The sequence below is a fragment of the Bifidobacterium sp. LH_512 genome, assembly GCF_056356435.1.
Map to the genome: position 1 here is coordinate 1 of NZ_JBKEUE010000005.1, position 42,806 is coordinate 42,806.

Below are 42,806 nucleotides of genomic sequence, written 5' to 3' on the forward strand. Positions count from 1 at the left end.
GCTTGTCGCCCGGGGCCAGCTTCACGACACGGTCGGCAGGCTGGTTGGCGGTGCCGTCCTGGTCGGTGTCGGCGAATTTCGCGTAGGAGTTGTCCGTGAACGTGATGGTCTTCACGTCGGAGGTCTTCGCCCAGTGCGCGTACACGGTGATGTCGCCGTAGTGCGGAGCGGTGAAGTCGACCTTCTCGCCCTTGCCCAGCTCGGGCTCGGTGTACCAGCCGGTGAACGTCCAGTCGTTGCCGACGCCGCTCGGGGTCTGTGCGGGAATGCGATACGACTGGGAGGCAGTAGCGCTGTATGTCAGATTATTGGTAGTGTTCGTGACCGTGCCGCGGCCGTTCGTGTCGTACGTGGCCTTGAACGTCGGTTCGCCGGCCGCGTTCGCGGTGGCGGCGGCCATGCCCATGGTCGCGATCATCGCGACGGAGGCCAGACCGGCGAGCGGGGCGCGCCAAATCTTCGTGTTTCCTGTCATCTTCAGAAAACCTTTCTTTCTAGGCCACGGGAAACACTTGGGCGACAACCCCCGCGGAGCGGAGCGCAGTCCTCCTGCGGGACGCCGCACGGCCGTGCGTCCCGGCGGCCGTCCGCGTGAAGGCGCGCTCCACGCCATGACCGTACACTGACGTACAGTGATGATATAGTGACCATACACTGAAATGGAAGTGAGCGTATAGTGAGCGGCGTCGGTTCGAGGACGCCGTGCGGCGAGGGGCGGTGGGGACGATGTGGACGGATGACGAGGCCGTGCGCGTGCTGGAGCGTCTGCGCGGGCAGGGCAACGACGATGGCCGGTTCGAGGCGAAGTCGTGCGCGACGTCGTTGGGCGCGAGCGTGTGGGAGAGCGTGAGCGCGTTCGCGAACACGAACGGCGGCGTTCTCCTGTTGGGCGTGAGCGAGGACGCCGGGTTCCGTCCGGTCGAGGGGTTCGACGCGAACCGGGTCGTGGCACAGTTCACGCAGGGCATGGGCGACGGCGGCGCGCAGGGCGCGCGGTTGACGAATCCTCCCGAATACGAGGTGTCGCGCTGCACGGCGTACGGCATGCCGTTCCTGATGGTCGACGTGCGGGAGAATCCCGTCGGGCAGAAGCCGTGCTATGTGACGGCGAAGGGCCCGTGCGCGGGCGGCTATCGTCGTGTGGACGACCGTGACGTGCGGCTGACCGCGGTCGAGGTGTACGAGTTCGAGAACGCGTTCACGCCGAGCCCCGCGGACCGGCAGGTCGTCGGCGAGGCCGACGTGTCCGACCTGGACGGGGACGCGGTCAGGCTCCTGCTGGAGTCGTGCAAGGGGTCCCGCGCGCTGGCCGGCGTCGCCGACGCGGCCGAGGGATTGGAGCGGCTGAACGTGACCGACCGCGACGGCGGGATCCGTCTGGCGGGGCTGCTGGCATTGGGCCGGTACCCGCAGCAGTTCTACCCGAAGCTGCTCATCGACGTCATGGCCCACTCCGACGTCGAGGGCCCAGTCCCCGAGGGGCCGCGGTTCACGGACCGCGTGTTGTGCGAGGGAAGCATGCCCGACGCGATCGGGCAGGCGGTCGAGGCCGTGGCGCGCAACCTGCGCACCGTGACGGTCGTGTCCGGGGCCGGCGCGGTGCGCGGCCCGGAGATTCCCCGCGAGGTGCTGCGCGAGGTGATCGCGAACGCGGTCGTGCATCGTGAATACGACGCTCGTTTCCAGGGGCGTTCCGTCACGGTGGACGTGTACCCGGACCGGGTCGAGGTCGTCAGCCCCGGCGGCCTGTGGGGCGGCGTCACGCTTGACACGATCGGCGACGGGGAGTCCCGCTGCCGCAACGCGACGCTCATGCGCCTGATGTACGAGACGCCGTACGCGCACGGGAACGCGGTGACGGTCGAGGGCGGCGGCACCGGCATCCCGATGGTCATCCGCGAGATGCGGCGCATCGGCCTGGACGAGCCCGGGTTCGAGGCGCGTCCCGACCGGTTCAAGGTCACGCTGTGCCGCCCCGCGATCCCGTCCATGCCGACGCCGCGGCAGGATGGCGCGAACCGCACGCCCGCCGCGTTTTCCGGCAACGAGCGGAGGATCCTCGGCTGCCTGTCCGACACGGAGGAGCGGTCCGCGCGCGAGATCGCGCAGATGACGGGACTGGGCTTGCAGAGCGTGCGCAAGGCGTTGCGCAGGCTGGTCGGCAACGGCGCCGTGTTGGCGACCGCGCCCGCGTCCAGCAGGCTGCGCCGCTACCTGCGCGGCGCTCCCGCGTTTCCCGGCGATCGCCGATGACGGCCGCGCCGTCCTCGGCGGGACTGTCGGCCCTCATGCCGGTGTATGGCAACAGGCGGTGAGGGCATACGGGGCTAGGCGGCGGGACGCCGGCGGAAGCCGAAAACGGCTTGACGGAACACATCCCCGGCGAATTCGGTCCGCTTGGTCGAATGTGGAGAATGATTGGTCGAATTGAAAGAACGGCCGGCCGGATGCGATGGATCGGCGGAACATCAAGGAAAACGGATGTTTCATGGAGTCCGTCGGAACAATCGTGCGGTCGAATGTGGAGAATGATTGGTCGAATGGGTAGAATCGGTGGTCGAATGGGCGGAATGCCGTCGGTCTTGTGTCATGGAGGACGCTGATGAACAGGAAAGAGTTCGAGGAGGTGCTTCGCCACGGCGAGACCTCCACCGTGGAGTTCAAGCGTTGCGGAGGCAATCCCGCGCCGGACGTGTTCGAGACAATCTGCTCGTTCGCCAACCATGCGGGCGGCTCCGTGTATCTGGGCGTCCTGGACGACGGTTCGGTCGCGGGCGTGCCGGCGGAGGCCGCGGCGTCCATCGAACGCAATATCGCGAACGTCGCGGGCAATCCCAACTCGTTCTCGCCGACGCTGTTGGTGGAGACCGAACGGTTCGACTACGACGGCAGGACCGTGATCCGCGTGTGGGTGCCGATGAACTCGTCCGTGTTCCGCTACAAGGGACAGGTGTGGGACCGGGCCGCTGACGCGGACAAGCGCATCGACGGGGAGATGCAGATCACGCAGATGTACATCCGCAAGCAGAACATCTTCACCGAACGCAGGATATGCCCCGGCCTGACCCCGGCGGACCTCGATCCGGGCCTGCTGGAACGGATCCGGAGGATGGCCGGCATGAAGAACGTGGACCATCCCTGGCTCGGCATGGACGACGACGCCCTGCTGCACAGCGCCCGTCTGTACACCCGCGACTACGGCGGCGGGACCGAGGGCCTGAACCTGGCGGCGGTGCTGCTGGCCGGGCGCGACGACGTGATCGCCGACATGCTGCCCGCATACGGCGTCGACGCCGTGGTGCGGCGTGACGACACGGACCGCTACGACGACCGCCTGACCGTGCGGACGAACCTCATCGACGCGTACGACCTGCTCGCCGCGTTCCTGCGCAAGGCCCTGCCCGACCGATTCCGCCTGGACGGCGATGTCGCGGTCAGCCCGAGGGACAGGATCATCCGCGAGCTTGTGTCGAACGTCCTTGTCCACAGGGAGTATTCCAGCCCGGTGCCCGCGCAGATCACGGTCACCGGGGACGGCGTGGAGACGCGAAACGCGAGCCGTCCCGCGTTCGAGGGCAGCCTCGACCTGGGCAGCTTCACCCCGGTGCCGAAGAACCCGATCATCGCGGACGTGTTCACGCAGATCGGGCTTGCCGAGGAGCTCGGCAGCGGCGTGCGCAACCTCGTGAAGTACACGCGCATGTATTCCGGCGGGACCCCGTCCTTCCGCGACGGTCTCGTCTTCACCGCGTTCGTGCCCACGCGGCCGGTGGCGGGAAACACGGGCGACGGCGGCCGGGGCTCCGACATCGCCGCCGCCGTGGCCGCCCTGTTCAGGGACCATCGGGAGATCACCACGGCCCAGGTCGCGGAATCGACGGGCGAGAGCGTCCGGGTTGTGCGCCGTTGGCTCGCGGCCCGGGTCCGTGACGGCAGTCTGGTTGCCGTGGGCCAGACCAGGAACCGTCGTTACAGAATGGCCTGACCGCGTGGGGCCGGCGGGCCGGCATGATCCGGCCACCGCCCGTCCGAGACGCTTCGTCGTGGGGAGTCCGGCAGGACGGCCGTGGCCGCCCGGCGTGTGTCCGGCTATGCGGAGCCGTGATCCGGCCGATCGCCTCTTTTCGCCGGATGCCGTCGCCGTTCCGTTCGCGCGGTCTTCCCCGCTGCCGGATGGGGTCCTGTTTCCTGCGCGGGTTCGGCGACCGCGAACGCGGCCTTCGAGCCGACGCAGGGCACAGCGAAATACACGGTCACCATCGACGCCGATAAGGCGAATGGCAAGCTTGGCGACACCCTCACCAACCTTTTGACGACCAACGTCGACTCTACCCCGAATGACGGTGAGGGCGACGCTTCCCATAACGGCATGGAGCTCAGCTGGGATACCAAGACCAAGGAAGATGCCACGACCGCCACCATCGAGAACGTGCCGGCTGGCACGTCTCTGGCCACGTTCCTTGGAAGCGACATGGGCACGTCGACGAAGCCGGAGGGCATCACCGAGAGTTCTGCGCGTACGTTCGTGTACTGGACGGTCGGCGGCAGCCGCTTCAAGTCCGACACGACGGTGACCGGCGACGTGACCGTCAAGGCCCGCTGGAGCGACGGCGACCTGGGCGCGTCCACCGTGACGTTCACGGGCGCGTGCGACAACACCGGCAATGATGCCGCCTCCACCGTGACCTTGGTGAAGGGCGACAAGCTGGCCTCCTGGGACATCCCATCTTGGGTGAAGATCGACACCGCCGTCTACCAGGTGAGGGGCTGGGCCACGAGCAAGTCCGCCACCGAACCGATGGACCTGTCTACTGTGGACACGAGCGATGATGTGACTGTACCCGGTGTACGGCGATTACGCGACTGTCTCGTTCGATCTCAATGGAGATACTACTTCAGCTCAGACTCCAGCAGCTTTGCATGTGTTGAAGAACACCGCTTTCACCACCCCGACCACGACCGCCAAGAAGGGTGAAAGTGCATTCTACGCTTGGGCGACGTGGACTGACGCAGGTGAAAAGAATGGAACAGTTGAGGATTCCGAACTGACTGTGTTCGACTCGTCGAAGGGCGTTGCCGGAGATACGACGCTGTATACGATGTACGGCACCCCGGACAGCGGCACCTGGACGGTCACGTTCGACTACAACACTACTGGCTATACCACGTACGGCACGGACAAGGTCGCCAAGGGCGCCCAGGTGTCCGAGCCGCCGGCACCGACCGACCCGGATGACGAGAAGGGCCGTCCGTTCTTGTACTGGACCACCGCGGACAAGAAGGGCACTGACACAGCTGAATCCCAGGCCGCCGACGAGTACGCCTGGTCCGCTCCGGGGCTCGGCGCCATCACGTTGTACGCCGTGTGGGGTGATCCCACGGTCGGACAGTACACCGTGACGTTCGATGAGAACTATGTCGGCGGTGCCATCACCAAGGTCACGGCGGATGCCGACAATAAGGTCTCCGCACCGGCCGCTCCGGTCCGTGAAGGTTACGAGTTCAAGGGCTGGTACGACAACGGCACCGATGGCAGCGGCAACCTCGTTATTTTCCCGAAGTCCGTCAGTGAAAATACCACCTTCTATGCCAAGTGGCAGAAGATTGCCGTCTCTGATTTTGATGAGGCCGCCACCGACCTCTCCGGCCAGACGGACGTGTTCACCAAGGACTCCCTGAACTCCTACAAGAAGGCCTACAAAGCGGCCGTCGAGAAGTACGACCTGACCGGCGATCCGCTTGACGGCTCCAAGCTGAGCGATGACGAGCTGACCGAGGCGACCGAGGCGTTCCAGGCCGCGCAGGCGCTCCTGGTCGTGAAGACCAGCGAGACCGCCCCGGTGTACCGCGTGTACAACAAGGCCGACAACAAGCACCTGTACACGTCCGGCAAGGCCGAGGCCCTGGGCCTGATCGCGGGCGGCTGGCGTGACGAGGGCGTGGCGTACTACGCCCGCACGCAGGGCGGCGTGGCCGTGTACCGCGCGTACAGCCCGTCGCGCTACGAGCACCTGTTCACCACGAGCGAAGCGGAGTACGAGACGGCGACGACCGCGACCGGCGAGGGCTGGTACCGCGCCGAGAACATCGGCTTCTACACCGAGAAGTGACGCCGTGACGCCGTGACGCCGGCCGTGAGGCCGACTGTCCGCTGACATGACGGAAGGGTGTTCCCCTTTGGATCTGATTCCAAGGGGGAACACCCTTTTCGCGTATTCACATACGACTGAGCCCATCCATCGTCGCCATGTCAGAGCTCTTGAACAGCTGCGGCATGCGAAGAGAGGGGTTTCTCCTTGGGAAAAGACTTCCAAGAAGAAACCCCTCTCTTCGTAATTTTCGCCTTTAGTGCACCGATTCCGTTCCTCGACCGTCTCTGGACACTATTGGCGTTGCCTACGAGGATGCGTTCGCCGTGTCCGTCTCCACGGGCCGCATGTCTTCCGCTTATGGAGGCGTTTCCAAACGCATGCTTCTTGAATGACGCAGATGACAATGCGAGAGGGGAGATTATTCCTCGGGGATTCCCTGTTCCTCCACTGCTTCATGAGGATTCGGCCTAGTGATGTCGAACAGGAGCCCCGAACATACGAGAAGGGTGTTCCCCTTTGGAATCAGATCCAAGGGGGAACACCCTTCCGTCTTCTCGGACGATCACCGGCATGATACCGGCGTCACGTCGTCACTTCTCGGTGTAGAACGCGATGTTCTCGGCGCGGTACCAGCCCTCGCCCTGAGCTGTCGTCGCGGTCTCGTACTCCGTCTCGCTCGTGGTGAACAGGTGCTCGTAGCGGGACGGGCTGTACGCGCGGTACACGGCCACGCCGCCCTGCGTGCGGGCGTAATAGGCGATGCCCTCGTCACGCCAGCCGGACTTCACCAGGCTCTCGTACTCGTCCTGGTCTGCAGTGTAGAAGTGGCGGTTCGCCGGCTTGTCGTACAGGCGGTACACCGGAGTGTACAGGCCGGAAGACACCAGGGTGGTACCATCCAGATCGGCGTCGAGCGTGTAGTAGGCGACGCCCTCGTCACGCCAGCCGCCCGCGATCAGGCTCAGGGCCTCGGCGTGGTTGGACGTGTACAGGTGCTTGTTGTCGGCCTTGTTGTACACGCGGTACACCGGGGCGGTCTCGCTGGTCTTCACGACCAGGAGCGCCTGCGCGGCCTGATAGGCCTTGGTCGCCTCGGCGATCTCGGCCGCGGTGGAGTCCTTATCCACGGCCGTGTACTTCGTCGCGGCTTCGTTGAAGGCCTTGTTGTAGGCGGCCACGGAATCGGCGGTGAAGTAGCTGGTGTCGGTGATCTTGGTCTTGGCGGCCGTGAACGCGTCGACGCCCTCACGGACCCACACGGCGTAGAACTTGGAGCCGCCCGCATAGTCGGTCTTGTCGGCGTCGAAGTCCGGGGTTGTGCCGGAGGCGTTGTCCTTGACCCAGCCGGACAGGACGTAGCCGTCGCGTTCGACGGACGGCGCGGTGAACGTGCCGTCGGCGTTCGAGGTGACCTCGATGACGTTGGAGCCGGAGTAGTTCGGGTCGAATGTGGCCTTCTTCTCGGCGATCACGGTCGGCTCGCCCCACACGGCGTACAGGGTGAGGTCACCGGTCACGACCTCGTCGAAATCATAGTCGGCATCGCCGCTATCGTTCTTCCAGTTCTTGAACTCGCGTCCCTGATTCGTCGGATCGGTCGGGGCCGGGGGCAGGTTCAGCGTGGACTTGCCGTTGTTGTACACGGTGTCGGTGCCGTAGACGGCGCCGCCCTTGGCCAGCTTGTAGGTCACGTCGTACGTGGTGTCGGCCGGGGCCGTGTCGAACTTGGCGAACAGCGTGACGTCGGTCGTGGAGCCCTTGTCGAAGTCGAACGGTTCGGAAGCCAGAGCGTCATCATCAGCGGCGGTGGAGCCGCCGTCCTTGGCCTGGTACCAGCCGACGAAAACGTTGCCGGACAGCGTGGCGGTGGCGGCGGGCGCGAACGCCTTGCCCGCGACCACGATCTGCGTGGCGGGGGTCACGGACGCGCTGCCGTCAGCCGTGGTCTTCGCATACGTGACGGTGATGGAGTCCAGGAGGTGCGGGGTCAGCGTGGCCGTTTTTTCGAACACGGTGGAGGTGGTCACCTGGACGCCGTCAGCGGTCTGCCAGTAGTCGCCTGCGCGGGTGTTGTCCGTCACGGCCGGGATCTGCCAGTCGGTCAGGGTGTCGCCCGGGGCCAGCACTGCGCTGCCCTGGTTGCCGAAGGTTACGGTCACCTTCTCGCGGTCCACGTACCAGTGCGCGTACACGGTGGCGTCGCCCGACAGGGTGAAGCCCTTGGAATTGTCCAGACGGGAGCCGGAGCCCAGGGACTGCGCGGTGTAGAAGCCGGACGTTCCGCGTCCGTCATAGACGACCGCGGCAGAGGTCGGGAAGATCGCCTGGGCAACGGAGCTGCTGACATTGGCCGGCACGTTCGTGATGGTCGCCACGGTGTCGGTGCTGTTGAACGTCACCTTGTCGTCGCTGCCGGTGATGGCGTTTTCGACGGAGCTCTTGTATCCGGCGGCATCGGAGAACTTTCCGCCGTTCGCGTTCACGGTCAGGGTGTAGGTGGCGGCGGTCTCGGCCGGAACGAACGTCGTCGATTCGACGTCCGAGGCGGCGTTCGCGGTCGCGGCGGCCATGCCCATGGTCGCGATCATCGCGACGGAGGCCAGACCGGCGAGCGGGGCGCGCCAAATCTTCGTGTTTCCTGTCATCTCCAGGAACCTTTCTTTCTAGGCTATGGGGTGCCGGAAAGAAAAACGAACATTGGTGAATCGTATGTGACGACGTAACCTAATTGCAGCCACGACTGGACACGATGGCAGTGAAAAACCCGGTCGGGGCGCTGTCCCTTCTTTTGTACGATTCTCCGTCTCATACGATGAATGGGCGTCATCGTGGCGGATTTTGGTAGGCAGGAAAGTCGTGTCGCCAATCGAAAAGACGGCAACGTATGAGTTCCGCGGTCAAAGGTCCTGCATGCCGGGCGCAGACACGATATGCACACGATGCAGGCAAGCCCGTTCAGGCAACCATGCGCGGCTCCTGTCATATCATGGCGGTGCCTTTGCTTGGGGAACCTCTCATGCGTCCGCTCCCTACGGACGTTTACGGCCGGACAGTATGGCCGCGGTGCGTACCGCATCGACGGCCGAAGCCACTTGGTCCAAACGTTCGGGGAACAGGAAGCCGTATACGTCCAACGTCAATGTTGCCGACGAATGGCCCATTTGACGCTGCAGAATCTTCACGTCGGCGCCGGCCTTGATCGCAATCGCGGCATACGAATGGCGCAGACTATGTGGCGTCAGCCCCTCCACATCCTGCAAGCCGGCCTTCTTTACCGCTGCCTTCCAAATCTTGCGTCGCCAATTGTGATCATTGATGTGCGATCCCTTTATGGAACGAAACACGTATGCCGTATCCGGCTGCCCCTTGATCTGCTCGCGTAATGGCTTAATCAAAAACTGAGGAATCGCCACCGTGCGCGCCCTGCCGGACTTCGGCGGGCCAAGCCGTTGCACCGTCGCACTGTTCTTCCACGTGCGGCGGATGCGTGCCGTTCTGTTATACAGATCCAGATCGCCGACCTGCAATGCAAACGTCTCGTTGATGCGCGTGCCCACATAGCTTTGGAAACGAATGATCAGCGCGTCCACGGGACGGCCGACTTCCTGCGCCGCATCGGCCAGCATTTCGATCTCGTGAATATCCAGAAACACCAGATCACGGTATTCGCTTTTCGGAATGGGAATGTCGCGCGCGGGATTCGCTGTAAGAAACCGTGCCTTCACGGCATAGTCGAGCACGCCGGCAAACACGACCTTCACAATGCTTTTCACGGAACGGGGCGAAAGGGGCTTCGGCTTCTGGCCGCGATGCAGATTCGCCGGATAATTGCCGGTCGACAAATCCGCCACCCAACGGGAGATGCCATCCATCGTAATCGCGCCAATAGGAACATCCTGCCAACGTGGATTCACATATACGCGCAATTCACACTCATAACGCGCGCGTACACCCTCGCTCACATTATTCTTCGAACGCAACCACATGTCGGCCACATCCTTGAATCTGCGGCGCGCATCATTCGGATCCGCGTAGCGGCCACTGCGCACGTCATCCTCCATCGCGGCCTGGAAAGCCTCCGCCTCCGCCAGCTTCGCAAACGCCTTCGAATGCTGCCGGCGCAGACCGTCCTCAACGGTGTACCAGCGGCAGCGCCAACGCATGCCATGCCCAAAACGCGACGAACGCCACCGGTCAGGCACCTGCGCCCGCAATGGGTCGCTCGCCGAAGCAAGCGACCGCTTCGCCGTTGAAGAAGGTGGAACCCCATGATCGCTCTTCAGCCAAAGATCGTCAATCCAAACGCGCGCCATTACGCCACGATAAAGCATTATCGCAGCGGGGGAGGGAAACAGTGCGTCTTTGTCGTGCCGGTGGCATGGGCGCAGGTCGCGGATGTGATTCGACATGGTTCTGGATGCCGTTCGGTACAAAAACAAAGGGCTGAAAACGGACGAATCCGTATCAGCCCTTATCTGGGGACAATGCCGATGGATGTTATCGGCTGTGTCGCATGCCGTATATCAGTGCTTGCCGCGCAGCAGACGGCCCACGGCCTTCACGGCCTCACGACGTTTCGAGCCGAGTGGCAGAATCGGGTCGATTACATTGCGCAAAGCGCTTTGCTCGCCGATGGCGCGCTCATGATGACGGTTCACGCCGGGAACGACTTCCACCACCTTCGGAGTGTTCGCCTTCACCACCTTCTTCAGCAGACGTTCGAAGAACGGCGTCTCACGTGCATAATGCCAATACGTGCTGGCGAAATCACAGTCGGGATCCACCCACGGCTTCTGATAGCCGGCATAATGGATGATCCTCGGATGATTACGGGAATCCATATACGCGTCGAACGCGTCGTTCGGCGCCAACGAGAACACGTTGCCCACGCGTCCGCTGCAATCGTGCATCACGTTCCAATCCCAATCCAGGAAGCGCACGCGGCCTTCGCAATGCACGTTCAGCACATCCTGGTCGTTGTAGATATAGTCGGGATTCGACGCGAACCGCAGCCATTCGTCCATCGAATAATGCTCGCGCATCGCACGCGTGTTCAACACCAGCACGCCCGCCTGGAAATACCGGTACGGATCCTTCATATGCAGCACGTTCTTGGCATAGTCGGTGCGCAAGCCATGCTTCACATTCAGGTTGCCGAGGAAGTCGATGTCATGCGCGGCGGCCAGCAGGTCGTCGCCCAGCTCCGTGTCGAACAGTTCGGCGATATCGCCGTTGATCACGATGTCGGAATCCAGGTACAGCACCTTGTCGTAGAACGGCAGCACCTGCTGGATCAGGAAACGGTAGTACGTCTCCACGCTGATGTGCGCGTTGTTCGTCGTCAGCTTCACGCCCGAGACCAGACGGTCCACGTTGATGAACCGCAACGTCATGTACGGGAACTGCTTGAAGAACGCGCGCATGCGCTCCTGCTTGTCGCCGCCGATGTTGCGCTGCAGCACCACCACATCGTAATGGCGCTCCGGCGAAGCGTTCAGCATCGCCGAATAGATCGTCGTGGTCAACTGCGGCACATAGTTGTCGTCCGCGGCGAACACCACCGGCACGATTGGATGCGTCGACGGGATGCCGGTCAACGGCATCAGCGTCTCCTGCGGCTCCGGATGTGTGAAATGCACGCACTGCAGCTCCTTCGTGCGCCAATCGGCGCCCATGCGCTGCTGGTGCATCAAGTAGATGTTCAGCAGACGCTCCGCAAGATGGCCCGGCGTGCGCAGCGCCTCCTTGCTGTAGCGAGACATGTCGGTACGATGCTCGAACTCCTCCAGCAGCGGGAACAGCCACGCGCAATACTCCTGGAAGATCGCCTTGCGCATGATGAACATGTTGCAGAAGCATGAAGTATTGCCGTTCAGGAAGGCGATTGCATCTTGCTTATAATCCGGATGCAGCTCACACAGAATGTCATACATGCGGTGTAAATCCTCATCCACCAGACGAGGAGCAGCCTCCCACACGGCCTTCGGGGTGCCATGGCCATCAATGATCTCTTCCAGATTGCCATAACGCGTGGTGATCACGTCATAGCCTTCCACCGCCTTCGCAATGGTGGCATCATCCAAACCGTATTCGCGTATGGCATCATCATCAATGTAATCATCCATGATCTCGCCGTACGGGTTCTCCTCATGCTCCGTGTCAGAGAAATCGAAATAGCGGCGGTAATGGCAGAAACCGTAATAGTCGGCGTCCACGTTCTTCCACGCCCAGTACTGCGTGGTCAGTTCGCAGTACATTGGGTTCTTCGCGGAGATGTTCTCGCCCTCGTCGTCATGGAGCATGTGCCCCAGACGGTAGCCATTGACGGCCATGCCCACCTGAACGGGCTGTAACATGTCGCAGCCCGGGGTGTCGACATCCTTATGCGTGGTGACGAATAGACGTATCCGCTGCCTGTCGTATGCTTCGCGTCGGTTGAGGGCCTGCTGTAGGCGGCCCAGCTGCTGAAGGGCCTGACTATGCAGTTCCCCGGCATGCTGATTTGCCGCAATGTCCTCCTGCGGCACATCGAGTGTTTCGATGAGATCTCGGCACAAATCAGCCATGCGGGCATGGATGTCATGGTCTGGCAATCCTAATGTCTGTGTGGTGTGGAAAGCCTCGTCGCGCAGGAAGCGGTATAGCTCGCCTGCCACAGGCACGGGGTCCCAGTGCCGGGTGATTGAGGCAAAAGCTTCGCGCTTCTGTCCCTCGGCAATATTGTCCTTCCATTCGTTCAGCGTATGCTCGACGAGCTTGATCTGCAGCTGTCGCAACGCTTCCAATTGAGAAGAGGAACGGCCATGGCCGTTCACATAATCGCGGACCAGGCTCAGGGCCTTCGCATCCTGCGCGCTGATGTCTTCAAAAGTAGGCAGGTCAAGCTCGTTTCCGAGAGTGACCCCACGGCCAAGGTGATACACGTACCACTGCGCATGATCAATCGCTCGGTATGTCGACGCATGATCCGCGATGGCGAAATAAATATACGCATCATCCGGCCGGGTCAGACGAGGAATCGGAAGATCCCGCAATGCTGTGCGCAGCACATCTCCCGAATAGAACTTATGATGCACATTCCAGTCATATCCGGAATCCGAAAACACGGTGGTCAAAATTTCCGAACCATACAAACGACGAGGCTCGGGATTCATATAGCCGGTCATGCCCGCTGCCGCATCCTCCGCCAACGCGTTGGCGGCATCCACGCGGACACCGAAATGCAGAATATCCACCGGCTCGTGCATCAGCATGTGAATGGCCTGCTCGCATGCCGTCGGCATAAGCTCATCATCCTGATCCATGAAAGTCACGTAATCGCCGGTAGTACGCAAAGCGCCGGTCACGCGGGATGCAAGCGTACCCTGGTTCATCGGCTGCTCGATGAGATGCACACGCGGATCCCGTTCGATATGGCGCTGCACGGTGGCCACAGTATCGTCGGAGCTGCAGTCGTCAACTACGATGATTTCAAGATCGCGGAATGTCTGCCGCTCCAAACTGTCCAAACATGACGACAAATAAGGCGCCTTATTATAGGCGGGCACGACGATGGAAATGGTTGGCATAAATCCTCGTTTCGGGAAACATTCGCAGATGGTTCAACATCTCATGAAATGCGGCTATCGTTGTCAGTATAGGCGATTTGGTAGGCATGCGAATGGGATTCGACGGAACGTATTGCATTCCAGAGGAAGAGACCCGCCTGTGACGTACAATTTCCACGTGTCGGCACGACGTCGGCGATATTCGGCACGGGAAACCTTGCGACTTGAAAAGGAGCCACATATGAAGGGCATTATCTTGGCGGGTGGATCCGGCACACGCCTGTATCCATTGACGTCCGTCACTTCGAAGCAGCTTCTTCCGGTATATGACAAGCCGATGATCTATTATCCGCTGTCGACGTTGATGCTGGCGGGCATTCGCGACATCCTCATCATCTCCACTCCGTTCGATCTTCCCAATTTCAAGCGTCTTCTCGGCGATGGCTCCCGCTTCGGCCTGAGGCTGAGCTACAAGGTGCAGCCTTCCCCTGACGGTTTGGCGCAGGCGTTCCTGCTCGGCGAAGAATTCATCGACGGCGATGCCTGCGCACTGGTGTTGGGCGACAACATCTTCTATGGCAACGGACTATCGAAACATTTGGAGAACGCCGTCATGGCAGCCGGCAACGGGCTGTCCACCGTATTCGGCTACTACGTCGACGATCCGGAACGCTTCGGCGTCATTGAATTCGACGATGAGGGGAAAGCCGTGTCCATTGAGGAAAAACCGGTTCGCCCGAAATCAAATTATGCCGTCACAGGCCTGTATTTTTATGACAGCCGAGTGGTCGACTTCGCCAAGCAGGTGCGTCCGTCGGCGCGTGGCGAACTTGAAATCACCGACCTGAATCGTATGTATTTGGAAGACGGATCATTGCAGGTCAGCACTTTGGGACGCGGCTATGCATGGCTGGACACGGGCACGATGGAATCGCTGTATGAAGCGGGGGAATTCGTGCGTTCGGTGGAGCGCTCGCAGAGTCTGCCGATTTCCGTTCCGGAGGAAATTGCATATGAGCATCGTTGGATTTCCAAGGAAACCTTGATGAAGGCCGCTGAAACATATGGCAAATCGAATTATGGCCGGCATCTTCTGCAGGTCGCGCAGGAGCGTTTCATCAAAAGGTAGGACTGTGACGGCCGTCCGATGTGTTCCGTCGGCCATGCGTGGACTCGTACCATTGCATGTCGGGCCGTCATGTTCTGCGAATGATGCCAACGGTAGGTGTATAGGAGACGAATCTATGGGTTTTCGTATTACTGGCCTGTGCCGCGGTGACGGCAAAGGGTACGTGAACGTACTGGTATCGGAGTCGGACGGACGCCGATATGTCGCCTCGGCGGTGGCATCCAATGGCCGGAGAATTCCCTGCGCGGTATATGACATGCTTCTGCCTGGAGATGACGTGACCGTAGCCGCTGCGGCGGGCATGTACACAGGGTCGGAACGACAGCTGGTGATCGCGGTACCGTTGTTGGACGGTACCGCGTTGCAAGTGGACGTGTATGATACCAATGATCTGACGACGCCAGTGTGGGGATTCCCCTTCAAGCCTCTCGAAACGAAGATTCGTTCGCGTTTGACCTACCGAAGGAGGCCGCAGTTCGCCGCGACGATCCGCGGCATCGACCAGCGACGTTTAAGCGGACAGCCATACGCATACGTCACCGGTATTTATCCGCTCGGAGAGCGCGATATGGTATGCCGCTTCCATGCGACCGTGCCGTATACGGAAGGCATGGAATATGAGGCGACGGTATTGGATGCGGCTGCCAATCCGATCGGTGGCGCGCCTCTGCTTTTGGAAGATGACATCGTGCCGGATTCTCGGGATCGAGGGAATACGCTGCGTGAGTTGACCTATTCCGTAACCCTGCATCGTACGGATCTTACCGTATGCATTGCCGTGCGCGGTCGCGGGCAAAGCGCTGCGGAGGGATGCTTCACCTGCCTGTTGCCGGCTCAGACCGAATCGTTCTTGAACGCAGGCATTGAAGGCTTGAAACATGCTTCGCAGGACCCTCGGTATTTGGAATGGTTCATTCGGCATCGCGCAACCCCAGCCGACTTGCTATGCCAGCGTGAACTGATAGCTACGTGGAAGGACTGCCCGACGGTCAGCATCGTCACGCCTGTGTACCGTCCAAAAGCCCAGTATTTTCGTGCAATGATCGAATCGGTCTTGGCTCAGTCCTATGACCGTTTTGAACTGGTTCTGGTCAATGCCAGCGGCGAATGTCCTGAAGTGGACGCTGTGCTGCATGACTATGCCGACGAAGCGCGTATTCGTGTAATCACCGTAGAAAATCAAGGTATCTCCGGTAATACCAATATTGGCATCGAACAGACAAGCGGCGATTATATCGCGTTCGTCGACCATGATGACACGATCGAGCCTGATGCGTTGTATCGATACATGTCCGTTGTGAGGGAACACCCGCAGACAGATTTGCTGTATTGCGACGAGGACCATCTTAAGGGGGACCATTACGAATGGCCGACCTTCAAACCGGCGTTCAATCCCGATTTGTTGTACTCCCACAATTACATCACGCATATGCTGATGATCAGTCGGCATGTATGGCAGCATGTCACGCCGTCCACCAGTGAGGTCGATGGTGCTCAGGACTACGATCTGACCCTGAAATGCAGTGAAGTGGCGCGTGAAATCCATAATGTGCCGCATATGCTGTACCACTGGCGTGAGCATGAGGCTTCCACGAGCAGCGATTTCGGCGCCAAGCCCTACACGGTGGAGGCAGGGCGTAAGGCGTTGCAGGCGCATTTCGACAGGGTCGGGATTCCGGCGCACGTCGAAAACCATGAACTGGCATGCGCCTACCGTGTACGGTACGATTATGCGCCCAAGGTCAGCATTGTCATACCGACCAAAGACCATGCCGACATGTTGGATACATGCATACGGTCGGTGGTCGACCGAACCGAATATGCGGATTATGAAATTATCTGCGTGGAAAACAACAGCACGGAGAAAAGCACTTTTGAATATTATGAGCGGATTCAGAAGGAGTTCCCGCAGGTCCATGTGGTGACCTGGCCGCATCACGAATTCAACTATTCGGCCATCTGCAATTTCGGTGCCCGGTATGCGAAAGGTGAGTTGCTGCTGTTCCTGAACAACGATACCGAAGTGATCGCACCGGAATGGCTAAGCGCGATGGCGGGGATGTTCGCACGACCTGATGTGGGCGTGGCCGGTGCGAAACTGTACAACTACGACGGTCTGCTTCAGCACGGCGGCATCTGGGCCGTTCCCGGTGGCTGCTTCTACATCAACCAGAACTTCACCCAATACGACAACGGCTACATGAACACGCTTCGGTTTCCCTCGGACTGTGCCGCTGTCACAGGCGCCTGCCAGATGATCAGCCGTCGGGTTTTTGATGCGATCGGTGGCTTTGACGAAGACCTGGCCGTGTCGTTCAGCGACATCGACCTATGTCTGAAAGCGGAACAGGCCGGATGGAATACGGTTTTCTGTCCGGAGGCGACGTTGTATCATCGCGAAAGCAGCAGCCGTGGCCGAGACGATCTCGATCCGGTCAAACAGCGTCGTATGGAACGGGAGAAATTCCGCTTCTTCGACAAATGGTCCGCGCTGGAGCGAGGGAAATTCTTCAACATCAATCTCGACCAGTATGATGGCCATTTCAAAATAATGCACTGATAGCAATGCTGATGCTGTGATGCCGGTATGCGGAGGCATCGCACCGCGCAGCGATGGAGGAATATGAATCGCATAATCGACGGCGACTCCCAGCATGACGTCAACTCGTGTGACATCGATGCGCGTGATGCCAAGAGGCCATGGTGTCGTCGCCACCGGCGCGCAATACAATCCGGGGCGGTGCTGTTCGGTCTGATTTTCATCGTTTGCATCACCTATCGTGACATGATTTTCGGCGATTGGAAACTGTCCTATACGAATTTCTCATATGCGCACACGCCGTTCGCCGGCGAGGGCGTTGCCGTGCAGGGGCCGTTGATCTTGTCGGATACCGCCGACAACATTATTCCAATCGCATACTATGCCTTCCACGATTTCGCCTTCCTGGATTGGCTGCCGACATGGGGCATTGGCGGTTCGATGGGCGTGAATCTGTATTTTTCGCCGTTGAACTACCTATACGTGCTGCCGATGGATTGGGCCATGCCGTTGATTTCCGTCATCAAAGTATTGGTGGCTTTCGGCGCGATGTACCTGTTTATCCGTCAGCTTGGATACACTTTCCGCGGCGCGTTCGTGGCGGCGACTTCGTATGCGTTGGCTTCGGCGTTGATCGCTTGGCAGGGTTGGCCGCACAGCGAGGTCGCCATGTATGCGCCGTTGCTCTTCCTGCTGCTTGATAAGGCTCTTGCGCGATTCCGTCTGTTGCTGTTCCTGGGTTTCGGAGTTGTGCTGTTCCTAATGCTGGTCGCCGGTATGCCTACGTTCGCCGCGTATTTCATGTATCTGGCGGGCGTTTACGTGGTGGTGTATGGAACTCGCACGTATTGGAGGCAATGGAAATCGTTGTTGGCGTATTGGTGTGGTTTCGCGTTGGCCGTCGTGCTGGGCGTGCTGCTGTCACTGCCGTATACCGGTGGCTTGCTGACCACGGTGGGAAGCAATGGATACAGCGATTCCCGAGGAGACTACAGTCTGTCGAAACTGCCGTTGTCGCAGCTGAAAACACTGTTGTTCCCATATCTGCCGACCAGTGCGAACATGCATTTCAACGAGTCGACGTTGTACACCGGCGTGCTGGCCGTGCTTCTGGTGACGTTCACAGTAGTCAATCTACGCAAAAAACCGCGTGCGATGTTCTTCGGCATCACCACGATTGTGCTGCTGCTGCTGATCTTCACCGATGTGCTGACGCCCGTATACAGCCACCTGCCGGTGGTCAACAGCTCGCTGAAATACCGCATTATCGTCGTGCTGAATTTCACGTTATCGGTGCTTGCCGGTATCAATGCGGACGATCTGCTGGTACGAGCGTTCAATTCCATGCGCGACCGCATACCGTATTGGATCGCGGCCGGCGTTTCCACGGCGGTATTCGGTATCGTGCTGTGGCGTGTCTGGCCATTGAGGGACCAATCCACTTATGGGCCGCTGCAGATATGGATCGCTTGCGGTGTGGCGGCGGTGTTCGTCTTGATCGTGTTGGCACGTACCGTCAGTGGACGAAAAGTGGTGTCGATGGCATGCACGGCGGCATTGTTCTGCACGGTATCCGTTGACATGGGGTATTTTGCTTCACAGTACCTGCCGATGATCGATAAAAGCGCATCCTCGATACCACAGGCGACGGGCACGCTGCGATATGTGCAGAGCCATACCACCGGGCAGGAGAAAACGGTGGGGGCAACCCCTGCATGGGATTATTTCGCTTCGGAGAACATGTATTACGATATCCGCGATATTCGTGGTCACGGATTCGTATTCACCAATCCCGATGTCGTTGCGTACTATACGGCCATTAACGACGATGCGTACTCCATGTCTCCGACGCTGCCGAATTTCAGCGATATCGATAACGTCAACCTACTGAAATATCTGGGCGTGAAATATGTGTTCACCATGGAAGGCGAACAGCCTGATGCCGTGGTGGAAGCATCCTGTGTGAATGAGTACAGCGGCGGTGACGGTCTGACCGTGCATGAATTGGACGAATACGCGCCGCAGGTCCAGCTGGCGACCAGCGTGAACGTTCTGTCGGACGAAGATGCCGTCATCGATGCGATGGCAGATGAATATGTTGCCGGATCCGTGTATTTCTCGCAGGAATCCGGCGCTCCGGACACCGCGGGCGTCGGACAAGGCGCATTGCAGGCAGGAGAGGGCGTTTCTGACATCGCCACCGAGCGTGACGGAACAATGTCGTTCACTACAACGACGGACGAATCCCGATACGTTGTGGTGAATGAATACAATGACGGCAATTGGGCGGCGTATGTCGACGGTGAACGTGTGCCGGTATATAAGGCGAATGGTCTGGTCCGTGCCATCGAAGTGCCGGCAGGCGAGCACACCGTCGAATTGCGCTACGAATCTTCCTCTCTACGAGTGTTCCTTGGCGTTTGTGCGGGAAGTTTCGTCGTGCTGGTGATACTGGCGGCATGCAGCCGAATGATTGATCGCAAAGTGCAGGCGTGTATTGAAAGGCAAAAAAACGATGCCTGATGTGAAGAACGGGAAAACGCAGTCGCGTGACAGTCGTTTCGAATGGCTGCGAATCCTGGCCATGCTGTTGATCGTCAGTTGCCATCTGACCGCCTACAACGGTTGGGGGTTGGAACAGCGTGCGGACTGGATCGGCACATTGGCCCTGGCCTACGACCAGTATGCCGGGCAGTTCGGCGTATCGCTGTTCTTCCTGCTCTCGGGTTATTTCCTGGTCGACAAACCATTCAGTGCGTGGCGTATCGGCAAAACGATCGTGCAAACGTTCTGTTACAGCTTCGTCTGCCTGATCGTCGGACTGCTTTTGGGCGTGGACGTATCCGTCAAGGATATATATCGTTCGTTGCTGCCGGTGATCAACAACATGTACTGGTTCATAACCGCATATGTGCTGATGCTGATGGTTTCGCCGGTACTGAATATGCTGATCGACCGATATGATCGACGCACGGTCCGTCGCGCGATCATAGGACTGATATCGCTTGGCGTGTTGCCGTATGTGACGTTTATGGGATTCGCCTACAACGGATTGCAGTGGACGACCGCAGTGTACGCCATCACCGGATATCTGATCGGCGGATACATTCGCCGCTATCGGAGCGACTGTCTGCGGTGGGGCGGCGTCGGATGGCTTATCGTGTCGATAATGGCCGGCTTCGCATTGCTGACTGCTTTTCTCTGGTCTGCCCAGCACCAGATTGCTCCTGCGCGATTCTTTGCCTGGCAGCCGCGCTCCATATACGGATCGTTGCCGGTATTCGCGCTAGGCGCCGCATCATTGGCTTTTACGCTGCTCGCACGGAACAGCCTGCTGTTTGGTCCCGTGCATGCCTCATCTGCACACTCACGGTTCGTCGCATTGAAACCTGTCGTGGTGAATGCGGTCGCGTCCACCACATTCGGCATTTATCTGATTCATCAACAGCCGATTGCAGCCGGACTTATCTGGTCTATGGTCTCCAGAGCCGTGCCGAAACCTGGCGGCATGCTTCAAGCCGCTGCATATATGCTGTTGGAGACGCTCGTGCTATTCATCGTATTGGGAGTGATTTCCTTCATAATGGATGCGTTGGTCGTGCGGCCGATATGGCGTTGCTGCCGTACGGCGGTTGCTGCGGCTGGCCGAACTATTCGACGGTAATCGTAAAAGGACTGGCCGGTAGAGAATCGTCGTTATACAGCAGCGTCTTATCCTGAGGAGACGGATCCCACAGATATCGAATCTGACGAACATCGTCGCTGTCCGCTTGAATCGTTATGTAATCATCGGTAATCGTAGCGGTCGCGTCATGGAATTTTCCGTCTTTACCGGCGATTTCAAAGCCGGTCAAAGCATCGGCCTGCTCATCTGGGATTGCGACATTCCACGAAGGCGCCCATGTCTCTCGAATCGGCTGCATGGCCTGCAGGCCGTCGCTGGTACCTTCCTTGAAATAGATACGTACAGTCGAACCGTGAACCGTCGCATAATCGACGAGCGGGCCGGAGGGGATTGAATCGTTTTCCTGTATGGCAAACCATTGCCGTGCCATGCGTTCCGCCAGAATGTCTTTACCAAGCGGGTGAATACTGGATTGCGTGCCTTTATCGGTGTCAATCGACACGGTCATGCCGACGGTATCGCTGTTGTCAACGGTGCGTAATGCATCCAATTGCGCCTGTCTGATCATGGGAGTATCCGAATGATTTGCATATCGTGAAAGCTGAACGTACAGGAACGGCAGATCGGCATCATTGAACGTTGCCCGGTAATCATCGATCAATGTCGTGAAATGCTGTAAATACGTGATGGCCGTTGCATCCGTGGCGGCATCGTTTTCGCCCTGATACCACAGGATGCCAGCGATGTTGATGCCTTCCAACGGTGCGATGTGAGTGTCGTAAATATCGCCGCCCTTCATATGGCGTGCAATATACGTACCGCCCCAAGCCGTTTGGATAATGCCCACGGGGATATCGCTGTCTTTGTCGCGAAGCTCCTGTGCGAACAGCTGCGGCAGATATCCCAAATACGATGAATTTTCAGAAGTGGCTGGGAGCCATATTCCATTCTGATAGTCGCGTAGGGGAAAATCGTCTACAGAGATGTCGCTTTCATGATCGGCGTCATTGCCGGGATTGGGCGTGGTCGTGCCTTGCGAACTGGACGTATCGCGTTTGTCGGAGGAAGTGGTTTCGTGGGCTGTGACGATGAAGCGAACCAGTTTATCGTCGATGGTTTCAGGAAGATTGTCGATGATGTCATCATCAATGTTCTCTTGCGCGGATTCGCCGTCCTTATCGTAATAATCGAAGTAATTCAATTCCATATTCGACTGGCCGGCCGCTACGAACACGTCGCCCACATACACTTGCTTGATTCGATACAGTACCGTGCCGCCGCTGGCAATCGTCAGCTGATACGGCCGGGATCGACCGTCCAGCTGCGGTAGCGAGGCACGGAATACGCCGTTGTCGTCGGCGGCGATGGTCGTGGAGGAAACGGCATTGCCGTCATCCTTCAACGAGATTGTCAGCTGCGTGCCGGCATCGGCGGATCCCTTGATGATGATCGGTTTGTTACGTTGCACCACCATGCCGGGCAGGTAATAATTTGGTAGCGAGACCGTGGCGGAAGCATTGACGGTTCCGGGGGTATCGTTGGCTTGGGAGATGATAGACCGGCCTGGAAGGAAAAGCGCTAACGCGGTTACGATCGTCATCACGAGTGCGACGATGACGATCGTGATTGAATGTCGGCGGAATTTATCCAAATACGGTCTCATAATGCTGTAACTGGTGCTGTAGTCAAAAGGTACGTATATCCGTTACGACAGTAGCACTTACTCTTTACCCTGCACCTTGCGTGCGACGACCTTCAATAGTTCACGCTGCTTGGAGCCGCTCGGGGCAATCACATCCGCATACCTGCGCAACGGACTGTCCTCGGCGATCACGCGCTCATGATGCCGTACTGGCTGCGGTTTGGCCACGCCGGCCATGGCGGCGGTCATCTGCATCACGAACGGCGTCGCCTGCACATACCGCCAATACAACGTGGCGAAATCGCACCACGGGTTCTTCCACGGCTTGTCGAAACCGGCATAATGCACGATGTGCGGCGCCTTACGCGATTCCTGATACGCCTTGAATTCCGGGGCAGGCGCGAAAGCGAACACGCCCTGTACGCGGTCGGCGCAGTCATGCATTACATTCCACGAATAATCCAGATGGCGGACGGACCCCTCGCATTCCATGTTCAGAATGTCCTGATCGTTATAGATGAATCCCGGCTGCGAAGCGATCTGCAGCCACTGGCGCACGGTATGGATCTTACGCATGCGTTTGAGATTCATCACCAGCACGCCGGCCTGGAAATAGTCGTACGGATTGCGCATATGCAGCTTCTGGGCGGCGTATGCAGCGCGTTTGCCGTCCTTCATGTTGAGATTGCCAAGAAAATCGACGTCCTTGACCGCGCCGATCGCGGCGTCGCCCAACTCCGTGTCGAACAGTTCGGCGACATTGCCATTGACCACCAGATCACAGTCGAGGTACAGGATCTTGGCGTAGAACGGCAACGCCTCCTGGATGATGAACCGGTAGTACGTTTCGATGCTGATATGCGCATTGCTGGTCGTCAGGTTGAATCCATCGATCTGACGACTCACGTCATGGAAACGCACGGTCGCGTTCGCGTAATCGCCGAAGAAATCGACGAGGGCCTGCTTGTTGGCGGCGCTGATGTTGCGCTCCAAAACAATGACGTCGTAATGACGGTCCGATGATGCGTTGCTCAGCATCGAATGAATCGTCGTGGCCAGCATCGGCACATAATTGTCGTCGGCGGCGAACACCACCGGAACGACAGGCCTGCCGTTGACCGAGATCACCGCATCGGAAAGCGGCAGCAGCCGCTGCGGCGGTTCAGGGTGCTCGAAATGCACACACTGCAGTTGGCGCATACGCCAGCCTGTGCCGATACGACGGTGATGCATCAAAAACACATTGAGAAGACGCTCGGAAAGATGGCCCACCGTGCGCAGCGTCTGCACGTCGGCACGATCCATGTTTGTGTTTGCCGCGAATTCGTCCAACAGCGGGAACAGCCATTCGTTATACGCGCGGAAAATATCCTTACGCATGATGAACATATTGCAGAACGCCGCCGTACGGCCATTCAGCACAGCATCGGCATCCTGCCTGTAATCCGGGTGACGCTGGCACAGGATGTCATACATGTGGCGCAGATCGGCCAATCGCAGATGCCTGTCGGCGTTCCAATGATCCTTCAGATCATGGAAACCGCCGAATCGACGCACATCATTCAACGGCGACGTGATCACATCCCAACCATGCACCGCGCGGGCGATCGACGCATCGTCCAAACCGTATTTGGCGATCGTACGTTCATCAATATACGTATCGATGATTTCGCCGTAATCATTCTGCGCATGCTCAGTATCGGAAAAATCGAAATAGCGGCGGTAATGGCAGAAACCGTAATAATCGGCATCCATGTTCTTCCACGCCCAATACTGTGCGGTCAGTTCGCAGTACATCGGGTTCTTCGTGGAAATATTGTCGCCCTCGTCATCATGCAGCGTGTTTTCGAAACGGGTCGCCGCCTGCGCCGCGCCCACCTGAATCGGAAGAATGCAATCGCCTTCGGGGAATTGCGCCGGCTTATGCGCGCTGACGAAAATCTTGATGCGAGCGTCCTGCTGCCGAGCTGTGAGAGCCATGGGAATTCCGCCTTACTCATATTACAATGCTTCAACGAATGCGACTGGTATCGCAAATACACGTTCCCCACTAGAATATATGAGAATGTCGAGGGCCGGGGAGCATCAGCGTTCCATCGGGGGCCCGCATTGCTAAGGTAGGACGCTTGTGAAGAATATGGTGAAACGTCTGCGGGACCGGTACCGCTACGCGATGGTGGTGTTCCGCGAATTGGTGAAAACCGATTTCCAATTGCGCTATCAGGGGTCGTTCCTAGGCATTCTGTGGTCGGTGCTGAAACCGTTGATGCTGTTCGCCGTCATGTATGTGGTGTTCGTGCGCTTCCTGAAATTCACCGACGGCACGCCGACATTCCCAATCTCCTTGCTGTGCGGCACCTGCCTGTGGAATTTCTTCTCCGAATCCACCAGTGTGGGCATGCGTGCCATTGTGGACCGCGGCGATCTGCTGCGCAAGATCCATTTCCCGAACTACATCATCGTCGCGGCCACCACGATGGGCTCGATGATTTCATTGGGCATTAATCTGCTTGTGGTGATTGCCTTCGGCTTCTTCGCACATGCGCATTACACATGGCGTGTGCTGCTGGTGCCGTTCAGCATCGTGCAGTTGTACGCGATCGCACTGGGCGTGGCATTGCTGCTAGGCACGCTGTATGTGTATTTCCGCGACGTCGCGCATATTTGGGAAGTCGTATTGCAGGCGATGTTCTATGCGACGCCTATCATCTACCCGCTTTCAATGGTCGCCAATAATGAGGATTTCGGTTGGGCGGCCGACCTGCTGCTGCTCAATCCGAGCACACAGGCGATTATGGATATTCGACATAATCTGCTGTCTCCGGAATACGTGGACACTGTGTGGACGATGATCGACAATCCGCTGATCTGTCTGATTCCATATGTGCTGTCGGTTTTGGTGCTGTGGCTGGGCGTGCACGTGTTCCGCAAGCGCAGCCAGAAGTTCGCGGAGGTGCTGTAAAACCATGACGGAGAATACCGTGACCCAGAAAGAAAACGCCGTCGATGCCCGTCCGGTGGTGCTGTCCGTCGAACATGTCGCCAAATCCTTCAAGCTGCCCACCGAACAGGCCAGCGGCTTGAAGCAGGCGTTCCTGAATTGGACCAAAGGCATCAAGGGGTACACCGAACAGCACGTGCTGCGCGACATCAATTTCGAAGTGCGCCAAGGAGACTTCTTCGGCATCGTCGGCCGCAACGGCTCCGGCAAGTCCACGCTGCTGAAGATCATCTCCGGCATCTACGTACCGGAGAAAGGACGTGTGACCGTCAACGGCAAGCTGGTGCCGTTCATCGAACTCGGCGTCGGCTTCAATCCGGAACTCACGGGCCGTGAGAACGTGTATCTGAACGGCGCTCTATTGGGCTTCAGCCGTGAGGAAATCGACGGCATGTACGACGACATCGTCGACTTCGCCGAACTCGGCGACTTCATGGATCAGAAACTGAAGAACTATTCCTCCGGCATGCAGGTCCGTCTCGCCTTCTCCGTCGCCATCAAGGCACAGGGCGACATCCTGGTGCTTGACGAAGTGCTCGCCGTCGGCGACGAGGCGTTCCAGCGCAAATGCGACAACTTCTTCGCCGACGTCAAAAAGGATCCGACCAAGACGGTCATTCTCGTCACGCATTCCATGCCATCGGTGAAAAAGTATTGCAACAATGCGATTCTCATCAAGGACGGCGAAATTATCGCGTCAGGCAGCAAGGACGACGTCGCCGATCGCTATACGTTGGAGAACCTGGCTGTGGAAAAGAAAGCCGACAGACCGCAGGAAGGCAGCGTATATCCGGTTGGCCTTAGCGAGCAGGTCCCGGAATTCCGCGTGTCTGGAATCTCCGATTTGCTATGCAAAGGTCAGGAAATCTTCCGCTTCAAGGTGGAATACGAATGCCACAGCGAGCGTAAGAACTATTACTTGGTAGTCGCCATGCAGGATCTGCAACGTGGTGGCGTGGTGCTGGCCAAGACTTTCGACGGCGACACCTACGGGCGGCACGAATTGGAATTGGAATTGCCGTTGCATATGTTCAACAATGGCGATTACCGTATTTTCGCATCTCTGCATGCCTATGATGAGAGTCCGGCGGAGGCGGAGATGATTGGTTTCACTAATGACCGTCATGCTTGTGATTTTGTCATTCGTGATTCTCGCATCGTTGACAGCTTCGGTCTTATCAATACGGATGTATTGGACTATCACGTGATTTCACGCCGATAAGTCCGCTAAAAACACCAAAGAATCATATACAGCCGCATAATGCGGTGTGTTTGTCGGTCCTTTTGGCCGGAACACACCGCATTTGCTTTATGAGCGCTGCTTCTATCTGATTCGCCCGATAACCTTGCCCATAAGGAACAGCAGCAGGAAGCAACGATACTTGATCAGCGTCGCAAGAAGAGCCTGACGCCTTTCGAAACGGTGCGTGTTCAACGTGTCGCAGGCCTTCGCAAAAGGCGGGTAGTCGCGCAGCGCCCTGAATTCCTGCTTTCGTTCGCGATAATTATGTGGATTATGCTCATGCATCGGTCCAAGGAACACGCAATATTGCAACTCCCACAGCACACGATATTCATATAGTTCTGCGATGTCCGGACGATTCGGGTAGCAACGGGCGATGATATCGCGATAGGCCGCCAGTGTCGTCTTGCAGCTGTCGAAAATATGCGGCCGGTAGCGATGGCTTTCCGAATACACGGACCAACGGTAGTAATACAGCGTGTAATCAACGATTTTTGCGGCGGTCACATGTGACAACACTTCGAAATTGAAAACGATGTCCTCTTCATGCGTGACTTCATTACGGAATCGCAGGTTATTGTCGGTCAGAAAATCCCGACGATAAATCTTCGCCCACGGCGTCGGCAGCACCGAATGTGGAATCAGCGGAGTGTTATCTCGGAAACGATTGATGCAGTCAGATTGCAGATGCGTAATATCAGCGCCGGATACGATATGCGATTCGCCTAAATGATTGCCGCTTTGATCCGGTAGTGCTTCGGAAAAACGTTGGAAATTGTAGTAGACGATATCGCAGTCGGACTGTGCGGTTTGATGGATGACGCTTACCGCATCCTGCGCGACGATATCATCATTGTCAACAAAACAGATCCATGTTCCCGTTGCCGCGGCCAAGCCTGCATTGCGTGCTGCGGTAATGCCTTGATTTTCCTGATGAATCACGGTTATACAGCTGTGTTGTTGTGCGGCCTCGTCAAGAATCTTGCCGCTGGAATCACGAGAACCGTCATCCACGCATACGATTTCGATCCGGCCATCATCCTGTGCGATAATGCTGTGCAAAGTCGCCGGCAAATCGTGCTCGGCGTTATAAACCGGCATAACAAAGCTGATGAACGGTGTCGCATATTCTTCGATATGTTGATTGGCCATACGAGTGACTCTACACGGAATGCGGAAAGATTATGCGAAGACGGCGCCTATCCGGGGTCTCATATAGGCGCCGTCGACTGCCGACCGCACATAATCATCCCTGAATGCCGAGCCAAGCCGTACCTTCGTTACGCCAGCCGTATTGCGTGACCAAAGATCGATACTCGTCTAGGTCGACGGTATACAGATGCTCTCTGGTGCGCGGCAAATACACGCGATACACCGGTACGGTGCTCACGGAATCGGTCTTGCCGTCATCGCAATACCAGCCGATGCCCTCATCCCGCCATCCCTGACGGATCAGGTCATCACGCTCCTTCGCATCCAATGTCCACAAATGATTGCCGTCTTCCGGATTATATAGACGGTACACAGCAGAACCGTCGCTCTTCGAGGCATAGAACGCAATACGTTCGTCGCGCCAGCCATTGGACACCAGTTGTTCGCGCTCGCTGACGTCAGTGGTGTAATGATGCAGTCCGCTGTCGGGATTGTACAGACGATATACCGGCACGCCACCGTCTGGGATCGTGGTGTCGAGCAGACTCTGCACAATGGTCCGGATTCGCGGCAGCTCATCGCTGAGATGAATACCCGGGCATAGCGTGTCGTTCGCTCCATACACATGATGAGAATCATCCCCATGGCCGGTGATGCGCTGCTGTGTTCCCAGATAGGGGAACGTGCCATACGCATCGGTCAAATCCAAGGCGTTGAATTCCCAGGCAATCGCGGAAGCCACGCTTTGCACTGCGGCTTCGGAAGGCTTGTCGTCCAGATGGAAGCTGCCGATTACGGAAACGCCGAATGTCGCATAATTGAAATCACTGGTATGCGCTCCGACGGCCTGACTTGCAGGCTTCACGGCATTGGCCACGCCTTCGTCGCGGCCTTCCCAGATGCCGCCGAAACGGTCGACGAGCAGATTGTATCCGATATCGCCCCAGCCCCGCGTCTGCGTATGGAAAATATAGATGTTCTGTACAATCGCCTTCACTTCGGATTCGGCGTAATCATTGCGATCCACCGTATGATGGACGATTGCTCCACGCCAATCGCCGCTATTGTCGACAGGCCAGAAACGGGACGGCAGCCCGGAACGCCACCAGCTTTCACGCGTGTGAATCTCCGGCGTCAGCGTTGCCTGCGGAACATCCTCTTCGGCCTCGTTCTGTTCGGAATCATCCTCATCTTGCTCGGTCCCATCCGACAATGCATATCCGGAATCGATAACCGTCAGTTTCGGCATCAACGATGACGCATCTCCGGCGTCTTCCGAAAACGAGATAAGAGCCTCCACCGCATCGGCGCCGCCGACGTACATCGGATCGGTCGCCTGCACTGTCGGCGTATCCGCGTCATCATCATCCGCGTCAACGATATTCGCCGGTAACTCGGTCCAATCGCTCCATTCACCGTCATCCTGATAGCGCAGCATCACCGTCGGCGCGCCCTGTTCGGCATCCGCGATGCTCTGCGTCCAAGACACCGCCACGGAAGACAGACCGGCATCGCCCCGCAGCGTCGACGACGCCTGCAGGACCACGTCATCATCATCCGTGTCGATGCCGGCATCCCGCAAAGCCGTCGCGTCCATACCCATGCGGGCATACGCTCCGGCTTCGCCAACAGCCGAAAAATCGATTGTATCGGTCTGCGGATCATGCGTCACCGTCGTCGAAACCGACTCGGTGTCTTTTCCCGTCCCGACGGTTCCCTCGCCGAAAGCCACAGCCGGCACGACAAAAACGGCCGTCACGGAAAACATCGCAGCAATCGCAGCCGCAGACGCCATACCCATCACACGCATAATCAAACACCTCATTCCGCACGGCAAGCGCCGCGTCTCCCGAAGTCTCCCAGACAATCGTAAATCTACAAGCCAAGAAAAGCCCGCACCTTCAGCATTGTCCAGTTGAATGACTAGTAGAAAAAGGAGCAAGCATTACGCGCAGCACCGAAACGAAATAGGTTTTCCAACGTATGACTATCAGTAACGCAGCCGCCAATACTTCGATTCACGACAACCGACACGATGATCAAGCCAATAGAGGCCTCCTTGGATGTGCCAAGCGTCGTATGGCATTCACCTCTGCCGTTGCCGTGCTGATCGCGCTCGCGGCGCTGTTGCTGTATGTATACCGTCAAGTGGTGTTCGGCGATTGGAATTATTCGTTCACGAACTGCCTGTATGGTTGGGCTCCGTTCAAGTCGGAAGGCGTGAGAACCTCCGGGTATTGCTACACCGATATTTCCGACAACGTGTTGCCGATTGCTTACGCGACGATGCATCAGGGCATCTTCACGGACTGGGTGGCCGCTTTCTCTATCGGTGCGCCTCAGGGCGTCAACCTGTATCTGTCGCCACTGAATTACCTGTATCTGCTGCCGCTCGAGGTGGCGATGCCGCTGATCGCCGTCATCAAAGTCGTCATGGCCTTCCTCGGCATGTGCCTGCTGATGCGTCAATTCGGATACAGCGTGCGCGGCGGCATCATCGCCGGCGCCACATATGCGCTGTCCGCGGCGATGGTCACGTGGCAGGGCTGGCCGCATACCGAAGTCGGTATGTATGCGCCCTGGCTGTTCCTGCTGATCGATATGACGATTCGCCGTCTGCGCGTGCGCTACCTGATAGGCATCGCGGTGCTGACGTTCCTCATGCTGACGGCCGGCATGCCGACGTTCGCCGCGTATTTCCTTTACGTCGCTGCCGCGTACGCACTGTTCTACGCATGCCGTGCATATTGGAAGCGCTGGCGTCGGTTGCTGACGACCATCGTCTGCGGCATCGGTGCGGTGGCATTGGGCGGCATCATGTCCCTGCCATACACGGGCAGTCTGCTTACTTCGGTCGGCTCGAACGGATATTCGGAATCCCGGTCCGATTGGAGCTCCATGGGACTGGGGTTGCCGCAGATCAAAACGCTGTTCTTTCCGTTCCTCGACACCTCGACGACGCTGAACAACATCGAAAGCATGCTGTACACCGGTATATTGGCGGTGATTACAGTGGCGTTCACACTGATCAATCTTCGCCGCAAACCGCGCGTCGGATTTTTCGCGATCATGGCGATAATAGTGACGCTGCTGTTGTTTACACCTGTGTTCGACGTGGTCTTCACCCACATGCCGATGATTAACACGTCCTATAAGTTCCGCATCGTTATTCTGCTGAATTTCGCATTGGCGATTGTGCTGGGCATCAATATGGACGATCTGTTGACACGAGCGGTTGATACGGCTCGACGCCGCGCGCAGATTTGGGGCGCCTCATTGCTGGGGCTGGTCGGGTTCCTTGCGATGTATGCGATCGTGCGCGGCACACCGAGATCGGTCAATCTTGGATTCCAGCAAATACATATAGCATTTCTGGCGGTAGCCGCATTCATGCTGGTGGTGGTTCTGCGGACCGTGCCTTTTGCGACCATGCCAAGCTTCGCACGGTATGGTGGCACTGTGCGGAAAATGCTGTCGGCGCTATGCTCCGTAATCATGTGCGGCGCGGTGATCGCCGACACCGGCTATTTCGCCAGCCAGTACCTGCCGTTGGTGGAAAAAGGGGTTTCCGCTGTGCCTGAAGCCACATCCACGATCACCTATCTGCAGGAGCACACGCGCGATGACGAGAAGATCGTGGCGAAGGACGTGAATTTCCCAGTTGGCTCGCCGATGTTCTACGGTCTGCGTGATATTCGCGGACACGGGCTGTATATGACGAATCCGGATATCAAGGCGTATTACAACGCCATTGATGAAAGCGCGTACGAAATCAGCCCTACCAATACTGTTTTCCAAAACGTATCCAATGAGAACATGCTGCGTTACATCGGCGTCAAATATGTCGTCAGCACTGCGGAATGGGAATCCGTCGAGGACCAGTCCAGCGGCGAAGGCATGGTCGCCGTCGGTGATGACGGTCTGCTCGTCAAGGAAATCGAAGACACCGCCCCTAATGTGCAGCTTGTCGACAATGTGATTGTTAAGCAGACCAACGATGAGGTGCTTGCCGCGATGAGTGAGGAGTATCTGCCGAATACCGTCTTCTTCAGTAAGGAATATGGTGCGCCGGAAGGTACGGAAAGCACGTCGGAAAGCGATCTCGCATCCACCGACATTGATACCACCGCCGATATCACCGACGTACGGACTGAGTCTGACGGTGACATGGTCATCACCGTCGACGCGGAATCCGACAAGTATCTGATCGTCAACGAATATGCTGACAAAGGCTGGAAAGCCTACATCGACGGCGAGGAAACGACCTTGTATGAAGGCAATGGGCTGTTCCGAACCGTTGCGGTGCCGGCTGGCGAACATACCATCGAACTGCGTTATGAATCGTCCAGCTTGCATGTGTTCGGCGCTATCGCGGTCGTCGGTCTGGCGGTACTGCTTGTGGTCGGCGTATGCGCCCGACGCGAAAACGCATGGTTCGACCGGATTGGTGAAACATCCGGCACACTCTGACGAACCGACGCGTCAGCGCCGCATCTGCGGCAGTTTGACCACGCGAAGTGCCAGCATGATGCCGACGAATACGAAATACAGAGCCGCATACACGGCGGCCAGTGCGAACAGGTTCGTAATCGTCGGCATCCAAGCGAATAGCAGGGCGGTAACGGCAAATAGCAGGATATTCGCAATAATCGCGGCCGCCATGCGACGTGTCAGGATGTTGCCGGTCCGGCGAATCACTGCGGCAAGCGAAATCAGCATCGTCACCGCGGTGCACGTCATGCTGCATACTGCGATTGCCGTAATGCCGCCGAATTTTGCCGTAATTACAAAAAGCGGGATCACGATCACCAGCGATGTGATCGACAGAACGTCGGAAAAACGGTTGGACGCGAAATTCGTATGCACCATGTTCAATAGCACCGTCATACCCATGAAGAAGCTCGACATCGATAGACAGCTTAAAGCCGGGGCGGCCGCCGAATATTCGGGTTGGTAGAACACCGACAGCAATGTGCTGCTGCTTGCCGCAATCACGACGGGAATCGGCAGGATCATGGCTGTGATAAGCGTCATAAAATTCTTCACATGATTGACGGCGCAGTCAATATCACGCTCGCCAACCGCCTTCGCCACTAGCGGCAAAATCATCGTGAAAAAGGCATTCAGCAAATAATAGGAAAGCTTACCGAAATTCACGGCACCTGTGTAATAGCCGGTCATTGATGCTGGCTCAATCATCGACTTCACGGCCAGCGTGTCGAAGCTCAGCACCAGCGACGCCATAATGAAAAACACGGAGAAACTTAGTGTGTTCTTGGCAATAGTGCGGAAATGGACAGGCTCACCGCCTTCGCGGTGCAGCAGTCGACGATTGCGAATCAACGCCATGCCGCCCAAAACAATGCACAGTAGCAGAGCCAGTAGATAGCCTACTTCCATACCTGCCACTGGATCGTCGGCAAAGGCAAACAGAATCAGCGGAATAACCAGCAGCTTGGAAATGGGGTAGAAGGTGTTCAGCGCCGCACTTATGGAAAACTGTTGGATGCCGTCGGTTATGCCAAGCAGCAGCACAAACAGGCTATTCGCTGGCACCAGGAACGCGGCGATTTGGAAATAACGTGTCAGCGACATGTCGTTCAAGGCGGCGGCAAGCAGGGGAGCGCCGAAGAAATTCAGCGAGAAGAATGCAAGCGCCAAAATAAGCTGGAATGCGATGGTTTTACGAATCACGTCGCCAATCGCATAGCGTTTCATCGAAATTTCCTTGGCCAGCGACTGTCGTGCGCCGTTGGAGAGGAACATGTATTCGAAATCGAGCACGGTCATCACCGTGCCGACGATGCCATAGCTGGCGGCGGACATCGTATGACCAAGGAAGAAGTGAATCACGTATCCGGCAACGAAAAACACGATGTTGCTGACGAGATTCAGCATCAATCCTCGGCGCATGCGGTGAGCATCCTTTCGAATTATGGTGAGATGTTGCGAAGTCCTGGAATTACTGTGTGGATTACTTCGAAACGTTGCGCCGACGCCTGTTATGGCGTCGGCGCAACGAAATTTATCGATAGTGCTCTGCCTGTGTCTAGTCGCGGCGGAACAAATCCCTCGTATACACCTTGTCGCTGACGTCGGCGAGGTCGTCGTTCCAACGGTTCGCGATAATCAGGTCGCAGCGTTCCTTGAACGAGGCCAGGTCATGCGTGACCTCGCTGCCGTAGAAATCCGGATCGTTCAGCGTCGGCTCATACACCAGAACGGTGATGCCCCGGGCCTTCACGCGCTTCATCACGCCCTGAATCGCGGACTGGCGGAAATTGTCAGAACCTGACTTCATGGTCAGCCGGTACACACCGACCACTGGCTTGGCGATGCAGGCGACGCGTTCGGTGATCTCATCGGCGATGAAGTCCTTGCGTGTGCGGTTCGCCTCGACGATCGCCTCGATCAGGTTCTGCGGGACCTTGTCGTAGTTGGCGAGTAGCTGCTTGGTGTCCTTCGGCAGGCAGTAGCCGCCGTAGCCGAAGCTCGGATTGTTATAGTCGTCGCGAATACGCGGGTCCATGCACACGCCGCTGATGATCTCGTGCGTGTTCAAACCGCGGGATTCCGCGTACGTGTCGAGCTCGTTGAAGTAGGCGACGCGCAGGGCCAGGTACGTGTTGGCGAACAGTTTGATCGCCTCCGCCTCCGTGGTGCCCACGACGAGCTGCGGGATGCCGATCGAGCCGTCCGGGTTGATGCGCTGCTCGTCGCCCGCCGCGGCGCCCTGGGCAAGCAGATCGACGAAACGGTGTGCGGCTTTGACAGCCTCCGTGTCGTCCTGCGGGGCGCCCGCGATGATGCGGCTCGGATGCAGGTTGTCGTACAGTGCGTGGCCTTCACGCAGGAATTCGGGGGAGAACAGGATGCGCGCGTCCTGAAGACGGTCGCGCAGCTGCTGCGTGTATCCGACTGGGATGGTGGACTTGATCACGATCCAGGCCTGCGGGGCGTGCTCTCGGACCGCGGCAATGGCGGCCTCCACGCTGGAGGTGTCGAAGTAGTTGCGTTTCGTGTCGTAGTTCGTCGGCGTCGCAATCACCGCGTATTCGACGTTTTCGTACGCTTCGGCAGGATCGATGGTCGCGTGGAAGTCGAGCGGGTGCTTGCCGGAGGTGTTGTCGTCGAGGAACTGGGTGATTTCCTTGTCGACGATCGGGCTGATGCCGTTGTTGAGCTTGGTGACTTTTTCCTCGACGATGTCCAGCGCGTGCACTTCGTTATGCTGCGCGAGCAGGAGCGCCACGGACAGGCCGACATAACCGGTTCCAGCGACCGCAATCTTCATAACAGACCTACCTTCCATTGGTGATAGTGCTCATCATAGGAGCAGGGGCAAAAAAGTGGTGTTCTCACGGAGAAACGTGAAGACACCACTGTGTTAATGTATTGGCTGAGGATCTGGTGGACGGTAGCTTTACGCCAGATAGTTGCGCAATCTGTTTTCCCAATTGGCTGGTGTGTAGCCAGTGGCTTCGATTTTGTCCAGGCTTAGCGTGCTGTACGTCGGGCGAGGGCTTACCGGAACGGAAGCGTTCGCGAAATACTGTTCCGTACTGATCGGAACGACCTTGTCGCCGTTGCCGTTGGCCAGATCGAACACCTTGCGCGCGATATCGGCCCAGCTGACGGTCTCGCCTTCGCCGGTCAGATCGTACGTGCCATAGTCCGCATGCGAATCCAGCAGATGGAAGATCGCCTCGGCCATGTCCTTGGTGAAGGTCAGGCGGCCGTATTGGTCGTCGACCACGGTCACCTGCTCGAGCTTGTCTTCCGGATCGGCGACACGGTTGGATAGGTTCGCCATGGTCTTGACGAAATTGTGGCCATCGCCGATCACCCAGCTCGAACGCAGAATGTAGTGGCGCGGGCAGTTCGCGACCGCAATGTCGCCGGCGGCCTTTGTCTGCCCGTACACGCCCAGCGGCGCGAACGCCTCGGTCTCGTCATGCGTCTCGCGTGTGCCGTCAAACACATAGTCGGAGCTCACATGCACCAGCGTGATGTTGTGCTCTTCCGCGACGCGGGCCAGCAGTGCCGGTCCCTGCGCATTCGCCTTCCATGCGGCCGTGCGGCCCTCCGGGGTTTCGGCCTTGTCGACGGCCGTATAGGCGCCGGCGTTGATGATCGTGCCGTACAGCGACCAGTCAAACCGGTCGTACTGGGCAGGGTCGGAGAAGTCGAACGTGTCGATGTCGTTGAATTCAAAGCCCTCCAGGCTATGCGCATCGACATATGCGCGGATCGCACGTCCGAGCTGACCGTTGCAGCCGGTGACCATCGTGCGCTTCGGGTCCATCGGCCTGGCGTCCTTCAGCATCGGATGCGCCTTGTCCGCGTCGGACAGTTCGCATTCGGACAGCGGAATCGGCCATTCGATAGCGAGCTCGGGGTCGGCCAGATTCACGAAGGTATAGGTCTTCTTCTGCTCGAGGCTCCAATGCGCGTTCACCAGATACGTGTACACCGTGCCGTCCTCGAGCGCCTGGAAGCTATTGCCCACGCCGCGCGGTACGTAGATCGCGCGAGACGGGTCCAGACGGGTCGTGTACACCTGGCCGAAGCTTTTGCCGGGACGCAAATCGACCCATGCGCCGAAGATCTCGCCCGCCGCGATCGAGATGTACTTGTCCCAAGGTTCCGCATGAATGCCGCGAGTCACGCCGCGGGTCGCGTTATACGAGATGTTGTTCTGGACGGGACCGAAATCCGGCAGGCCCAATCCGGTCATCTTCGCGCGCTGCCAGTTCTCCTTGAACCAGCCCCGGTTATCGCCGTGCACCGGAAGGTCGAATACCAGCAGGCCCGGGATGTTGGTTTCGGTGACCTTCAGTTCTTTTTCGAAATCCATAATCGAAGAACGCTCCCTTTTCCTTTACTGGCCCTGCTGCTTGTAACGGGCTTCGGTCGCGGCCTTTGCCGGCTCCCACCAGGCGCGGTTGTCGGTATACCATTCGATCGTGCGCTTAAGACCTTCGGCGAAGTCCGTATGCTGCGGTTTCCAACCCAGTTCAGTCTGCAACTTGGTGGAATCGATGGCGTAACGGCGATCGTGGCCTGGGCGATCCTTCACCCAGTCGAACGCGTCCGGATCCTGACCCATCATCTCCAGAATCATGCGCAGCACGGTGATGTTGTTCTTTTCACCGTTCGCGCCGATCAAATAGGTTTCGCCCATGCGGCCCTTCGTCAGGATCGTCCACACGCCGGAGGAATGATCATCGGTGTGGATCCAGTCGCGCACGTTCTCGCCCCTGCCGTACAGCTTCGGACGTTCGCCCGTAAGGATGTTCGTGATCTGACGCGGAATGAACTTCTCCACATGCTGGTATGGGCCATAATTGTTCGAACAGTTCGAAATCGTGGTCCTGAGGCCATATGTGCGGGTCCAGGCGCGCACTAGCATGTCGGATGCGGCCTTCGTGGACGAGTATGGGCTTGACGGCCGGTACGGCGTAGATTCGGTGAACTTCGCGGGATCATCCAGCGCCAAGTCGCCGTACACTTCGTCCGTGCTCACATGATGGTAGCGGATGCCATACTTGCGCACGGCCTCCAGCAGACGGAACGTGCCTTCGACGTTGGTTTTCAGGAACGGCTCCGGATCTGCGATGGAGTTGTCGTTATGCGATTCGGCCGCGTAATGCACAATCGCGTCATGGCCCGGCACGATGCGATCGAGCAGTTCGGCGTCGCAGATGTTCCCATGCACGAACTCCACACGGTCCTCCGGCAGGCCGGCGATGTTCTCGATGTTGCCCGCATAGGTAAGCGCATCCAACACGGTCACATGCGTCCCGGGATGGTTGTTCACGACATAATGCACGAAATTCGAACCGATGAAGCCACAGCCACCGGTCACGATGATGTTCTTCGGAGAGAATTCTTCAGCCATGTCACCCAGTGTAACGTGACGACTGACCCTTCGAAGGGTCTATGCATTCTGCAATGTCCCGACGGATTGCTGCTGAACAGATTCTTGTGTGTGTGCTTGTGATGGCAATAAAACAACCAATAACGGTAGCAATGGTACTGCATACCGCTCTTGGGACCCGCGTATTAGATTTCCCCAAGTCAAAGTAGACGCGTCATTCCAAGTGAGCAGAATCGCTCCAAGAACCATCATCAGGCTGATAATGGCGATGCTGGTTATAGCAAGAGTCTTTTTGAGTGGAACATTGTCTTGTGTCTTGGTGAGAAAAACAATGAAGATGAGAAGGAAAACCGCGGAAGCCAGGCTGCCGTTTGACAGCATCTGCCACATATAGTTCATTGCGGATGCCAGTAGCATTAAAAAGATGGTAATTGGATGGTGCAGGATGTAATTGAAGTTATCCGCAACATTGTAAGTGGCGAAGGTCAATCCGAATATTCTGGACCATAGCAGATATGACGTCAAACCGATAACGGTGGCGAAGACGAAGATTAGGATCTTCCCGCGTATTGGAATCGTTGAGGTGGGGAGCAAAAACACTAAGACGATGAGCGGGTAGTAACACATCTTGAACGGAATCAGCAGACATAGCAATGTGGTGAAAATAATAAATTGCCAGGCTGGTGGCCGCCGTGTGCTGAAATTGAGGAAAAGCGCCACAATCAATGTAGCAAGCGCCAATACATTGGCATCGCAGCTCAAAGCGGATGCCAAAAACATTGATACGGGGTTGACAAGAATTAGTACGAGTAGGCCTCGGCGGTATTTTTCGATAAGCAACAATGAGATAAAACCGACAAGCGTGTAGCACAGCAGATTGGCCGCACGAGCGCTTTGCAATTGCATCCAGCCGTTGCCGTGCAAGGCTCTCGCGAATGCCATGCCGATACCTTGCGGAACATATAGGATTGGCGGGTATTGATTGGAACGAACGGGAATGGTGATTTGTGTCGGATTTGCAATCAATTGTTGATACTGGGAGTCCCTTGCGTCATCAAACCAGAATTCTTGCAATATATCTGTGACTGTTGCGCCTTTGCCTTGCGTGCCGAGAACAGTGGAATCTCCTGTAATCGTCTGACGGTGCGTGTGATTACCATAATCGTCGACCACATCAACCGGTTCATTAAAATACTGCCCTGTCGCAACCGCATAGGTTGCAGTGGAATGCAGTCCTGGATCAGGTATGGTCAGAGGGCCGAACGCGTATAGAAATGATCCTCCGGTGATGAAGGCGGCAACGAGAAAGACGCAGATGGATGGAGGGAATATCTGCCGTAGCGCTTTAGAAAAGGGAGTCTTTGCCACATGCCTTGCGCTGTGTCTCAGAGGAACGTTCATCTCTCTCATTGCCTTCACGTAGCATTTTCTCTTCGTGGATTTGGTCAATGTGACTTATGCGTTGACTCGAATCTGCTTCTTGATGATAGTGATTTGCCGTGACTGATGCCGGCTCCCACATATTCTCCTTGCGTATAGAGAGATGCAGATGAAGAGGAGTCGATAAGAAGGAGCCGATATTGATTGATGTCAGCGACGGCGCTCATACCATTTGAAGATCATTCGAATTTATAAATTCGTAAATCCCATGTCCTTCAAATAATTCTTTCCGGCGCTCAGATCATATTGAATCAGCTCATAATCGTGCAGTAATTGCAGCGCCTCATTCGATAGATCATCCTCTGCGACAACATTTCCCTCGGCATCCATATACGTCGCCTTCTGCCCGCTGGCCGCGCCGGCCGACGGCACGGAAATAGCGGGAATCGCATCATGCATCTGCGTCAGGAAAGCAAGGTACGGCGAAACCTTCGCGTTCATATGTTCCGCGGCCTGCGTCATGAAGTAATTCGACGATGTATAACCGGCGCTTGATGCGTCAAGCTTCGTGGCATTTGAGGACGACGCGTTATTCGACCAAATGAAATAGTCGGTCTCATGCAGTGCGGCGGCATTCGTGGGGTCACCCATCGCGGTGGAATAAATGCCAGGCAAATGATCGCCATAGAAAATCACTGTGATCGGCTTATCCATTGCATCCAATTGCGCAAGAAAATCAGCGGTCTCCTGGTCGGTGATGCTCACGCCCTTGGCATAGGTGTCGATTGAGACCCGTTCCGAATCGCTGAGATTCTGCGATGTGTCCGCGGCCTTGAACTGATTGTCCTGATACCAGTCGTCGTATGGCATGTGGTTCTGCATCGTCACGACTTGGACGAATTCGCTCCCGTCGTTGTTGCGTACCTGATCGAGCACGTTCTGATATGTGGAATGGTCGGACGCATACCAAGCCGATTCCAGCGCTTCCAGTCCGCTCATCTGATCGTCTCCGTCTTTCGCGTAGAACGTGGAGAATCCGAACTTCTTATAGTTGTCGTTACGGAAATACATGTTGCGGTCGAACGAATGGAACGCCACCGAATTGGATGTGCCATCTTCGTCGTCCCACAACTGGTTGAACGTGGGAGTCCAGCTCTGCTTGGGCACCAGCTGCTGATATGCGACCGACAATGACGAATCGTAATTCGACATATTCAATCCGGTCAATGCTTGATATTCGATGTTTGCGGTACCGCCGCCGTATCCCGGGGACAGCATCAGGCCGGACGTGGTTTCCGTCTTCAACTGACGGATGAACGGCATCGGATCCTCCGAAAAAGTGATGCCCGGAACCCTTGTCGGGTCGGAGAAACTCTCGGAAAGCAGCAGGATGACCGTATTGTCGGAAAGATTGTTATCACGGGTCTTATTCATCATCTCCGCGACGTCCGCATATTTCGCGGCAATCTCCTGCATGGTTTCTTCGCTGTAATCTTCGGGCTTGTCCATGATCTCCGTGTGCGCAAGACGCAGGAAATTCATTGCCGGCCCGTTATTCAAGGCATCGCCCATGCTGTTCCATAATTGCGGCGCATCGCCCATGCTCTGTGCGAATTGCTTCGACCATGAATCATTGATGTTGAGATTCCATGTGAACGAGAGCAGCAGCGATGCGCTTGCGACGAGCGCGACGATACGCCCCGCAAACGCGGCGACGTTTTTTGCCTTCAGGAACGGGCGGCGATAGTGGAATTCGAAGAAACCGTTGCGTCGATCCAGGAATTGCAGGATGATGCATCCGACGACGCCGATGATGAGCAGTTTGATGATCTGATGTACATACGGCATATACGAGTCGGGGATGAACGACATCAATTCGCCGGTGTTGCCGCCGGAAACGAAATTCAGGTCGGCGGGGATGATCGGCTCGTCACGTGCCTGCACTTTGATGAAATTCGCAACGGAGAATACCGCCATGGTCGTGCCGAATACCGCGGTGGCGATCCAGAAGCGATTGAACAGGAAGATGAGCACCAGATACATCAATCCCAAAACGAGGAAATTCAACAGTGCTATGTATTGATGCTGAAGCCATATCTGTGATATGAATTTGGTGACTTGGCCGGCGATGCTTTCCCATGCTCGCGTTGCCTCGTCGACTTCGGCGTCGGCCGCGTAGGTCGGTTCGCTGTAGACGCTCCATTGCAGCGCGACGACGGATGCTGCGGTCAGCAAGGTGAATACGATTGCGTAGAACGCGTAGGAGAACTTCAGGCGCTTATGCCATGCCGCCGCAATCACTCCGCCCACAGTGCACGCCGTCTGTCGTGCCTTCGACGGGCCGGTCTGCTGTTCCGCCGCGGATTCACCTGCGGCCGTGTTCGTGTCGCTTTCTTGGTTGCCGTCGCCCTCCTGATCGTTGTCAGCATTCGAGTCGGCTTGGTTTCGTCGGAAGTTTTTTTCTGCGGCGTTCACGTTTGCGGTGTTCTCGATATGGCTGTCATCATTCGATTCGTTGACGATATTGTCAGACGTGGCTGCTGTTTTTTTGGAGTCTTCCGAGGTGTTTGCAGTATCTAATGCATTATTGCCGTCACTGCTGTCACCTGTTGTTCCGGCTGCTTCGTCGTTGGCGTTGTTTTCGACGTCGCTTCCAGCGGTGTCGCCGGCATCCTCGTCATCATTGTCGGGCTCAACGTTGGCTGTATCCGTCGTTGCAGCGTTTTTGTCGGTCGGATCTATGTCGTTGTCGGCGTTTTCTGTGCTGGCGCCGATCTTATTTGCCTTGTTATCTTGCGTATTTGCCTCTTGCGCGGATTTTTCGTTATCCATAGTTTCACGTGAAACATCATTCATCTCAGTCTGATCAGCATTCTCGTTAGCTGAAGTTCTGCGGATGTTTCGTTTCTGCATTCGGCCCTGCTTTCAACAGCCCGTCTCGTTGCGGGCATGGTTGTGTTCGCAAAATAAGTACGGGCACATATTAATGGCACAGATACGACGGTTCGTACATCAGCCTGTAAGTTTCACGTAATCTGGCGTTCATGTTTGGCATGATGCTGTGCTGATGCGAAAGCGGTCTTCATGTATGTTGCTGATTGCTGGGTATTGTGTGCGGTCGCATTCGATTGTTGAATGTGATGTTTTGCGGTTTCTTTTGTGATTACGATGTACTTGATTACCAGTTTGGATTTTTCCGTTTTTGATGTCGCAAAGAAGATCCCCATAGATGCGTGCCAATACACATATGTGTGTGATGTAGTCGTAGTGTTGACGTTGACGGTAATGTCGTCGATGTTTTGCCGGCTGGTTTGACTGGTTTTGTCGGTGTTGCGACACGCCGTGGGATGCGTGTGTTTGCAACGGGTCCCGTGGTTTCGCGCGCCTTCCGGTTTGCGTGGCGGGCCGGGTGCGTGTAAGTTTATCCCTTGCTGCCGCACGGTGCGGCCGGGGGTTCGGTCCCGTGGCCTGTTTCGTTGCGTGTGGTGGTGGTTTGAGAACTCAAGAGCGTGTCTGTACTACTTATGCTTTATGTAAGTCAATGATTGCCAGTCCGATTCCCGCTCCCGCGTTTCG

Annotated in this window: 25 protein-coding genes; 11 read left to right on the forward strand and 14 right to left on the reverse strand. The window is 57.3% G+C overall.

The annotated features are described in order from the left end of the window. Positions 1–475 (reverse strand): InlB B-repeat-containing protein (locus AC1AWD_RS07925; protein ID WP_476565377.1); only part of this gene is annotated, 475 nt, incomplete at its 3' end. 251 nt (positions 476–726) lie between these two features. On the opposite strand from AC1AWD_RS07925, the gene AC1AWD_RS07930 reads away from it, so the two are divergent. The 4 genes from AC1AWD_RS07930 to AC1AWD_RS07945 all read left to right on the forward strand — a co-directional run bounded on the left by AC1AWD_RS07930 (position 727) and on the right by AC1AWD_RS07945 (position 6,110). Further along, positions 727–2,253, forward strand: coding sequence for an ATP-binding protein (locus tag AC1AWD_RS07930; protein WP_476565378.1), 1,527 nt, complete (start codon positions 727–729; stop codon positions 2,251–2,253). Between the two features lie 349 nt (positions 2,254–2,602). Next, the gene (locus tag AC1AWD_RS07935) at positions 2,603–3,985 is read left to right on the forward strand and encodes an RNA-binding domain-containing protein (protein WP_476565380.1); all 1,383 of its coding nucleotides are present in this window, start codon (positions 2,603–2,605) and stop codon (positions 3,983–3,985) included. A 384-nt stretch (positions 3,986–4,369) separates the two neighbouring features. Beyond that, positions 4,370–4,975 carry a hypothetical protein gene (locus tag AC1AWD_RS07940; protein ID WP_476565382.1) on the forward strand — a complete coding sequence of 202 codons (606 nt, stop codon included), beginning with the start codon at positions 4,370–4,372 and terminating at the stop codon, positions 4,973–4,975. Further along, on the forward strand, positions 4,923–6,110 hold the full coding sequence (locus AC1AWD_RS07945) for an InlB B-repeat-containing protein (protein ID WP_476565384.1): 1,188 nt from the start codon (positions 4,923–4,925) through the stop codon (positions 6,108–6,110). Before AC1AWD_RS07940 ends, AC1AWD_RS07945 begins: the two co-directional genes overlap by 53 nt. Before the next feature lie 572 nt (positions 6,111–6,682). On the opposite strand, the gene AC1AWD_RS07950 is transcribed toward AC1AWD_RS07945, so the two are convergent. The 3 genes from AC1AWD_RS07950 to AC1AWD_RS07960 form a co-directional block, all read right to left on the reverse strand. Continuing rightward, a complete protein-coding gene (locus AC1AWD_RS07950) occupies positions 6,683–8,575 on the reverse strand; it encodes an InlB B-repeat-containing protein (RefSeq protein WP_476565386.1) in 1,893 nt (630 codons plus the stop codon). 546 nt (positions 8,576–9,121) lie between these two features. Then, positions 9,122–10,255 carry a tyrosine-type recombinase/integrase gene (locus AC1AWD_RS07955; RefSeq protein ID WP_476565388.1) on the reverse strand — a complete coding sequence of 378 codons (1,134 nt, stop codon included), beginning with the start codon at positions 10,253–10,255 and terminating at the stop codon, positions 9,122–9,124. A gap of 360 nt (positions 10,256–10,615) precedes the next feature. Then, positions 10,616–13,660, reverse strand: coding sequence for a DUF4422 domain-containing protein (locus tag AC1AWD_RS07960; protein WP_476565390.1), 3,045 nt, complete (start codon positions 13,658–13,660; stop codon positions 10,616–10,618). A gap of 220 nt (positions 13,661–13,880) precedes the next feature. Between AC1AWD_RS07960 and rfbA the strand changes: the two genes are divergently transcribed. The 4 genes from rfbA to AC1AWD_RS07980 all read left to right on the forward strand — a co-directional run bounded on the left by rfbA (position 13,881) and on the right by AC1AWD_RS07980 (position 20,971). Continuing rightward, positions 13,881–14,768 (forward strand): glucose-1-phosphate thymidylyltransferase RfbA, encoded by an 888-nt coding sequence (gene rfbA, locus AC1AWD_RS07965; protein WP_476565392.1) that lies wholly within the window; start codon positions 13,881–13,883, stop codon positions 14,766–14,768. Between the two features lie 115 nt (positions 14,769–14,883). Further along, positions 14,884–17,328: a glycosyltransferase family 2 protein gene (locus AC1AWD_RS07970; protein WP_476565394.1), complete on the forward strand. Its 2,445-nt coding sequence runs from the start codon at positions 14,884–14,886 to the stop codon at positions 17,326–17,328. A gap of 63 nt (positions 17,329–17,391) precedes the next feature. Beyond that, entirely contained in the window at positions 17,392–19,830 is a 2,439-nt protein-coding gene (locus AC1AWD_RS07975) for a YfhO family protein (RefSeq protein ID WP_476565396.1), read from the forward strand. Continuing rightward, positions 19,823–20,971 (forward strand): acyltransferase, encoded by a 1,149-nt coding sequence (locus AC1AWD_RS07980; RefSeq protein WP_476565398.1) that lies wholly within the window; start codon positions 19,823–19,825, stop codon positions 20,969–20,971. Before AC1AWD_RS07975 ends, AC1AWD_RS07980 begins: the two co-directional genes overlap by 8 nt. On the opposite strand, the gene AC1AWD_RS07985 is transcribed toward AC1AWD_RS07980, so the two are convergent. Further along, positions 20,958–22,406, reverse strand: a complete 1,449-nt coding sequence (locus tag AC1AWD_RS07985; protein WP_476565400.1) for a sialate O-acetylesterase — start codon at positions 22,404–22,406, stop codon at positions 20,958–20,960. The two genes, AC1AWD_RS07980 and AC1AWD_RS07985, sit on opposite strands and share 14 nt — an antisense overlap. Before the next feature lie 246 nt (positions 22,407–22,652). Continuing rightward, positions 22,653–24,554, reverse strand: a complete 1,902-nt coding sequence (locus AC1AWD_RS07990; protein WP_476565402.1) for a DUF4422 domain-containing protein — start codon at positions 24,552–24,554, stop codon at positions 22,653–22,655. 157 nt (positions 24,555–24,711) lie between these two features. On the opposite strand from AC1AWD_RS07990, the gene AC1AWD_RS07995 reads away from it, so the two are divergent. Then, positions 24,712–25,536, forward strand: coding sequence for an ABC transporter permease (locus AC1AWD_RS07995; RefSeq protein ID WP_476565424.1), 825 nt, complete (start codon positions 24,712–24,714; stop codon positions 25,534–25,536). A gap of 4 nt (positions 25,537–25,540) precedes the next feature. Then, positions 25,541–26,797: an ABC transporter ATP-binding protein gene (locus tag AC1AWD_RS08000; protein WP_476565404.1), complete on the forward strand. Its 1,257-nt coding sequence runs from the start codon at positions 25,541–25,543 to the stop codon at positions 26,795–26,797. Between the two features lie 102 nt (positions 26,798–26,899). Here AC1AWD_RS08000 and AC1AWD_RS08005 read toward each other — a convergent pair whose 3' ends face one another. Beyond that, positions 26,900–27,970: a glycosyltransferase gene (locus AC1AWD_RS08005; protein WP_476565406.1), complete on the reverse strand. Its 1,071-nt coding sequence runs from the start codon at positions 27,968–27,970 to the stop codon at positions 26,900–26,902. 94 nt (positions 27,971–28,064) lie between these two features. Next, positions 28,065–29,780 carry an N-acetylmuramoyl-L-alanine amidase gene (locus AC1AWD_RS08010; protein ID WP_476565408.1) on the reverse strand — a complete coding sequence of 572 codons (1,716 nt, stop codon included), beginning with the start codon at positions 29,778–29,780 and terminating at the stop codon, positions 28,065–28,067. Between the two features lie 173 nt (positions 29,781–29,953). Between AC1AWD_RS08010 and AC1AWD_RS08015 the strand changes: the two genes are divergently transcribed. Beyond that, positions 29,954–32,440 carry a YfhO family protein gene (locus AC1AWD_RS08015; RefSeq protein WP_476565410.1) on the forward strand — a complete coding sequence of 829 codons (2,487 nt, stop codon included), beginning with the start codon at positions 29,954–29,956 and terminating at the stop codon, positions 32,438–32,440. Between the two features lie 12 nt (positions 32,441–32,452). Here AC1AWD_RS08015 and AC1AWD_RS08020 read toward each other — a convergent pair whose 3' ends face one another. From AC1AWD_RS08020 to AC1AWD_RS08045, 6 genes are all read right to left on the reverse strand, one after another. After that, positions 32,453–33,883, reverse strand: coding sequence for an oligosaccharide flippase family protein (locus tag AC1AWD_RS08020; protein ID WP_476565412.1), 1,431 nt, complete (start codon positions 33,881–33,883; stop codon positions 32,453–32,455). Positions 33,884–34,019: 136 nt separating this feature from the next. Then, positions 34,020–35,264 carry a UDP binding domain-containing protein gene (locus AC1AWD_RS08025; protein ID WP_476565414.1) on the reverse strand — a complete coding sequence of 415 codons (1,245 nt, stop codon included), beginning with the start codon at positions 35,262–35,264 and terminating at the stop codon, positions 34,020–34,022. 129 nt (positions 35,265–35,393) lie between these two features. Beyond that, entirely contained in the window at positions 35,394–36,827 is a 1,434-nt protein-coding gene (locus tag AC1AWD_RS08030) for a sugar nucleotide-binding protein (protein ID WP_476565416.1), read from the reverse strand. Between the two features lie 24 nt (positions 36,828–36,851). Beyond that, on the reverse strand, positions 36,852–37,871 hold the full coding sequence (rfbB, locus tag AC1AWD_RS08035) for a dTDP-glucose 4,6-dehydratase (RefSeq protein WP_476565418.1): 1,020 nt from the start codon (positions 37,869–37,871) through the stop codon (positions 36,852–36,854). A gap of 39 nt (positions 37,872–37,910) precedes the next feature. After that, entirely contained in the window at positions 37,911–39,251 is a 1,341-nt protein-coding gene (locus tag AC1AWD_RS08040) for a DUF2142 domain-containing protein (protein WP_476565420.1), read from the reverse strand. A gap of 228 nt (positions 39,252–39,479) precedes the next feature. Further along, positions 39,480–42,062: an LTA synthase family protein gene (locus AC1AWD_RS08045; RefSeq protein WP_476565422.1), complete on the reverse strand. Its 2,583-nt coding sequence runs from the start codon at positions 42,060–42,062 to the stop codon at positions 39,480–39,482. Positions 42,063–42,806: the final 744 nt, after the last annotated feature.

What these genes read in the sequence shown, in the direction of transcription:
- AC1AWD_RS07930 (WP_476565378.1), top strand. Translation starts at nt 727, where the DNA reads ATGTGGACGGATGACGAGGCCGTGCGCGTGCTGGAGCGTCTGCGCGGG.
- AC1AWD_RS07935 (WP_476565380.1), top strand. Translation starts at nt 2,603, where the DNA reads ATGAACAGGAAAGAGTTCGAGGAGGTGCTTCGCCACGGCGAGACCTCC.
- AC1AWD_RS07940 (WP_476565382.1), top strand. Translation starts at nt 4,370, where the DNA reads ATGGAGCTCAGCTGGGATACCAAGACCAAGGAAGATGCCACGACCGCC.
- AC1AWD_RS07955 (WP_476565388.1), bottom strand. Translation starts at nt 10,255, where the DNA reads ATGCGTTGGCGCTGCCGCTGGTACACCGTTGAGGACGGTCTGCGCCGG.
- AC1AWD_RS07960 (WP_476565390.1), bottom strand. Translation starts at nt 13,660, where the DNA reads ATGCCAACCATTTCCATCGTCGTGCCCGCCTATAATAAGGCGCCTTAT.
- rfbA (WP_476565392.1), top strand. Translation starts at nt 13,881, where the DNA reads ATGAAGGGCATTATCTTGGCGGGTGGATCCGGCACACGCCTGTATCCA.
- AC1AWD_RS07970 (WP_476565394.1), top strand. Translation starts at nt 14,884, where the DNA reads ATGGGTTTTCGTATTACTGGCCTGTGCCGCGGTGACGGCAAAGGGTAC.
- AC1AWD_RS07975 (WP_476565396.1), top strand. Translation starts at nt 17,392, where the DNA reads ATGAATCGCATAATCGACGGCGACTCCCAGCATGACGTCAACTCGTGT.
- AC1AWD_RS07980 (WP_476565398.1), top strand. Translation starts at nt 19,823, where the DNA reads ATGCCTGATGTGAAGAACGGGAAAACGCAGTCGCGTGACAGTCGTTTC.
- AC1AWD_RS07985 (WP_476565400.1), bottom strand. Translation starts at nt 22,406, where the DNA reads ATGGTGGTGCAACGTAACAAACCGATCATCATCAAGGGATCCGCCGAT.
- AC1AWD_RS07990 (WP_476565402.1), bottom strand. Translation starts at nt 24,554, where the DNA reads ATGGCTCTCACAGCTCGGCAGCAGGACGCTCGCATCAAGATTTTCGTC.
- AC1AWD_RS07995 (WP_476565424.1), top strand. Translation starts at nt 24,712, where the DNA reads ATGGTGAAACGTCTGCGGGACCGGTACCGCTACGCGATGGTGGTGTTC.
- AC1AWD_RS08000 (WP_476565404.1), top strand. Translation starts at nt 25,541, where the DNA reads ATGACGGAGAATACCGTGACCCAGAAAGAAAACGCCGTCGATGCCCGT.
- AC1AWD_RS08005 (WP_476565406.1), bottom strand. Translation starts at nt 27,970, where the DNA reads ATGGCCAATCAACATATCGAAGAATATGCGACACCGTTCATCAGCTTT.
- AC1AWD_RS08010 (WP_476565408.1), bottom strand. Translation starts at nt 29,780, where the DNA reads ATGCGTGTGATGGGTATGGCGTCTGCGGCTGCGATTGCTGCGATGTTT.
- AC1AWD_RS08015 (WP_476565410.1), top strand. Translation starts at nt 29,954, where the DNA reads ATGACTATCAGTAACGCAGCCGCCAATACTTCGATTCACGACAACCGA.
- AC1AWD_RS08020 (WP_476565412.1), bottom strand. Translation starts at nt 33,883, where the DNA reads ATGCGCCGAGGATTGATGCTGAATCTCGTCAGCAACATCGTGTTTTTC.
- AC1AWD_RS08025 (WP_476565414.1), bottom strand. Translation starts at nt 35,264, where the DNA reads ATGAAGATTGCGGTCGCTGGAACCGGTTATGTCGGCCTGTCCGTGGCG.
- AC1AWD_RS08030 (WP_476565416.1), bottom strand. Translation starts at nt 36,827, where the DNA reads ATGGATTTCGAAAAAGAACTGAAGGTCACCGAAACCAACATCCCGGGC.
- rfbB (WP_476565418.1), bottom strand. Translation starts at nt 37,871, where the DNA reads ATGGCTGAAGAATTCTCTCCGAAGAACATCATCGTGACCGGTGGCTGT.
- AC1AWD_RS08040 (WP_476565420.1), bottom strand. Translation starts at nt 39,251, where the DNA reads ATGAACGTTCCTCTGAGACACAGCGCAAGGCATGTGGCAAAGACTCCC.
- AC1AWD_RS08045 (WP_476565422.1), bottom strand. Translation starts at nt 42,062, where the DNA reads ATGGATAACGAAAAATCCGCGCAAGAGGCAAATACGCAAGATAACAAG.